This is a genomic window from Pseudomonas cichorii, assembly GCF_015471405.1.
GTDB lineage: Bacteria > Pseudomonadota > Gammaproteobacteria > Pseudomonadales > Pseudomonadaceae > Aquipseudomonas > Aquipseudomonas serbiensis.
Genome location: NZ_BLVZ01000007.1, coordinates 55,515 through 111,973 on the forward strand (window position 1 = coordinate 55,515; position 56,459 = coordinate 111,973).

Below are 56,459 nucleotides of genomic sequence, written 5' to 3' on the forward strand. Positions count from 1 at the left end.
GAAGACATTCTGCTCAAGAACAATCTGCAAGGGCCGCTGGAAGTTTTCGGTGTGGACCGCATGGATCTCAATGGCGTGGTCCTGACCGCACAGTTCCGTACCTCGTCGGGTGGGCAATACAGTGTGGGCCGGGCTTTCAACGAGCGTCTTAAACGGCTTGTGGATAAGCATCCGGACGTTCGTTTTGCCCAGACTTATCCACAGGTGGTGATGAATCCCGCTCCGGCACCTGCCGCTGAGTAAGCCTTACAAGCGAATTCATTCACGAATGAATTCGCTCCTTGGCTGCAACTGTTGGGGGTTAGCGGCCAACGTGATATGTTTGCAGGCGTTTTTCACCTGATTATTTGATGATTCTGATACCGAGCCTGCTGACTCTATGCGAATGCGCCTTATGCTATTGGGCGGCGGGAATGCCCTCGGGCAGGCGCTGATTCGTCTGGGTGCCGAGGAAGACATTGGTTTCCTCGCGCCGCGTCCACCGCAAGACGGTTGGGATGCGGCGAGCCTGACGCAACTGCTCGATGACACCCGTCCCGATGCCTTGATCAACCTTGCTTACTACTTCGACTGGTTTCAGGCGGAGACAGTGAGCGAAGCGCGTCTGACCCACCAGGAGCGCTCTGTCGAGCGCCTGTCCGAACTGTGTCAGCACCACAACATTGTGCTTCTTCAGCCGTCCAGCTATCGAGTGTTCGATGGCTCGCGTGCAACTGCCTACAGCGAAAAAGACGATCCCGTGCCTCTGGGGCTGCGGGGTCAGGCTTTGTGGCGTATCGAGCAGAGCGTGCGTGCGGCTTGCCCGCAACATGTGCTCTTGCGCTTTGGCTGGTTGCTGGATGACAGCGCCGATGGTGTGCTGGGCCGTTTCCTGACTCGGGCCGAGCAGCCGGAAGAATTGCTGCTGGCCGATGATCGCCGTGGAAATCCGACCCCTATCGACGATGCTGCCCGCGTGATCATCTCGGTACTCAAGCAACTCGATTGCGCAGCACCGCTGTGGGGGACTTACCACTACGCCGGTCATGAGGCCACGACGCCTCTGGCGCTGGGGCAGGCGGTTCTCAATGAGGCGCGCCTGCTGCATCCCCTGGCAATCGAGTCGCCTACTGCGCAGGCCCACGCCGCACGGCCCGATGCAGCACAAGAGCCGCAACATGGCGTGCTGGCCTGCAAGAAAATTCTCCATACTTTCGGCATCAAGCCGCGCGCCTGGCGTGCTGGCTTGCCAAGCCTGCTGGATCGGTACTATCGACATGTCTGACGCTCCAGTTCTGATCACCGGCGGTGCTGGCTTCATTGGCTCACATCTGGCTGATGCCCTGTTGGCTCAAGGGTACGCGGTGCGCATCCTCGATGACCTTTCAACCGGCAAGCGCAGCAACCTGCCGCTGGATAACCCTCGTATCGAGCTGATCGAAGGCGATGTCGCCGACAGTGCTCTGGTGACCCGCGCAGCCCGGGGATGTCAGGCAGTGGTGCATCTGGCGGCGGTTGCTTCGGTGCAGGCATCGGTAGAAGACCCGGTCAAAACCCATCAAAGCAACTTCATCGGCACGTTGAACGTCTGTGAAGCCATGCGCGAAGCGGGTATCAAGCGCGTCCTGTTCGCGTCCAGTGCTGCGGTTTACGGCAACAATGGTGAAGGTGAGTCGATCACCGAAGACACGACCAAAGCGCCGTTGACGCCTTATGCCTCGGACAAGCTGGCCAGCGAGCAGTATCTGGACTTCTATCGTCGTCAACACGGGCTGGAGCCGGTGGTGTTCCGCTTTTTCAACATCTTCGGGCCTCGCCAGGACCCGTCATCGCCTTATTCCGGTGTGATCAGTATTTTTGCCGAGCGTGTCGAGAAAGGGCTGCCGATCACGGTGTTTGGTGATGGCGAACAGACGCGGGACTTCTTCTACATCGGCGATCTGGCCAGGCTGCTGATCCAGGCTCTTGAGCAAAAGAACCCGGCCGAAGGCGCGATCAATGTCGGATTGAACAAGGCCACTTCGCTTAATCAGCTGTTGGCAGCGTTATCGGACGTCGTCGGGAACTTGCCGCCAGTCAGCTATCAGGCGCCACGTTCTGGCGATATTCGCCACTCAAGGGCGGACAACCAGCGTCTGCTGGAGCGTTTCACGCTCGAAGAAACGACACCGCTGAGTGTAGGACTGGCACGTTTGCTTGAGCGTTGAATACCCGGGTTGCCCTGTTTGCAGGTGAGTTGTAAGTCTTGTGAACAGGGTATTCGGGTAGTAACTATTGCTGGTTGTTACTTATAAATGTGGCCGTTTTCCTAGATGGCTGTAGGGCATTTCTGTATCGTTTGTAGTTTGCCTTTTTGAAATTTTAAAACGTTTAAATAGCCTTTAGCATCCAACGCCCTTTTACACGGAGCGTATGGAATGAAGAGCGAAAACGAAGTCAGCCCCATTAAAAAAGTTGTAGTGGACACGTTGCCGTGTGAGCTGGTCGTGGCCGGTTTTGCCGAGGAATATGCACAGTATCTGGAGCACTATAAAAATACTGGGCAAAACCCGCTCTCCCTGCCTTTTCTGTTACTTGGCATCTCTGCCTGGCTGATGATTCTGGTTGGTTTCTTCACGATTGTGTTTGGTCCCGAAGTCATCAGTTATGACAGTCAGACCGGGCCGACCTTTGGGCAGATCATTCAGATCTATCCCGGCCCTATCGTTTCTGTCGGGGTTCTTCTACTCACCATCGGCAAGTTTTTTGACAGCGACAGCAGCGGTGCCCTATTAACGCCAGAGCTGTTTCTGCTGGCTTTCTATGAGTTGCAACTACCTGAAGGGCCGGCAAATCTGGCAGAGGTTTCTATCGCGCATGTCGACGGTGCCTTGTTTCAGATAAACCGTGCTTAGCCCAAAACGACAAAAGCACCCATCAGGGTGCCTTTGTGCGTTTATCGGGGTGTGTCATGGATATCAGAACTTGTAACCCACGCCCACCATGTAGACCCATGGGTCGATGTCTACATTGACTTTGGTCTTGCCGACGCTCAGGGCTGATGGGCCATCCACGGTGGCTTCGGTGTCGATATCGACATACCAGACCGAGGCGTTGAGCAGGACGTTGTCGGTGATCAGGTAATCAACGCCCAACTGGCCAGCCAGGCCAACCGAATCCTTGAGCTTGAGGTTGCTGAAGCCCTGATCCTTGCGGTTGCCGGTCAGGTCGGTATCAAAGAAAGTGGTGTAGTTGATACCGATGCCTGCATAAGGCTGGAACTTCGACGAAGGCTCCATCGGGTAGTATTGCAGGGACAGGGTCGGTGGCAGGTGTTTGACATCGGCCAGTTTGCCGTCAAGCCCAGGGCCAAGGCCGCTGACTGAAACCGTGTGGCTGAAAGGTGTTGCTGCCAGCAGTTCGATACCGACATGAGAAGTCAGCATGTAGGCGAAGGTCAGGCCGAGTTGCGTATTGCCATCAAGGCTTGCCTTGGTGCCAGAGACTCTGGAGCCGTCGAGCTTCACCTCGCCGCTGTCTTCGTTAGGTTGGACATGCGCGGCGCCGGCACGGACGATGAAATCACCCGCCTCATAGGCCTGTGCGGCAGTAGGGGCGGCGATGGCGAGCGCTATGAGTGAAGCGCGAAGCAAGGACTTTTTCATGAGTGGCTCCAAGGGGTCAGTAAGTTTTATGGGCTAATGTTAAAGCGCTGTTTTTAGGCGACTTTGATACAGCTCAATGAAACTGTTGAGAGCCCCGGAAACTTCACGAATCCGGCAATTCGTAGACAAATATCTTGTCTGCCTGCATTTGATAACCCGCCTCGGCCAACTCGCTGGTCGATGATTTTGCCTGCATCGGTCCTTCAATCCAGTACGGTTGATACAGTTCATCGACCTTCACGCCCAGCTCACTGGTGACGTGCACGATCTGGTTGGCGGGCGGGGGCGGAACATGAATGCAGGCACCGAAATACGGCACCAGCAAAAACTCCGTCACCCGACCTTCCTCGCTGACCTCAAGTGGCACGATGTACCCCGGCAGACGTACCAGCTTGCCATCCAGTGCCTTGACGACAGGTGCATGGGGCGCCAGTTGTCTTGCTGCCGGTGCCGACTCCATGGCCAGTGCATCGGACAGCTTCGACATGTCATGCAGTGGCGCTGTAATCGGCGCCACGACAGGTGCATCGGGTGGAATCATGTCATTCCAGGTCAGCTCGCGCGGCTCGACGGCCCACACCGAAGTGCTGGCCGAGAGCAGCAGGGTTATCAGCAAGCGCCGCATTGTTGAGTTCCTCATAAGCGAATCGATAGCCCATCGGCCAGCGATTGCCTGTAGGCTCGCCATGCTGGCACGGTACCCATCAACAGCGCAGCAGCAAGGATGCCACCGAGCAATTTCCATTCATATTGGCCAGGTGGCATAGAGGACAGGTACAAACCGTAAGTGTCCTGCACGTAATCCTGCGCCAGAAAAATCCCGAGATAGAGCAGTACAAGGCCACTGACGACGCCCGCCAACGCCAGTGCGAAGGCTTCAAGAATCAGCAGGCTTGCGATGTGCCAGGGACGTGCGCCGACCGATCTGAGGATCGCCATTTCACGACGACGCTCGTTCAGGCTGGTCAAGATAGCCGTCAGCATACCAATAAGCCCCGTGAGCACCACGAACAATGAAATCACGAACAGGGCTTTTTCAGCGGTCCCCATCAGGCTCCACAACTCTTGCAAGGCCACACCGGGCAGAATCGCCAGCAGCGGTTCGCCGCGGAACTCATTGATCTCGCGTTGCAGGCTGAACGTCGCAATCTTGCTGTTCAGGCCCAGCATGACCGCAGTGATTGCCGTGGGCGTCAGGTCCATGTTGCGTGCCTGAGCGGCAGAGATACGCTCATTGCCCCGTGCAGGCGCGCCGTTGTGCCAGTCAATGTGAATGGCCTCCATACCGCCCAGGCTGATATGCAGCGTGCGGTCGACCGGTGTGCCAGTCGGTTTCAGTATTCCCACCACCGTGAACGGCTTGTCGTCATGCTTGACCAGGCTGATTGCGGCCACGCCATGAGCCAGGACCAGCTTGTCGCCCAGCTTGTAGTGCAGGGCCCTGGCGACCTCCGAACCCAGGACCACTTCAAACGGATCGGTCTGGAAGGCACGACCATCAGCCAGTGTCAGATGTTGCTGGCGGCCGTACTGGTAGTTCTCGAAATAGGATTCGTTGGTGCCCATCACCCGATAGCCGCGATGGGAGTCGCCCAGGGAAATCGGGATCGCCCATTTCACCTGTTTGTGATTGGCCAGGTGCTCGAAACTGTCCCAGCGAATGTTGTTGGTGGCATTGCCGATGCGAAAGACCGAGTAGAGCAGCAGGTTGATCGAGCCGGAACGTGCGCCGACGATCAGGTCCGTACCGCTGATGGTGCTGGCGAAGCTGGCGCGAGCCTCGGTACGTACCCGCTCGACGGCCAGTAACAGGCAGACCGACAGGGCAATGGCGAAAACGGTAAGGAATGCGGTGAAGCGGCGGTTGGCCAGACTGGCCATTGCCAGACGAAACAGATACATCTCAAATCTCCACGTCGACGGCAGCGCGATTGAGTTCGGACAACGACAGGTTGCGGTCGAACAGGGGCGCCAGGCTCTGGTCATGGCTGACAAACAACAGGCTGGACCCGGCTTCACGGCATTCTGCAAACAACAGGCGAATGAAGGACTCCCGGGTATCGGCATCCAGTGCCGAGGTGGGTTCGTCGGCGATCACCAGCTCTGGCTGGCCGATCAAGGCACGAGCCGCCGCAACCCGTTGTTGCTGGCCGATGGACAGGGAACCGGCGCGTCGGGTCAACAATGCCGGGTCTTTCAAGCCCAGGTGTGCGAGCAACGTGCTGGTGGCTTGCTCGACACTGCCATGACGCTGTTTTGCCCGTTCGGCCCGGACTTTGGAGAAGTGGCAGGGCAGTTCGATGTTCTCCCGTACCGAGAGAAACGGCAGCAGGTTGAACTGCTGGAAGATATAACCCGTGTGGTCAACCCGAAAGCGATCCCGCGCACCTGCCGACAATTGCGACAAGTCCTGGCCCAGCAGACGAATGCTGCCGCTCCCCGGTTTCTGTACGCCACCCAGCAGGCCCAGCAAGGTGGTCTTGCCACTGCCGCTCGGGCCTTTGAGGAACAGTGTTTCTCCCGGCTCCAGGCGAAAGGCCGGGATGTCCAGCAATTGCGGATGCCCGGGCCAGTTGAAGCTCAGGTCCGACAGCTCGATAAGTGCTTGGGTCATAGCCTGACTCGCGGTGTGTTGAGGTGTACATGAAAAGTAAAAGACCGGGCCAGGCCCGGTCGTTCTAAAGCACGCGGTAATCAGAACTTGATCGACGGGTTCGCCGCAATCACTTCTGCGCCGGACTGGCCGCTTGGCGATATCAACTGTACCTGGAGCTTCTTGGTATCGGGGAAGGTCAGGAAAATCTGGGTCAGATCCAGCTTTTTCAGAATGGCCGGAGCGTCGCAGACGAACTTGTAATGGCCTTTGATCTCACTGTGTTCGTGATGTTCGTCGCCGTCTTTGGCGTGGTCATCATGATCGTCATCCTTGTCGCCGAACAGTGGGCTTTCAAGCTTCACCGAGGTAGCCGAACAGTTGGCGGCATCCGAGATGCTGAACAGGGCATTGGGCTTGAGCAGTTGCTCGCGAGCCTTGGCCAGTTTTGCCTTGTCCTCGGCAGACGTCGCTGCATGCTCGAAGCCCACAATGTTCATGGCCGGGCTCTCGAATTCCAGCTCCAGAGTCTTGCCCGAAAGCACCACATCCAGACGACCCACGCCATGTTCATGCGCGCCCAGGCTGCCATGCTCGTGTTCGTGATCGTGTGGTTCGGCAGCATTGGCAACGGCCAGTGGCAGCAAGGCGAAGGGTAGAGCAAGAAGCAGACGACGCATGACGGACTCCGGACATGATTTGAAAAAATCTGTTATGTGATCTTATAACAATTGGCGGCGCGGGTGACCTGTTTTTTATGTGCGCCTTCGATTTGGCATACAACGCACTCAAGTTATGACGAAGCAATCTCATAGCGCCTGAAATTCCTCCTACCGTCAAATGAAGAAGGCATTCGATCGGTTCAGGACCGAGTCTCAGGGAGAGAGAAACATGCCAACGCTTTGTTGCCCGGCCGTTGCCGTGCCGGAGTTCACGATCAGTCTTGAGGAAACGCTGGCGCTCGTTTCCAGCCTGTATCCGCATCATCCTCAGTTGCCGCTTGTGCGGCGTCTGATCCGCAATACCAAGGTAAGCAAACGCCATTTGGTGCAATCGATAGAGCAGACTCTGGAACATCCGGGCTTCGAGATGCGTAACCGGACCTATGAGCGTGAAGCCAAGGCCCGCATTCCCGATGTCGTGAGCCGGGCGTTGAGTAATGCCCAACTGCTTCCCCGGCAGATTGACGCAATCATCTATGTGTCCTGCACCGGTTTCATGATGCCTTCGCTGACGGCCTGGATGATCAATGAGCTGGAGTTTCGCAGCGATACACGACAGATACCCATTGCCCAACTGGGGTGTGCGGCTGGCGGCTCGGCCATCAATCGCGCCCACGATTTCTGCCTGGCCTATCAGGAGGCCAACGTGCTGATTGTGGCCTGCGAGTTCTGTTCGCTGTGTTACCAGCCAACGGACATGACGGTCGGCAATCTGCTGTCCAATGGCCTGTTCGGCGATGCGCTGGCTGCTGCGGTGGTGCGAGGTCAGGGCGGTGAGGGCATCCAACTGGTGGGCAATGGCTCGCGTCTGGTGCTGGGCACCGAAGACTGGATCAGCTATGCCGTCAAAGCCACCGGTTTTCACTTCTGTCTTGACCGACGGGTACCGGGAACCATGGCGCAACTGGCGCCTGAGCTGCGCTCGGTGGCTGCGGATCATGGCTGGCAGGCCGACGATCTGGATTTCTACATCATCCACGCCGGTGGTCCGCGGATTCTCGATGACCTGTCGCATTACCTGGGCGTGGATTGCGCTCTGTTTGTCCACAGCCGTGCCACTTTGACCGAGTACGGCAACATCGCATCGGCGGTTGTGCTGGATGCATTGCGTCGGTTTTTCGAGACTGGCGGCGCTCATCGGGGGGCGCGCGGAATCATTGCCGGGTTCGGTCCCGGCATCACCGCTGAAATAACCTTGGGTACATGGAACAACAGGGAGGTTTCACCATGACTGTCACAGCATCTTCAGCGCCCGATACTTTTTTGCTGGGAGGTGACATGCCCATCAAGCGCATGGGCTATGGCGCCATGCACCTGACCGGATATGGCATGTGGGGGCCTGCGGAAAATCCTGAGCAGGCCAAGGCCGTGCTGCGTCATGCCGTTCATGAGTTGGGCGTCACGTTCATCGACACGGCAGACTCTTACGGGCCGGGTGATAACGAAGCCATCATTCGCAGTGCGCTTCATCCATACCCTGAGGATCTGGTCATTTCCACCAAGGGCGGAATGCTGCGGTCTGGCCCCAATGACTGGATACATGGCGCGCCGGGTGCTCCGTATATCGAGCCCTTGGGGCGACCCGAGTATTTGCGTCAGCAGGTGGAAATCAGCTTGCGCCGCCTTCAGGTCGAACGCATCGACTTGTATCAATTGCACAGCATCGATCCTCAAGTACCGCTGGCCGATTCTCTGGGCGAGCTTGTCCGTTTGCGCGAGCAGGGCAAGATCCGCCATATCGGATTATCCAACCAGCCTGGCGTGACGCTTGAGCAGTTGGAGCAGGCCCATCGTGTGGCGAACATTGCTGCCGTCGAGAACCTCTACAACATTGCCGACCGCACTGATGAGCCGGTATTGCAGCGGGCACAGGCACTGAATATCGCGTTCATTCCATGGTTCCCGCTCGGCCATGGCGCGCTTGTCGGGTCTGACAGTGCGTTGCAGCCGCTTGCCAGCCAATATGGCCTGACACCTTCGCAACTGGCTCTGGCGTGGCTGTTCAATCATGCCCCTAACACAGTGCTGATTCCCGGAACCACGTCCATCGCCCATCTGGAGGAAAACGCCAAGGCTGTGAGCGTGCAACTGGATGAGGATCAACTGTCAGCCATTGTTCGGGAGGTCGATAGTCTTTCGCTGCCGACCTGGCGTCCCGAGCGCTGAGGAGGAAATGCCATGAGCACCTGCCAGCGGAATATCGCAACCCTGCGGGCTATCTATGAGGATCTGGCCCGTATTGCCGAGTTCGCGGACGATGACATCGTGTTGCACAAGGCCGATCAGAATGCCTGCCCGCCCACCGCCATTGGCAAGGAGGCGGTGCGCTCTCATGAAGTCGATCTCATCGCTCTGACGCACTATTCGCTGTACATGGATGTGCAGGAAATCATCGCCAATGAGTATTTCGGTACGGTTCTCGGAAACCTGCGCGCAACGTCCGCCGACAAGAGCATCTGCATGCCGTTCTGCGGGCTGTGGCGTTTTCGTGAAGGAAAGGTCATCGAGCACTGGGAAAACGCCTACGACGCAGGAGCCTTTGGCGGCTTTCTGATGGGGGATGATGCGCGGGCTGCTCGCTGGCTCTGTGTCTGATGCTGTGGGAGCATGTACCCCAGCCAAGCGAGGAGACAGAGCATGTTGCGTATTCGTGGAACCATCGGCCAATGGCCTGTGGATTTGACGTTGGAACTGGACGACGGTGACTGGGCGCAACTGGGTGCCCAGCTCAAGGCCGCTGCCCCCGAGGCGAGCAGCGTTGTGGAGAGCCGGCCGGTCAATCAGGACGACAAGATCTGGCAGCTCGCCAAGGACCTGTTGCAAAAGGCCGGGCAACTAAGTGGGCCGGATCTGCTGGGGAAACTGGAAGGGCTGACCGGCAGCACCGCCGCAGGCAAGCGCCTGCTGGTGCGTCTGCGCCATAGCGCCAATGTGAAAGTCGAAAGCGGCGCTGATGCACCGCTGTATAGCTGGGTCGAAATCAGCTCACCGTAGGAGCCAATTCATTCGCGAAGAGCCCAGGTAAATCGCCAGGAAGGGCCGCTCAATACAACGCTGCAAACAACTTGCGACGGTAGGTGGTCACCAGCGGATGGTCATTGCCCAGCAGATCGAACACTTGCAGCAGGGTCTTGTGCGGCAGACCCTCGGCGTAATTGCGGTTGCGGATGAACAGCTTGAGCAGGCCTTCCAGCGCTGCTTCGTATTGCTGGCGGGACAATTGCTGGACGGCCAGTTGATGTGAAGCTTCGTCGTCCTGCGGATTTTGCGCCAGACGTGTTTTCAGCTCTGCGGTATCCGGCAGTGTGGCCGCCTCGGCCAGGAAGGTCAGTTGCGCCCTGGCACCTGCCAGCTCTGCCTTGTGGGCGTCGCTCTTGACCGCATCCAGCACGGTGCGGGCTTCGCCCAACTCGCCGCGCTCAGCCAGGCAGCGTGCATACAGGATCAGCGCCGCTGCATTGGTATTGTCTTCGCCCAGCAGAACCTTGAGCACCGCCTCGGCATCGGAGAAACGGCTTTCGGCAAACAGCGCTTGGGCCTGTTGCAGTGGATCAGCTGCTGGAGGAGGCGGCATGACCACATGCTGTTCGAGAATCTTGCGGATTTCCGACTCGGGCTGCGCCCCGGCAAAACCATCCACCGGCTGGCCGTCCTTGAACAGCACCACCGTCGGCAGGCTGCGGATGCCAAAGCGGGCGACGATTTCCTGTTCGATATCGCAATTGACCTTGGCCAGCAGCAATTCACCCTGATAGCTCGCGGTGATCTGCTCCAGCAACGGCATCAGCACTTTGCAAGGCGCACACCACTCGGCCCAGAAATCCACCAGCACGGGCTGATCGAATGACTTGTCGATCACCAACTGGTCGAAATTCGCTGCGGTTGTCTCGAAGATGTAAGAAGTGTCCTGGCTCATTGCGTGTCTCGCAAAATCTGAATGCCGCCAACTATAAAGGCCCCAAGGCATTGCTGAAAGCGGCGAGTATCAGGGCAAGACCTGCGGTGCGGCTTCAGCGTTGGGCGTGATACAGGCTGACGTCGCGAAACTCATGGGGCTCTGCCAGATCGGGAAGGGTGTGAGCATGCAACATCGCCAGGCGTTGATAGGCTGCATGTTTGAAGTCGCGGACCCGTGAATCTGCAACCAGTGCCTGGCGGCCCCGGCTGAGGAACTGATCCAGCAAAGGCAGGTTGGCACGGTCATACAAAACATCTGCGACCAGGATCAGGTCGAAACGATCGGCCTCGGCAAAGAAATCTGCCGAGTAATTCAGTTGCACGTCATTGAGTTCAGCATTGGCCTGACAGGCCGCCAGCGCCAGCGGGTCCAGGTCGCACGCGACCACTTCGGCGGCACCGGCCCTGACAGCGGCAATGCCTGCAACACCGGAGCCTGCCCCGAAATCCAGTACACGCTTGCCTGCGACCCAGTGCGGGTGCTCGGCCAGAAAGCGTGCCAACGCCAGGCCGCTGGCCCAGCAGAAACTCCAGTAAGGCGGCTCTTCCAGAATGCGGCGTGTCTCGTCATGGCTGAAGGCACGATCCATGTTGTCGGCGTCGATCAGCCACAGTTTCAGCTCAGTGCCCGGTAGCGCAGTGGCGACCAGGCGGGCGTCGCCAAGCAACTGGCTCAGCGACTGCTGAAGTGCTGGCGGCGCAGTCATGGCGCGCTGACGAACTGCAACTGTCCCAATGCTTGAGTGGTGGGTTGCTCGATACGCAACGACGGCAGATGCAGGATCAGTTGCCCTGATTTACTGGCGCGCCCGCGCAACTCGACCCGCTGGCCAACCGGGAAGGCTTCCGGGTTAAAGCGCAACTGGAAGGGCAGCGACTGGCCGTTGCCTTGCAGCTTGGTGCTGGTCAGCAGTTTCTGCGGGCGGCCACGCTCGTCGATCACCAGCACTGCCAGTTCGACTTCTGCATTGGCAGGTACACCCAAGAGTTGCCCGCTCAGTTCCCGTTGATGAGGCAACAACGGGCCTGGGCCTGCTGGAACCTTGGGCGCTGTCACTGCGGGTTTGGCGGGAGCCGGTTGTGGGGCTTCAGTGCTGCTGCAAGCGCTCAGCAGGCCGATGAGCCCGAGCAAGGCAATGGGGCGTAACGTCATGAACGGCTCCAACAAAAACAAAATACAGAGGGCTGATAAAAAGGCCGTGATGCAGTATTACCGAATGCAGGCAGTTTCACATCGCCTTGATGCACTTTTATAACGCATTAACGATGTGCAGCCCGTATTCGTATGCTGCCGAAGTCTTGTCTTGCCAGCGAGATGCGCTACCATGGCGCTCCCCATTTTTTGTTGCCTGCCACCATGCACTGTCCCTTCTGCGGTGCCAATGACACCAAAGTCATCGACTCACGCCTTGTTGCCGAAGGCGAACAGGTTCGTCGCCGTCGCGAGTGCCTCGCTTGCGGTGAGCGTTTCACTACCTTCGAAACGGCCGAACTGGTCCTGCCTCGCCTGATCAAGCAGGACGGCAGTCGACAGCCTTTCGACGAAGAAAAACTGCGTGCTGGCATGCAGCGGGCTCTTGAAAAGCGGCCCGTGAGCGTCGAGCGCCTTGAGGCGGCCCTTGTGCATATCAAGCACAAGCTGCGCGCAACGGGTGAGCGGGAAGTCAAATCTCTGGTGGTGGGCGAACTGGTCATGACCGAGCTGCAAAAGCTCGATGAAGTGGCTTATATCCGTTTTGCTTCGGTCTACCGACGTTTTCAGGATCTCAACGAGTTTCGCGAGGAAATCGATCGTCTCGCTCGTGAGCCGGGTAAAGAATGAGTACAGCGTTGGTTGAGCAGGACGCTCTGGACGTCCATTACATGGCCCGCGCACTGGAACTGGCGCGCAAGGGCATCTATTCCGCACACCCCAACCCCCGCGTTGGCTGCGTGATCGTGCGCGACGGCAAGATTGTGGGCGAGGGCTGGCATGCGCGGGCAGGTGAGCCCCATGCCGAAGTGCACGCCTTGCGTCAGGCGGGCGACAAGGCCCGTGGCGCAACGGCCTATGTCACGTTGGAACCGTGCAGCCACCATGGCCGCACGCCGCCTTGTGCCGATGCGCTGATCAATATAGGTGTCGCCCGTGTCGTCGCAGCCATGCAGGACCCCAATCCTGAAGTTGCCGGGCGCGGGTTGTTGCGTTTGATGAACGCGGGCATCGCGGTCCAGTGCGGCGTACTTGAGCCTGAGGCCCGTGCGCTGAACAAGGGTTTCCTCAAGCGAATGGAAAAAGGCCTGCCCTATGTGCGGGTCAAACTGGCCATGAGTCTGGATGGCCGCACGGCCATGGCCAGCGGCGAAAGCCAGTGGATCACCGGCCCTGAAGCACGCTCTGCGGTACAGCGGCTGCGAGCGCAGTCGAGTGTTGTTCTGACCGGTGCCGATACGGTGCTGGCCGACAAGGCTCGCCTGACCGTGCGCCCCGATGAACTCGGCCTGAATGCGGAACTGAGCGCCCTGGCCGCCACGCGCCCGCCCTTGCGGGTGTTGATCGATGGCCGCTTGCGAGTGCCGCTGGATGCACCGTTCTTCAAGGCGGGCAGCGCGCTTGTCGCGACCCGTGCAGCGGCGTCGGCTCGTAGTCGTTATCACGATGAAGGCCACGAAATGCTGGCCTTGGCCAACAACGACGGTCATGTGGACTTGCGCAAGTTGCTGGTCGAGCTGGCGGCGCGTGGCGTCAATGACGTGCTGGTCGAGGCGGGGCCACGTCTGGCCGGCGCTTTCACCCGCCTCGGGCTGGTTGACGAATATCAGATTTTCATCGCGGGCAAGTTCCTGGGCTCCACGGCCCGGCCGCTGCTTGACCTGCCTCTGGCACAAATGAGCGAAGCCCTTGAACTGAACATCGTAGAAATGCGCGCAGTCGGTAATGACTGGCGAGTCATTGCTCTCCCTGTTCCGGCTCACGGCGTATAATTCCCGGCTTTCGCTTAGCGCGCAGCCCTTGTTCTCCCGGAGGACCCATGTTTACCGGCATTATCGAATCCATCGGCAGCATCCGCGCCCTGACTCCAAAAGGCGGCGATGTCCGCGTTTATGTGGAAACCGGCAAGCTTGATCTGAATGACGTCAAACTGGGCGACAGCATCGCGGTCAATGGCGTCTGTCTTACTGCCGTCGAATTGCCCGGCGACGGTTTCTGGGCCGATGTCAGTCGTGAAACCCTGACCGTGACCGCTTTTGTCGACCTCAAGGTTGGCAGCCGGGTCAACCTGGAAAAGGCCCTGACGCCGACCTCGCGTCTGGGCGGCCATCTGGTCAGCGGCCATGTCGATGGTGTGGGTGAAATCGTTTCCCGTGAAGATAACGCCCGTGCGATCCAGTTTCGCGTGCGCGCTCCCCGCGAACTGGCCAAGTACATCGCGCACAAAGGTTCGATCACAGTCGATGGCACCAGCCTGACCGTCAACTCGGTCAATGGCGCCGAGCTAGAGCTGACCATCGTGCCGCACACCCTGTCCGAAACCATCATGGCCGACTACCGTCCGGGCCGTAAGGTCAATCTGGAAGTGGATCTGCTGGCGCGCTACCTGGAGCGCCTGCTGCTGGGTGACAAGGCTGCCGAGCCCGGCCAGGGCGGGATCACCGAAAGCTTTCTGGCCGAGAACGGCTACCTCAAATCCTGAATTGAAGGGGGTGCCGAGTGGCGCTCAACACGATCGAAGAACTGGTTGAAGACATCCGCCAGGGCAAGATGGTCATCCTGATGGATGATGAAGACCGCGAGAACGAAGGCGACCTGATCATGGCCGCCGAATGCGTCAAAGCCGAACACATCAACTTCATGGCCAAGTACGCCCGTGGCCTGATCTGCATGCCCATGACCCGCGAGCGCTGCGAAACCCTCAAGCTGCCGCTGATGGCGCCACGCAACGGTTCCGGTTTCGGCACCAAGTTCACAGTCTCCATCGAAGCTGCCGAAGGCGTGACCACCGGTATTTCTGCCGCTGACCGTGCGCGCACCGTGCAGGCCGCTGCTGCAAAAGATGCAAAGGCTGAAGATATCGTCAGCCCCGGCCATATTTTCCCGTTGATGGCCCAGGCGGGCGGAACCCTGTCCCGCGCCGGTCATACCGAAGCGGCATGCGACCTGGCGCGCATGGCTGGTTTCGAGCCGAGCGGTGTGATCTGCGAAGTGATGAACGACGATGGCACCATGTCCCGTCGTGCCGAACTCGAAGCCTTTGCCCTCGAACACGACATCAAGATCGGCACCATTGCCGACCTGATTCACTATCGGATGATCCACGAACGTACCGTTCAGCGGATTGCCGAGCAGCCAATGGACAGCGAACTGGGTCATTTCAACCTGGTGACCTATCGCGATTCCGTCGAAGGTGATGTCCACCTGGCGCTGACCCTGGGCAATATCTGTGCAGAAGAACCTACCCTGGTTCGTGTGCATAACATGGACCCGCTGCGCGATCTATTGATGGTCAGGCAACCGGGTCGCTGGAGCCTGCGTGCCGCAATGTCCGCGGTTTCCGAGGCTGGCAGCGGTGTGGTTCTGTTGCTCGGTCACCCGCTGGATGGCGATGTTCTGCTGGCCCATATCCGGGAAACCGCCGGGCAGCAGGTCATCAAGACGCCGACGACTTACAGCACTGTAGGTGCCGGTTCGCAGATCCTGCGTGACCTTGGTGTGCGCAAGATGCGCCTGATGAGTTCACCAATGAAGTTCAATGCGATATCCGGTTTCGATCTGGAAGTTGTAGAATACGTGCCCTCCGAATAAATACCGGCAGGTCGGTCCGTGCTGACGCTTGTGTGTTGCATGTTCCGCCCTGGCAGTTCCGATTCGTGGCCTACAATCCCTGACAGTCCGCCCCAAGGCGGGCTTGCTCTTTAATACGAGACTCACCCGAATGACCTTGAAGACCATCGAAGGTACCTTCATCGCCCCACAAGGCCGCTACGCCTTGGTGGTTGGCCGTTTCAACAGCTTCGTCGTGGAAAGTCTGGTGAGCGGCGCTGTCGATGCGCTGGTTCGCCATGGCGTGAGCGAAAGCGACATCACCATCATCCGTGCGCCGGGTGCTTTCGAGATTCCTCTGGTTGTGCAGAAAGTTGCCCAACGTAAAGAGTTCTCGGCCATCGTCGCCCTGGGCGCGGTGATCCGTGGTGGTACGCCTCACTTCGAATACGTGGCTGGCGAGTGCGTCAAAGGCCTGGCTCAGGTTTCCATGGACGCAGGCATTCCAGTCGCTTTCGGCGTACTGACTGTCGACTCCATCGAGCAAGCCATCGAGCGTTCCGGCACCAAGGCCGGTAACAAAGGTGCTGAAGCTGCACTGTCTGCCATTGAAATGGTCAGTCTGCTGTCGCAGTTGGAGGCCAAGTGATTTCCGACGATAGCGATCAGTTCAACCCGCGCGACGCCAAGTCTCCCGAGGCTGCCAAAGGCAAGAGCGCCAAACGTCGCGAAGCACGTCAGCTCGCGACCCAGGCGCTGTACCAGTGGCACATGGCAGGTCATTCGTTGAATGAAATCGAGGCGCAGTTTCGCGTCGATAACGATTTCAGCAACGTCGATGGCGCTTACTTCCGCGAGTTGCTGCATGGTGTCGCCACCAACAAGACCGAAATCGATGTTGCGCTCAAGCCTTGCCTTGACCTGACCATCGAAGAGCTGGACCCGGTCGAGCTTGCTGTTCTGCGCCTGTCCACCTTTGAACTGCTCAAGCGCATCGACGTGCCTTACCGCGTTGTGATCAACGAAGGCATCGAGCTGGCTAAAGTCTACGGCTCCACTGACGGCCACAAGTTCGTCAATGGCGTGCTGGACAAGCTGGCGCCTCGTCTGCGTGATGCTGAAGTGAAGGCTCACAAGCGCTGACCGGCGCCTGTAATTCTCATGGGTGAATTCGAGCTGATCCGCAATTACTTCGCTGTCGCGCCTTGTGCGCAGGGCGGCGAAGGGGTCGCGTTGGGGATCGGCGACGACTGCGCGCTGCTGGCGTTACCGCCCGGCGAGCAGTTGGCGATTTCCACCGATACGCTGGTTGCCGGGGTGCATTTCCCCGACATCTGCGACCCTTTTCTGCTGGGCCAGCGCGCTCTGGCGGTTTCTGCCAGCGATCTGGCTGCCATGGGCGCTCGCCCTGTTGCATTCACGCTTGCCCTGACGTTGCCTCAGGTCGAAGCCGCCTGGCTTCAGGCCTTTGCCGAAGGTATGAACCTGATGGCGCAGGGGTGTTCGTTGCGTCTGGTGGGTGGCGATACCACGCGCGGGCCATTGAGCCTGACGTTGACCGTATTCGGTGCTGTGCCTGCCGGTCAGGCTCTTACTCGCAGTGGTGCCCGCGAAGGCGATCTGCTGTGTGTCGGCGGAGCCTTGGGTGATGCCGCCGCGGCCTTGCCTCTGGTGTTGAATCAGCGCAGTGCGCAGCCTTCGATTGCCGAGCCCTTGCTGGCGCGTTACTGGTCACCACAGCCGCAGTTGGCGCTGGGGCAGGCGTTGCGAGGCAAGGCTACGGCTGCGCTGGACATTTCCGATGGCTTGCTCGCGGACTGTGGGCACATTGCCCGGTCGTCGGCCGTGCGCTTGCTGATCGAGCGCGACAAGCTGCCGATGTCTGAGCCCTTGCTACAGTTGTTTGATCTGCCCGCTGCGCAACAGGCTGCGCTCAGTGGTGGCGATGATTATTTGCTGGCTTTCACGCTACCGCCCGAACAACTGACCGGCTTGCTCGATGCAGGTTGGCCGGTGCATGTGATCGGGCGGGTTGTTGAAGGGCAGGGCGTTGCGTTGCTCGATGCCAATGGGCAAGACGTCACGCCTGTCGCGCTGGGCTATCAGCATTTTCGGAGTGAAGCGTGAAAAACAACCCCGAACAGGTTCCAGCCGAGTTTGTACCTCCCTCGGTCTGGACCAACCCTTGGCATTTCCTGGCATTCGGTTTTGGTTCGGGCACGCTGCCCAAGGCTCCAGGAACCTGGGGATCGATAGTTGCCGTGCCGTTCATTCCCTTGTGGCAGATGTTGCCGGGCTGGGGCTACTGGCTCATGCTGGGCGTCACCATGCTGTTTGGCTTCTGGCTGTGCGGCAAGGTCGCGGACGATCTGGGCGTACACGATCACGAAGGGATCGTCTGGGACGAAATGGTCGGGATGTGGATAACCCTCTGGCTGGTACCTGAAGGCTGGGTGTGGTTGCTGGCGGGTTTTCTGGTGTTCCGCTTTTTCGACATCCTCAAGCCATGGCCCATCCGCTGGCTGGACCGACATGTCCATGGTGGCTTCGGGATCATGATCGACGATGTGCTGGCTGGTGTATTTGCCTGGTTTTCCATGCAGGGACTGGTCTGGGCCTGGGGATTGATCTAGCTTTTTGATATTAGTGGGTAAGAATTCAGCCTAAGCGTCTCCAGGAACGTGCTGTTACAATCGGACCTTGCGAATTTCCAGTCTTCTACTACCTAGGAGCACACGGTGCCCGTCGTATTTGTCGCTGCTTCCAAGCTGCCTACCCCTTTTGCACAATTCACCATGAATGGTTTTCTTGAACAGGAAACCGGGCGCGAGCACGTCGTCCTGAGCCTGGGTGATATTGCCGATGGCGCTCCTGTTCTGGGCCGGGTGCATTCCGAATGCCTGACCGGCGATGCCTTGTTCAGCCAGCGTTGCGATTGCGGCTCCCAACTTGAAGCTGCCTTGCGCGCCATTGCCGTCGAAGGCCGTGGTGTGCTGCTGTATCTGCGTCAGGAAGGTCGCGGTATTGGCCTGATGAACAAGATCCGCGCCTACGAATTGCAGGACGGCGGTGCCGATACGGTCGAGGCCAACGAGCGTCTGGGCTTCGCCGCCGACCAGCGTGATTACGCGATCTGCCTGCCGATGCTGCAACACCTGAAAGTCGACTCCCTGCGCCTGATGACCAATAACCCGCGCAAGGTCAAAGCCCTGACCGACATGGGCATCAAGGTTGCCGAACGTGTGCCGCTGCACACTGGCCACAACCCGCACAACAAACTGTACCTGGCGACCAAGGCCGGCAAGCTGGGCCACATGATGGGCAATGAGCACCAGAGTGAGGTCGACCCGGCGTGAATCGCAACAATGTGCGCAGACGGATGGCGCTGGCCTGGTGGCAGCAGCTAGGCCTGAGTCTTGCGCCATTGTTGGTGGTCTGTATTTTTCTGGATGCTGGTGAGGTCCTGATTCACGTGTTGGCGATGCCGTTGTTCATCGCCGGTGTCGCCTCGATGTTCCTCAGCCTCAAGCCTTTCGGTGCTTTCAAGCGTGCATTGATTGCCACCCAGGCGGCACTCGACACACCCGACGAAACTGCAGCCTGGCTCAAGCTGGCTGCGACTCGCCGTATTGCCTTTCTGTTCGCCGGGATTCCGGCATGGGTGGCGGCTGGGGCCTTGTTCATCGGGCTTGAGCCGGTGCCTGTGTTTCTGCTTGCTCTCTCTACTGTGGCGCTGTTTTACCTGTACCGCATTCCGCCGCAACTGGGATGAATCTCAGGTACAAAAAAGGCGCTCACTGAGCGCCTTTTTGCTGTTGCCCGTTCAGCTTCAGCCAATCAACGCCAACCGTGCCTTGATCGCCGCTTCGATACCGTCTGCATCCAGACCACACTCGGCCAGCATCTGTGCTGGCTTGGCGTGTTCGACATAGATATCGGGCAAGCCGAGATGCAACACGGACTTGAGGATATTCTCCCGCGCCAGGAACTCGCTGACCGCCGCGCCCGCGCCACCCATGATGGCGTTTTCTTCGATGGTAACCAGCAAATCATGACTGGCTGCCGTTTCACGGATCAGGGCTTCGTCGAGTGGCTTGACGAAGCGCATGTCTATAACCGTGGCATCCAGTTTTTCTGCAACTTCCAGCGCATCGGCCAGTTGCACGCCGAACACCAGCATGGCAACACGCTTGCCTTGACGACGAACCACGCCCTTGCCGATTTCGACGGGTTGCAGGCCGTTGTCGATAACCGCATTCGGGCCGGTGCCACGCGGGTAGCGCACGGCGGCCGGGCCAACATACAGGTAACCGGTGTTGAGCATCTGACGCAGCTCGTTCTCATCACTCGGCGTCATTACCAGCATGCCGGGAATGCAGCGCAGGTACGACAGATCGAAGCTGCCGGCGTGAGTCGGGCCGTCTTCGCCTACCAGACCTGCACGGTCGATGGCGAACAGCACGTCGAGATTCTGCACCGCCACGTCATGCACCAGTTGGTCATAGCCGCGCTGCAGGAAGGTGGAGTAGATCGCCACCACCGGTTTGCTGCCTTCGCATGCCATACCGGCGGCAAGTGTCACCGCATGTTGCTCGGCAATGGCCACGTCGAAGTAGCGATTCGGGAAGCGTTCGCTGAACTCAACCAGATCGGAGCCTTCTTTCATGGCTGGGGTAATGCCTACCAACCGCGAATCGGCCTTGGCCATATCGCAGATCCACTGACCGAACACGCCGGAATACTTCGGCCCGCTGGCTTTTTTCGGTGCGGCAGGCGCATTCAGCGGTTCAAGCTTGGTGATGGCGTGATAGCCGATAGGATCGACTTCGGCCGGAGCGAAGCCTTTGCCTTTCTTGGTCACCACATGCAGGAACTGCGGCCCCTTGAGGTCTCGCATGTTACGCAGTGTGGCAATCAGGGTCGGCAGATCGTGGCCATCGATAGGGCCGATGTAGTTCCAGCCCAGTTCTTCAAACAGGGTGCCGGGCACCAGCATGCCCTTGGCGTACTCTTCAGTGCGACGAGCGATTTCCCAGGCGCCAGGCAGACGTGAAAGCACTTTTTTACTGCCTTCGCGCATGCTGGTGTAAGTGCGGCTGGAAAGAATCTTGGCCAGATAGTTCGACAGCCCGCCGACGTTGCGCGAGATCGACATGTCGTTGTCGTTGAGGATCACCAGCATGTCAGCAGCGACTTCCGGCGCGTGGTTCAGCGCCTCGAAAGCCATGCCGGCGGTCAGTGCGCCGTCGCCGATCACCGCGATGGACTTGCGGTCGCTGCCTTGCAGGCGGGCGGCAATCGCCATGCCCAGCGCGGCACTGATGGACGTGCTGGAATGCCCGACGCCAAAGGTGTCGTACTCGCTCTCGCTGCGACGCGGGAACGCGGCAATGCCGTCCTTCTGGCGCAGAGTGGTCATGCGCTGGCGGCGGCCGGTAAGGATCTTGTGCGGATAGGCCTGATGACCGACATCCCAGACCAGACGGTCATCCGGGGTATCGAACACATAATGCAGGGCGATGGTCAGTTCGATGACGCCAAGGCCTGCACCGAAATGCCCGCCGGTCTGACCAACGGAATAGAGCAACTCCTGGCGCAGTTCATCTGCCAGGGTTTCCAGCTCGGCTTCACCCAGGCGGCGCAGGCCGTCCGGTGTATCTGCACGGTCGAGCAGCGGCGTAACCGGGCGCTCGCGGGGAATCTCTTTGAACGTCGTGGGCATCAGGCGAATCGTTATAAGTAAAAGAGGCGGCAGTTTACCTTATGCATCGCAAGCTGCCCATGAAGTGCATCTGCAGATACGCAGGAGTAATGAATCAGACCTGATCGAGCGTCGTTGATTCATCAGGTCTGACGTTCGGCTGCTATGTCAGTTGCGGCGTTCGACGATGTAACGCGCCAGCTCCCGCAACGGCTCTGCGGCTGCGTCAAATGGTCGCAGCGCGTTCAACGCCTGATCGCGAAGTTCCAGCGCATAGGCCTTGGCCGGTTCCAGGCCAAGCAACGCGGGATAAGTCGGTTTGTCACGGGCAATATCGGCACCCTGGCGCTTGCCCAGAGTAGCGGTATCGCTTTCAACGTCGAGAATGTCGTCCTGTACCTGAAAGGCTAGACCAATAGCGCGAGCATAGACCTGCAGTGCGTCGAGTCGGGCTTGATCGGCATGACCGCTGGCCAGCGCGCCGAGCCTGACGCTGGCTTCGATCAGCGCACCGGTCTTGTGCCGGTGCATGAATGCCAGTGCCGCCTGATCGAGTTTCAGACCGACCGAACCCAGATCAATGGCTTGGCCGCCCACCATGCCTGCCGGACCAGCGGCCAGGGCCAGGGTGCTGACCATCTGCAAGCGGGTTTCGGCGTCACGTGAGCTCAGGCGCGGATCGAGCAGAGCGGTAAAGGCCAGGCTTTGCAGGCCGTCTCCCGCGAGGATCGCACAGGCTTCATCAAAGGCTTTGTGGGTAGTGGGCTGGCCGCGACGCAGGTCGTCGTCGTCCATGGCCGGCAGATCATCATGCACCAGTGAATAGGCATGGATCAGCTCGACGGCACAGGCCGCGCCATTGGCATCCTCGGCAACACCGCCCAGCGCTTCGCAGGCTGCATAAGCCAGCAGCGGGCGCACCCGCTTGCCGCCGTTCATCACGCTATAGCGCATGGCGGCATAAAGTCGGGTCAGCTCCGGGCTCGGCGCCTCAAACAGACCATCAAGTGCCGCGTTGACGCGAGCCTGGCTTTGGGCCTGATAGCTCGCGATCATTCGGGTTGATCCGCTTCGAAGGGCTCTTCGGCCAGTTCGCCATCGCGCTCCAGCAATACCTGCACCTTCTGCTCGGCCTGGGCCAAGGCATTCTGGCAGTCACGTGTGAGGCGCACGCCTTGCTCGAAAGCGGTCAATGAGTCTTCCAACGACAGCTCACCGTTCTCCAGACGCTCAACCAGCGTTTGCAGATCGGTAAGGGATTGTTCGAAATCCAGTGCAGCTTTCTTGCGGGCCATGGCGGCATTCCCGGTGAAGATTAAACCGCCGCGACACTAGCAGAGCCGGGGCCGCGGGGCAAACGCTTGAAGGGCAGAGTGGCTGACAGTCAGTTCAGAGCGGCGGCAAATCCGGCCTTCAGGTCTTCGATCAGATCATCCGGGTTTTCCAGACCGATTTGCAGGCGCAACATTGGTAGACCCTGCTCCCGGGCACCATAGTGATCCACCTCCGACACCAGGCTTTCAAAGCCACCCCATGAATAACCGACACCAAACAGCTTCAAGGCTCCCGTAAAACGGTCCAGCACCTGACGGTCGGCGGTCTTGAACTCGAAGCTCAGCAAGCCGTTGCAGCCATGGAAATCCCGCTTCCAGAGGGCATGTCCCGGATCGCTCGGCAGTGCCAGATGCAGGACCCGACCGACCTGCTCGTGGCCATGCAGCCATTGAGCGACCTGCAGGGCATTGTGCGCGTGCATCTTCATGCGTGCCGCAAGGCTTCGGGCGCCGCGCAATACCAGATAGGCATCGTCCGGGCTCACGGTATTGCCCACGGCGGTGTTCATGGTCTTGAGGGTTTTCCAGTGCTCTTCGGTGGTGCTGATGCTGCCCATCATCACGTCCGAATGCCCGGCGATATATTTGGTCAGGGCCATCAACGAAATGTCCGCGCCCAGTTCAAGCGGCTTGAACAGCACCCCCGAACCCCAAGAGTTATCCACAGCCAGCAACAGATCGCGCTCCTTGCACAGCCGCGACAGGGCGGGCAGGTCACACATGTCGAAGGTCAGCGAACCGGGGACCTCAGCGTAAATCATGCGTGTATTGGGCTTGATCAATGACTCCACGTTACTGCCGTCGGCGGCGTAATAATCGAATTCGATATCGAAGGCCGTCATCCATGTCCTGACCAGACGACGAACCGGGCCGTATACCGCCTCGGTGATCAGCACATGCTGACCAGGACGCACAAAGGCCTGGAACATCTGCGCCGCTGCCGCCAGCCCCGTGGAATACAGGCAAGTGCCGTGGGCGCCTTCCAGCTCGGAAACCAGGTCCTGCAATGCAAAGGCCGTCGGGTTGCCGTTGGCCGCATATGTCAGAGAGCGATCCGGCCCGGCAGTCCGCGCCTCCGCTTCGCGCAGGCTTTGCAGGCTGTCGAACAACACCGTGCTCATGCGCACCACCGGCGGATTCACCGCAATGCCCGGCCCACTGCTGGCGCTACGGCCATGCTGGGATAACGCAGTCTGGGCGAGAGGGTCTTTGTCTTGGGGCATTGCAGGCTCCGAACTACTGGGTAAAAGAATTTCAGCTTGCTACGCAGGAGACACGCGATTCAGAAGCATCCTGCATACAGCCTGGCGTCACGGGTGATTATCATGCGCTGCCTCTTGTATTTGAGCGATAGAAGAGGTGATTTGTGGGTAATAGTACGACGTCTGTTCAGCCTGAGGGGTATAGCGATTGGTTGGCGTCGCTCAAGGGGGACATCAAGCGGGCGCGGCAGCGTGCGGCTCTGGCGGTCAATAGTGAGTTGGTGATGCTTTATCATCGGATTGGCATGGATATCAGGCAGCGGCAACAGACTCAGGGGTGGGGGGCAAAAGTTATCCAGCAACTGGCTGATGATTTGAAAGAAGCTTTCCCTGATATGCATGGTTGGTCTGCCAGCAACCTTAAATACATGCGCTTTTTTGCGCAGCATTGCCCCGGCATTCAATTTGGTCAGCAGGCTGCTGACCAATTACCCTGGTTCCACATCGTCACCCTGCTGACCAAGCTGAATAACACCGCAGATCGAGAATGGTACGCGGCGCAAGCCGTGCAGCATGGCTGGCCACGCAGCACTCTGGAAGCCAATATCAAGAGTAGCTTGCACCTGCGCCAGGGTGGGGCTGTCTCCAACTTCGATATGCACTTGTCATCCGATGATTCCGCTCTTGCCCGGCAGGTGTTGAAGGATCCGTATCTGTTCGATTTTCTTGGGCTGGGCAATGATGCCCGGGAGCGAGAGATCGAGAATGGGCTGATTCAGCACATCACCCGTTTCCTGATGGAGTTGGGGGCCGGTTTCGCATTTGTAGGGCGCCAGTTCCGGCTGGAAGTGGGGGGTGACGAGTTCTTCATTGACTTGCTGTTCTACCACACACGGCTCAAGTGCTATGTGGTGGTAGAACTCAAGGCCACTTCATTCAAGCCTGAGCATGCCGGGCAACTGAGCTTTTATCTGGCAGCTGTCGATGCACAGATCAAGGCTGACGATGATAAGCCCATCATCGGCTTGTTACTGTGCCGACAGCACAACCGTCTGGTAGCGGATTACGCCTTATCCGGCTTCGGCAAACCCATGGGCGTCGCGGAATACCAGCTACTGCGAGACTTGCCTGAAACATTGACGCAAAGCCTGCCGAGTATTGCTCAGATCGAAGCGGCCTTGTCTGATGAGCTGGACACTCTGGAGGAATAATGCTGATCAGTTGAGGTACAAGCAAAACTGGTGGGAGGCAGCTTGCTGGCGAAAAAGGCCTAAAAAACGACAGATATTCTGCGTCTGTACGCCGAAGTCGCCAGCAAGCTGCCTCCCACAAAGTGATTCATGACCTTAACTGCTCGGCATTACTCTGGAGTGAGCCCTTGGGCTCGTGTCACTTCTCCAGATCAGACGCCTGATGCCGCTCTGGAACCTGATCCGCTTCATCGCCCCATGTGCGATTGACCTTCTTGCCGCGGATGACGGCAGGGCGTGCGGCGATTTCTTCGGTCCAGCGAAGCAGGTTCGGGTATTCATGCACCGACAGGAACTCCGCAGCGGAATAAACACTGTTCTGCACCAGTGCGCCGTACCATGGCCACACGGCGATGTCGGCGATGGTGTAAGTGTCACCGGCCAGATAGCGGCTTTCCCCGAGGCGGCGGTCCAGCACATCCAGTTGGCGCTTGGCTTCCATAGCGAAGCGGTTGATGGCGTACTCGATCTTTTCCGGTGCGTAGGCATAGAAATGCCCGAACCCGCCACCCAGATACGGCGCTGCACCCATCTGCCAGAACAGCCAGTTCAGGGTTTCAGTCCGGCCCGCGTGATCGGTGGGCAGGAAGCTGGAAAACTTCTCTGCCAGGTAAAGCAGGATCGAGCCGGACTCGAACACCCGCACAGGCTTCTCCTGGCTGCGATCCAGCAGCGCAGGGATCTTGGAGTTGGGATTGACTCCGACAAAACCGCTGGAGAACTGATCGCCTTCCGAAATCTTGATCAGCCAGGCGTCATATTCGGCACCGCTGTGCCCAAGGGCCAGTAGCTCTTCCAGCAGAATAGTGACCTTCACCCCGTTGGGCGTGGCCAGCGAATAGAGTTGCAACGGATGCTTGCCGACCGGCAGCTCCTTGTCATGGGTAGGGCCGGCAACCGGACGGTTGATATTGGCGAAGGCGCCACCGGACGAAGCAGGTTGCCAGACCTTTGGCGGCGTATAAGAAGTAGTGCTCATGCGGGAACCTCGAAATGTTTGAGGACGATCGTTTCGACCGGTGACGCTGCACGTTGTTCATGAATCATCGATCAGGCCAGAGGACGACTGCGACGAGCTAACAAGGCATTGCTGATGCGTTGTCCGTAAAGACCGACTGCCAGGCCCGACACGATGAGGCCCACGGCAACGATTTTCATCGGCGTCAGGCTTTCATCGAAAATCACCACCGAACCCAGAATTCCGAAGATAGGGACCAACAGTGACAATGGTGCAACAGTAGAAACCGGATATTGCCTGAGCAGCGAGTTCCAGACCCAGTAGCCGAACAGAGTGTTGGGGTAGACCTGAAATAGGATCGACAGAACGGCGCGATGGTCAATCTGGTTTATCAGCGCAGAGTAACCGCTGGTGCCATTGACGATGTAGTCCAGAACGAAAAGCGGAATCGGCGAAAAGGCGCTGGACCAGACCAGAAAGGCAAGCACCTGCTTGGTCTTGGCCTTTTTATTGATGATGTTCGTGACACTCCAGGCCGCTGCGCCGAATAACACCAGCACCAACCCGGTCGCAGTGACCGAACCGTCCGAAATGAAAATGATGCTCAACAGTCCGCACAGCGCAACGCCAATCCCGGCCAACTGGTAACGAGAGATTGTCTCCTTGAAGACCCAGGCTCCCAGCAGCATCGTGAAGAACGCGCTGAACTGCAAAACCAGCGAAGCAATCCCCGCCGACAACCCGGATTTGATCCCCAGATTGACGACACCCCACAGGCCTATACCGAATATCAGCCCGTAGCTAATGATGTAACGCCACGCGACATCAGGCTTGGGAATGAAAAAGATCGCGGGCAGCGCACAGAGCGTGAAGCGCAGACCTGCGAGGATGAACGGATCAACTGAGGTCAGGCCCAGCTTGATGACCGAGAAGTTAAGGCCCCAGAGGGCAGTAACCAGGATGGCGAGGAGCAGGTGGTGGAGTTTCATTGAGGGTGACTTCCTGGTCGGTGTCGTGGGATTCAACATCATCGAGCTGTGTCAGGGCAATCCATGACAGCTGTATCACGAGCCTGTCGAGCTTCTGGCGGCGGGTAAGGTTTATGCCTGAAAAATGCTCTACTTGCTTGTTTCCAGAACAAAAAACTTAACTTGCAGGATTGTATCCCGATAGATACATTTGCTGGCAATGTGCTTTCTTGGCTCCTGTAAGCAAGGTGACGATGCTCCCTGCGATGATCAAAGCAGGCGGCAGCCACTCCGTCGGAGTGCCGACTAAGGCAAGTGGTTAATGCAGGGAGCGAGAAGCTAATGGATGAGCTGAAGGGAGAGCTGGCAGGCCTGGATATATATGTTTATTCAGGATTGTTGCTTTCAACTTTTATCGCCATCAACTACAAACCCGAACATGCGGCCTCTCTGTTTATCTGGGGCTGTAGTGTTCCGCTTTCTGCTTTTTGCTATCTGGTCTGGGTTTATGGCAGTGGTGGTAGCTGGAACTTCGTGACGCTCCTTATAGAAATCTTTGCGTTTTCACAGGCCGGGTGGCTGGGAGGTGCTTTGGCTTTTGTCGGGCGGTTGAATAATATGAAATCTATCAAAAAGGCCGGGCTGTGGGTGTCCATAGTTTCGGTTGTTTTTCATGGGCTGTTTTTGATGCTGATTTTTGTTTCTGGAGCAGGTTCTTAATGGGCGAGTTGCCGTCTCTTTTGAACTTTATTCTTAATAGTGAGCTTTTGTAGGGAAAGGAGTTGGATGTGTCGTTTTTAAAAAGTTTTCTGGTGCTCTTATTGTGCGGTTTTTTAACGGGTTGTTCAGAGAAGGTTTGGATAATAAAGCCTTTTGACGTTTCTTTGCCGAATCAATATTCTGCCGCGAAGTTTAGGGTTTCAGAGAGTGGTGGATACAGGGTTGCTCTGTTGTTCGTATGGGGTGAAAGTGAACTGGACGTGGTTAGGCAAAGAAAGTTGTGGGGGAGGTTTGGCCTTGAGGAAAAGGGGACTCTAGTTCCGGTTCGTTTGCGAGTCACAAAGAATAATGAATTGTTTTTTGATGAGGTTTTATTAGCGGGCGGTGTTGACTCTGGTCATGCTTTTGAGTATGGCGGGGTTCATAAATCTGCGCTTGCTAGAGAGGTGAAGAGTTTTGCTCTTTCTCCAGGGAATTATTCTTTTGAGATTTTTACTATGGATGGGGTTGAGGCGTTTCGTGGTGATGAGAGTTATGTGATTTTTTCTTATTATGGGCCCAAGGTTTAAAGGTTTTCTAAAGTTTGGGGTAAAGGGTTTGAGAATGGATGAGAGTTATGGTGTTGCCAGTAAAGTCACTGCAAAAGAGGAGATGTGTTTATGTCATATTTTAAGGTTTTTTTTGCTCTGATCTTATGTGTTTTTTTAACGGGTTGTTCAGAGAAAGTTTGGATAGTAAAGCCTATCGACGTTTCTTTGTCAAATCAATCTGCTGTCGCGAAGTTTAGGGTTTCAGAGAATGGTGGATATAGAGTTGCTCTTTTTTTTGTGTGGGGTAAAAGTAAAGCTGAAATGGATAGGCAAAAAATATTATGGGGCAGAGGTGATAAAAGAGGAACGCCTATTCCAATTCGCTTGCGAATTCTAAAGGACGGTAAACCATTTTTTGATGAGGTTTTGGTGACCAGTGGGATTAGTGCAGGTCAAGATTTTGAATATGAAGGCGTTTATAAGTCTACTCAGGTTAGAGATATAAAGAACTTTGCCCTTGCCCCAGGTGATTACTCTTTTGAAGTTTTGACTGTGGAGGGGGTTAAAGTATTTGAAGGTACTGAAGGCTATGTGGGGTTTTCTTATTATGATCCCAAAATTTAAGTGATTTTTAAATTGAGAGAGAAAGGACTCGAGAATGGAAAAGACTTACAGTGTTACGTACAAGGTCGCTGAGATAGGGGCGGATTATGTTTATCAGCATGATAAGGGGGATCATAAGGCGGGGGACAAGGTCGATTCTGTCGGCGGGCATATGTGGTATAGCGTTAGTGATGGTGAAAATAGCGAGAGTTTCGGTTTTGCCTCGGCTCTTGGGCAGTTAAAGGGTGATGGTAACGTAGTCTATGATGATAATCAGGCATACCGGGAAACTGTTTATGAAGTAACTGTAAAGCTGACTGAGCAGCAGTATGAGTCATTAATGGCCTTTTCGGATAACCCCGCATCCGGTGGGTTTGATCCAAAAAATTATAATGTATTGACTAATAGTTGTGTGGATTTTGTATATGCCTCATTGAAGGCTATCGGATACAATCCAAAGGGGGAGCAAGGTGATCTTGTTCCGCAATTTAATGATGATAATATTAATGCGCTTCTTGGTGGGTTTGGGACTCAAATAATTATTGGAGATATGCATAAAAATGGATTTGTTTACGATGGTAGTGAAACCAGCTTGTGGCTAGATGCCAATGACCTAGCTGGTGGTATGGTAAACAATGATTTCTCATTGAGTACCGATCTTGCTTCTGGAATCAAATACAAAGAATCCGTGGATCACGATGCGGCAGCCGCTGAAGTTGCCCAGGGTTTGGTCGCCAGTGGTGGCGGTTGGAACCTGACTTACTATGCAGATAAACTCAATGCAAACCAGTATCAGGGCAATTGGATAAATAACACCTTTACCAATGCGGCCACGCAGATTCTGGCTGATGGTTATCGTCCGGGTAACGTCAACACCGTCAAGGATGTGTTTGATTTCAGCCTGCGTAACTCGACCCAGGGCATGACGTATGGCAGCACACTGGCTGCACTTTTGAATTCGGGCGATGCACGTGCCCGTGTGACGTTGCCTACCGATCCGCTGGTATTGGACCTTAATGGTGATGGCGTAAGACTGACGGATTATCTTGGAGCACCGGTACTGTTCGATGCCGATAACGATGGCGGCAGTCTTGAGGAAACGGGCTGGGTCAGCCCGCAAGACGGCATCGTTGTGGTGGACTCCAATGCCAATGGCAAGATCGACAACATCAGCGAGACACTTTCCGAATATTTCGGTGGTGTGGCGGGCACAGGCGGTAATGCCGGAGAAAAACGCTTCTCGAACGGATTCACTGCCTTGGCGAGTCTGGACAGTAATGCTGACGGTGTTTTCGATAACCGCGACGATGCCTGGTCGAGTGTCAAAGTCTGGGTCGATGCCAACCACGACGGAAAGAGCTGGGATGATGCCAATGGTAATGGCTCGGTGGACGCCAATGAAAAGAGCGAACTGAAGTCATTGGCAGAGCTGGGCATTACCCGGATCAACTTGAACAGCGTGGCTCAAAGCGGCGAAGTGCGTGACGGTAACGAAGTGCTGGCACGAGGGACATTTGTTCAGAATGGCGTCAGTAAAGAAGCCATCGCCGCCAACTTCCTGGCCAACCCCAACGGTCACGTTTTTACGGCAAGTGGCACCGGTACTGTCATCTCAACGCAGGGGGGAGGAGAGGTTTCCCCTGTAAGCGGTTATGCCTCTTCATCCTCCACGGGTGAACATATCGATGTGGCATCGAAAGGCGTAAACAATGCGACTGGCGGCTCTGGCAATGATGTGTTGCAAGGCGACGCCCAGACCAACTGGCTGGCCGGTGGCCAGGGTAGCGATACGTTCTACGGTGGTGCCGGAGACGATGTTCTGCTGATCGATGGCGACGACCTGTCCGAGAATATCCATGGAGGGGACGGTACCGATATCGTTCAGGTCCTGGGCGATAAAGGTGTTTATCTCAACCTGGCAGATGCCGGTGTGGAGATTGCCCAAGGCGGTCGTGGCAATGACACCTTCATCGGGGGCGGGTCCAGCACGGTTTATATGCGCGGCGGCGACGGCGATGATGTACTCATCGGTGGGTACGCCAATGATGCGTTGTCGGGTGAAGATGGTAACGACGTCATTCTGGGCGGAGCCGGCAACGATGTATTGCGCGGGCATCGTGGCAATGACCGGATCCAGGGCGGCTTGGGCAATGACCTCATCGATGGCGGTCAGGATGACGACAACCTCAACGGCGGTGCCGGCGACGATGTACTGATCGGTGGTGCGGGCGATGATGTGATTGATGGCGGTGACGGCCTGGACGTCGTCGAACTGTCCGGTGACTTTGCCGACTACCGTCTGACACGCACGGCAGAAGGTGTCTGGATCAGCGACACCGTGGCCGGGCGTGACGGTACCGATTTCCTGCAGAACATCGAAAAGGTCAACTTCAAGAATCTCAAGCTGGTCGAGATCCCGAGCACCACCAGCGAAGGCATCGAGAATCCTCTGCTGGTCAAGGATGTCCTGAGCAGCGACAAGGCCGGTGCGGCTTTCGAGCGTACCAGTGCGCATCTGATCGGCAAGGAACAACTGCTGCAGAACGATATCGACTGGCAGCATGATGCGCTGCACATCACCGGATTGTTCGATGTCGTGGGCGGTACGGCCAGCGTGACCCAGGCCGGCGATGTGCTGTTCACGCCGGATGCAACCTTTACCGGCATCATGGGCTTCAAGTACACCGTTGCCGACGCCAAGGGCAATGAGGCCGGTACGGTCATCAGCATGGGGACCGGCGAAAGCGCGACGATGCGTGCTGCGGTTTACCTCAAGACCTCTGATCTGCCCGACGATCCGCTGGTGACCGATCAATGGTATCTGTCCCAGGCCAATATTCTTCCGGTCTGGAAGGATTACACCGGCAAGGGCGTCAGGATTGCCCAGATCGAAACCACCAGCCCTTTCGGCACGACCAAGGAAGTGCTTGATTACCGTCATGCCGACCTGAAAGACAACATCGACAAGAACTGGCTGGCCAATGCCACGCCGGGGCAGATGGCGGGCGAGGGCAGCGGCGGCGTCTTCAGCGATCACGCGACTCTGGTGGCCGGTGTGATGGTCGCCTCCCGCAATGGCGAAGGCAGTGTGGGTGTGGCTTATGACGCCACGGTTGCCGGTTACTGGGTCAATAAAGACGACTTCAGCACCATGTCCCACATGCACGAATATGACGTGGTGAACAACAGTTGGGGCAGTAGCATTCCCTTCGACCTGAAGTTTTCCCCGGCCGAACTGGGATTGATGCCGACGCCCCACCGTCAGGCCTTGCAAGAGGGGCGCGATGGTCTGGGGACCGTGATTGTCACGGGCGGCGGCAACGACCGGGAAAAAGGCGGGAACACCAACTACTCGAACGTCTCCAACAGCCGCAGCAGTATCATTGTCGGCGCGATCAATGCCACCACCGACCTGGGTGCGCTCCAGTTTGGCGGCAAGCCGTTTTCCAGCCCTGGTGCCAGTATTCTGGTCAGCGCGCCGGGCTCGAACGTGACCTCCACTTCGCGTCTGGTGCAGAACGACAATGGCTCCACGTTCGGTGCCGACACCAGCGTTTCGCAAGGCACCAGTTTTGCCGCGCCGATCGTCTCCGGCATCGTGGCACTGATGCTAGAAGCCAACCCTGAACTGGGGTATCGCGACGTCCAGCAGATCCTGGCGATTTCGGCCCGCAAGGTCGCCGACCCTGATACCTCCTGGCAGGAAAACGGAAGCCAGAACTGGAACGGCGGCGGCATGCATGTCAGCCATGACTATGGTTATGGCGAAGTCGATGCTCGTGCTGCGGTTCGTCTGGCCGAAACCTGGAATACCCAGCAAACCTACGGTAATGAATTCAGCCTGAACCAGCCTCTGGACTCCGGCACCCTCAACCGCGCAATTACTGACGGACAGGGCGCAGGCATCAGCCATTCCCTGACCATGGGTAACGCCGGTATTTCTGTCGAGCATGTTGAAGTCAAAGTCAGCCTGACGCATTCCCGTCCGGGTGACCTGATCCTCAAGCTGATCTCGCCGTCCGGTACGGAATCCATTCTGATGAACCGTCCGGGCAAGGCGCCGGGCAGTGCGGCGAGCGATCGTGGCAATGCCGACTTTGCGGGCAGCTCGACCCTGAATTACGTTTTCGACACGGCGCTTCTGCGTGGTGAAACGGCGCAGGGCAACTGGACGCTGCAAGTCATCGATACGGTCACCGGCGACACCGGCACACTCAACAGCTGGAGCATGAACGTTTACGGCAAGGACGGTACGTCCGATGACCAATATGTGTATACCAATGAATATGCACAGTTGGCCGCTGCAGGCGGACGCAATGTGCTCAACGATACCGATGGCGGCGTAGACACGATCAATGCCGCGGCGATTGCCAGCGCCAGCGTTATCGATCTCACCAAAGGTCAGGCGACCCTGGCCGGTGCCCAGTTGACCATCTCCAATCCTGGCCAGATCGAAAACCTCATCGGCGGCGAGTTTGGTGACTCGCTGACCGGCAACGCTGCGGATAACCATCTCTCGGGTGGTCGTGGCGACGATCTGCTGTCGGGCGGTGCAGGTATCGATACGCTGATCGCAGGACAGGGCAATGACACCCTGACCGGCGGCGCCGATACCGACTATTTTGTGATCGACAAGAACGCGGGCGACGTCGATACCCTGACCGACTTCGTCATCGGCACCGACCGAATCGTTCTGTCCGGTTTCGGCCCTGATGTGTATTCGACGATGGGCATCAGCCAGCAAGGCGCGGACACCCGGTTGACGCTGGATGACGGGCAAGTTCTGGTACTTAAAAATGTGCAGTCCCAGGGCCTGACCCTGAGCAGCTTCGTGCATGTACCGGAAGGCGTGAGCCTGAGCCGTCTGGAGCGTTACTCCGGCTTTGGTTTCGGGCTTGATGGCACCGTGACCGAGCGGATTCTGCCGGACACGACCAATGGCGTTCTGTACTGGGCCAATGAGGGCGGCGAGCGCGTCTTCGGTGGCACGGGAGCCGATGTGATCACCGGTGGTCTGGGTGATGATGTGCTGGTCGGCGAAAGCTCCACGTCTTCGACTGTCGGCGGTAACGACACCCTGAACGGTGGCGAAGGCAATGACGTGGTGCGTGGCGGTGCAGGCGATGACGTGCTCTACGGCGGTGCCGGGCTGGATTATCTCGGAGGCGATGCGGGTAACGATGTCCTCTACCTGGAGGGCGATCAAGGCATCGCTGACTACGCGACCACCACATTGCTGTCACCGAACATCAACCTCGGCGGTGCAGCCTCGCACACCGGAGCCTCGGTGGCGGGCGGTGCCGGGAATGATCGTTTTGTCGTGGTCGAAGACCTCAAGGCGAGTGCTTCGCAAGGCATCATGGCCAACCTGATCGACGATTTCGAGGTGGCCAATCCAGCCGAGAAAATCGACCTGTCACAGATCCGAGCGGTACACAGCTTTGCCGAGCTGAACTTCAGTTCCGTGACGGTGGATGGCGAGCAGTACCTGAGAGTCTGGCTGGGCGCGATGGCCAGTGGCACTCAGTACCTGACCCTCAAAGGCGTCACCGCCAATCAACTGTCCGCCACCAACTTCATTTTTGGTCAGGCCGTTGCACAGCCCAAAGTGCTGCTTAGCGGCACTGCTGCCAACGATCTGCTGATCGGCGACGCTGGCGGCAATACCCTCGATGGCGGTGCCGGTGCGGACGTTCTCGAAGGCCGCACAGGCGACGACACCTATATCGTCGACAACGTCGGTGACGTGATCAAGGAAGTGGTGGGCGGTGGCTATGACCTGGTCAAGTCCAGTGTCAGCCATACCCTGGCCAGTGAAGTCGAGTCCCTGCAATTGCTGGGTACAGCGGCTATCAATGGCACCGGCAATGAATTGGCCAACCGCATTGTGGGCAACAGCGCCAACAACGTGCTGGACGGTGCCGGTGGTTCCGATGTGCTGATCGGCGGCCTGGGTGACGACACCTATATGGTCGACGACGGTTCCGACCGGGTCGTCGAGTCCCAAGGTCAGGGCACGGACACGGTCAATGCCTCGGTTTCCTTCACACTGGCCAGCAACCTGGAAAACCTGAACCTGACCGGCAGCGCCAACATCAACGCTACAGGCAACAGCGCCGACAACATTCTGCGCGGCAATATCGGCGATAACCGTCTCGACGGTGCCCAAGGTGCAGACCTGATGATCGGTGGCCTGGGTAATGACACCTACTTTGTCGATCACATCGGCGATGTGGTCATGGAGGATACCGACGCGGGTAATGACAAGGTCATTTCCACCGTCGACTACAGCCTGGCGACGAATGTCGAGATCCTGACCCTGTCCGGTTCCGCCTTGAATGCCACGGGTAACGCCCAGGCCAACGAACTGTTCGGCAACGAACACGACAACCGCCTGTACGGCGGTGCTGGCGACGACTTCCTGCAGGGCGGCAAAGGCAATGACCGCTACCTGTTCGGCGTCGGTCATGGCCAGGACTTGATCAATGAGGACCTGGATGCCAGTGGCGGCGTTGACACCATCGTGTTTGAAGCGGGCATCAATGCAAGCGACGTCGCTGTCGATCACTCCGCGCAAGGCATGGTGCTGCGCCTGAACGATGGTCAGCAGATCATTTCCGGCTGGACCGCAGCCCGTGGTCACAGCATCGAGCGCATCGAGTTCGCCAACGGCACGGTCTGGAACACTGCAACCCTGGCGACCCAGGCCAACCGTGCGCCGACCCTGGCGCAGGCGATTGCCGATCAGAACGTGGCCGAAGACAGCGGATTCGTCCTGACCCTGGCACCCAATGCCTTTGTCGATGCGGACAGTGGTGACGCCCTGAAGCTGAACGCAACCCTGGCGGATGGCAAACCTCTGCCAGCCTGGCTGAGTTTCGATGCTGCCACCCGTACCTTCCGTGGCACGCCGGACAACAGCGCTGTGGGTAACCTGTCGATTCGCGTCACCGCGACCGACAAGGCCGGCCTGTCCGTCAGCGACAGCTTTGACGTGCGGATCAGCAATACCAACGATGCACCGGTCCTGGCCAAGGCCATTGTCGACCAGGCTGCAACCGCAGGCACACTCCTGAAGTTTGCACTACCGGCAGCGACGTTCACCGACGTGGATGCCGGAGACACATTGAGCATTACCGCGCAGTCTGCCGACGGTCAGTCGCTGCCTGCCTGGCTGACGTTCGATGCGGCCACTCGCACCTTCAGTGGTACGCCCGGAAGCCAGGGCACCGTCTCGGTCAAGGTTTCGGCCGTGGACCGTGCAGGTGCAGTGGTCAGTGATGTGTTCGACATCGTGGTCGGCGAGCAGACCGGCTTGATCACCGGCACCCAGAGCGGCGACTACCTCAATGGCGATGCGCTGGCCAACACGATCAACGGGCTGGGCGGCGACGATACCCTTTACGGCAACGCTGGCAATGACGTACTGAACGGCGGCGATGGTGCCGACTGGCTCTACGGCGGCGACGGTAACGACATTCTGGATGGCGGTGCCGGTAACGACAGGCTGTCGGGCAATTTCGGCAATGACACCTATCGTTTCTACCGCGGCATGGGGCAGGACACCATTACTGATTTCGACTGGACTGTGGGTAATGCCGACACCATCAAGGTCGCGGCCGATATCGCTCCGGCCGATGTGATTCTGAATCGTGACGGCAACTACCTGCATCTCTCGATCAAGGGAACGACAGATAAAATGTCGATCACCTTCTTCAACAACATCAACTACCAGGTAGAGCGTGTCGAATTTGCCGATGGCACGGTTTGGGATGTCGATACCCTCAAGGCCATGACCCGGGGAGTGGCCAGTGATGCAGCCGATACCCTGTATGGCGACGTTGGGGCCGATGTACTGGATGGGCTCAATGGCGACGACAAACTGTACGGTGATGCTGGCAATGACCAACTGAACGGTGGGGCTGGCAACGACTCGCTGTACGGCGAAAGCGGCAACGACACCCTCAATGGCGGAGCCGGTAACGACTACCTCGATGGTGGCGATGGCAATGACATTCTCGATGGCGGTGCCGGCAACGATTCCCTGAGCGGATCTCGCGGCGATGATACCTACCTCTTCTATCGCGGCATGGGCCAGGACACCATCAACGAGTTCGACTCCACCACGGGCAATGTCGACACCATCAAAGTCGCGGCAGGCATCACCCCTGGCGATGTCATCGTCAAGCGTGACAGGACGGATATCGTGCTCTCCATCAAGAGCACGAACGACTGGATGAAAATCTACGACTACACCAACTCCAACTATCAGGTGGAGCGCGTCGAGTTCGCGGACGGGACCGTCTGGTCTGTCGCGGACCTCAAGCGCCTGTCGGTGGTCGTGGCCAGCGAAGCCGCCGATACGATTTACGGCGACGAGACGGGCGAGCAGATCGACGGGCTTGGCGGCAATGATCAGTTGTACGGCCAGGCCGGTAACGATGTGCTCATTGGCGGTGCTGGCGATGACATGCTCGATGGCGGAACGGGTGTCGATACGCTGGATGGCGGAGCAGGCAACGACACGCTGTATGGCGGCTCGGGCAACGACATCTACCTGTTCCAGCGGGGCGGTGGCCAGGACCAGATCTACGACCGTGACTGGACCTCCGGCAATATCGACGTGATCAAACTGGCACAAGGCATCAGCCCGGGCGATATCAAGGCTTCGCGCGTGGGCGACAACCTCGAACTGGCGATCATCGGCACTTCGGACAAGATCACCGTTCGCGACTGGTTCTACTCCACCGACTCGCAGATCGAGCAAGTCCAGTTCGTGGACGGCACCGTCTGGGATGCAACGGCCCTCAAAGCCATGGTCAAAGGCGTGGCGAGCGAAGGCAACGACACCCTGCAAGGCGAAGAGTCTGTTGCCGATGTCCTGAGCGGTCTGGGCGGTGACGACAGCCTTTACGGCTTGTCAGGCAACGACACCCTCAACGGTGGCGCTGGCAAGGACAAGCTCTATGGCGGAGCAGGAGCGGACATCCTCGATGGCGGTGCCGGTGATGACAGCCTGTATGGCGATGCAGGCAACGACACCTACCTGTTCTATCGCGGTGCCGGGCAGGACTGGATAAGCGACTACGACAATACGGCCGGCAACCTGGACGTGATCAAGCTTGCGGAAGGCCTCAAACCTGCCGATATCCAGCTCACCCGTAGCCTGAACGACCTGTATGTCGGCATTGCCGGAACAACCGACAGGCTGACGGTTTCCGGATGGTTCTCCAATACCGCGAACCTGATCGAACAGATCCAGTTCGCCGACGGGACCACCTGGAATGCCAGCACCATCAAGACCATGAGCAACGGCACGTCCACCCAGGGCAATGACGCGCTTTATGGCGATGATGCTGTGGCCGATTCGCTCAGTGGCCTTGCAGGCAACGACAAGCTCTATGGTCTGGGCGGCAACGACGTGCTGTCGGGCGGTGCCGGGGATGATGAACTGAACGGCGGCGCAGGCGCGGACACCCTCATCGGTGGCACGGGCAATGACCGGCTGTATGGCGACCGTGGCAACGACCTCTACCAGTTCGAGCGCGGCGGTGGCCAGGACGTCATCGACGACTTTGACCCGGATGCCAACACGGATGTACTGCAGTTTGGTAGCGGTATTGCGGCCGACCAACTGTGGTTCAGCAAGAATGGCTGGGATCTGGAAGTCGGCGTCATCGGCACGAGCGACAAGGTGACGGTATCCAAATGGTCGTTCTGGGGCGAGGGCACTTGGGAGAAGGCCCAACAGATCGAGCAATTCCGCACGGCGGACGGCAAGGTCCTGATGGCCAGTCAGGTTGACCAGATGGTACAAGCCATGGCGGCTTTCGCACCTCCTGCACCGGGAGAAGTGAAACTGTCGGAAAACTACCAGGCCTCGTTGAATGCCGTGATTGCGGCTAACTGGCAGTAAGTCTGGAAGCAGCCGCGCCTTTGGGCGCGGTTGCTCTTGGTTACAGCGGCCCTGTCTGCGAAGCTGGATCGGCTTCAAATCTTCGATACACAATCACATCGAGTCTGTGTTTGGCATTCCGTATTTCACCTTCGCTGCCTTTCTGCAGTCGTGCTCGCAATGATTACCAAGTGCATCGCAGCGGGTGCAATACGCCGCAAAGGCCATAGGCTTTCTGGGCTATTAGGGTTAATCGAGCATTTGCCAAAACGGATCGTTCTGCCAGTCGGGTGGGAAGCCCATGGCTGATAGATTGATGTCGGCGAATTCATTCAATTGCTCATGCAAGCGTCTATCCCAACTGGTGTGTGGGCTGACTTGGCGCATCAGCAGGTTGAGAATGCATAGCACTGTGAACATTCGTGCATGTTGCCCTGGTTGTTGTAAATACGTTGGCCAAGGGAAATTGACTGTTTTGGGAAGCTCTGGACGGATGCCCAATTCGCGGTTCCATAGACGAGCATGATGTGCGCATATGTTGCGAATGCTCGTCAGGGTATGCAGCCATGACTGCAGAAGTGGTCCTGGCAAGGCCATGCGTCGGGCGATGGCTTTTTTGTCGGCATCGCGTGCGAGACCTTTGAACAAGTATGAGAGCTCACCAAGGGTTATCTCTTCCATGGCGGCCCAGGCGGGCATCAGGTCTGGAGCGTTGTAAGTCAGTGTGTAATGTCGCGCATAACTTTCCTTGGTGCGCAGGCTTTTGAGTAGCGTTTTGCGAGCATCAGATGCTTGGGAGGCATCGATGCGCTGACATTCGCGCGAATGGTCCTGATGCGCTTTTTCCTGTTTACTACGAATGCTGTCGAGCAGTGCCTGATGGCGATAGGTGCGCTGGAAAAAATGAACCTCCAGATACCAGTGAGCCCCATATTTAGGTCCCATGTGGTTGCTGATGGCGGCCCGTGCTGCAACTTCAATGCGTTCAATCGCATCGATTACCAACAGTCGCAGGCGTCGGTCAAAATCGTATAGACGAGTAAGTTCTTTCAACTGCGTACCGGGCCTGAAACCATGCTCGGCATCTTCGGACACTTGAAACGGGCGCATGTAAGGCGTGAGGCGAAAGAAACTGACGGCCTCAAAAAAACAATGCGCCTTGCCTTCGTCCTGGATAGTAAGCCCACGCTTTTTGAGCAAATCCAACTGGGCAGGAATATCAATGGCTGGCTTGCTAAAGGGCTTCATGCCGAAAAACAGTCGGGCATAAAAAACCCGCTCAATTTGTGCGTAACTGCCGAAGCAGCCCTAGGCATGGCGGGTATGTTGCGGGAGAGGTTAGGCACAGCTACGTTGTTTTGCAAGGTCTTTGTCACTGCATTGATGAACGGGTAGACCGTCTTTTATGTTGGTTTGGCGTCAGCAAGCATAGTGTGTTGCAACCGTACGGCGAATGCTCTGGTGTAAGAGCATATGTCTTCTGTATCCAGATCCGCTCGGTCTCTCAAGGATAGGCGGCCTTTGCTTTCAGGTTACGAAGCAGCACATACGGATCCGCCCCTATTCCCCTGCACATGCCCATGAATTCAATGACGTCGAGATCTGTGATCTGCATTCTCGAAGGATTGTGGGCGATCGATTCTGGTGACCAGTCCCTCCTAGGCTTCAAGTTGCGAGGTCATCAACCGAAGGAAAAACCACCGAACGCATGCTGCAGAACAAGCGTGCGCTTGGGTTTGATTCTGTCGTGGGCTGCGAAGGGGAGGAGGACGCGCTTAATCACTTGGCGCGACTTTTTATGGAATATGCGGAGATTTCGTTTCGGCGGGCGTTGGTTGCGCGGCGCAGACGGCTTGGGGTGGATGACTTTTAGCCGACAAATAAAAGCTGGTTTGTGGTTAATGCCGGCTAGTACATATGCGGTGTCTGTTCATCAGTCGTCGCCAGCAAGCTGCCTCCCACAAGTGGCATGTGTCCCTTAACCTTATGGTGATCACTACCTCCGAATCTGCAATATAGTGCACTTTAGCGGTTGTGGTGGGCTGCATTTCTGCAATAAATTGCACATAAACGGCCCGTGCCCTATGATCATCTGCACTATATTGCAGGTGCGCGTTATGCAGCTCACAATCCAGATCCACGATGAGGGCCAGTGGCGTAATGCTTTTCATCTCACCTTTCGAGAGCCAGCGGAAGGTTTCCTTGGGCCGTGTTCTTATGCATATGACCGTGACTATATCGTTCGCCACATCAACGACGTCCTGGCACAGGATGAGTCGGCGGTCAGCTACAACTTCCCGGTAGGTTTTGACGACAACACACTCAAGATCGCGCCAGCATTTCTTCACGATATCTCGCCGGCGGGTGCAGCAAAGAGTTCTCTGATGCGGCGGATAGGTGGGGAAAAGCCTGAGGGCTTGGCCACGGACCTCTTCCTGCTAGGTCGCTGTACGCCAGCACCAATCGGAAACATGCGAATCAAAGAGTCAGCAGACCTGATTGACCAGTCCGCTCGCCTTGGATTTCCTCGTGAAGAGGTGATTGCTCTGAGCACTGAGTTCATCGACTACGCATACGATCAAGGGGCAGCCATTGGAGGTGCCAGTGGGGCAGGTGGTGCTGCGCCAAAGATTCTGATGACTGAAGACAAAACGGGTCTGCTTTACCCGGATGCATCGCTTCCGGATTCAGAGGCGGCTGAGCACTGGTTTATCAAATTTCCAAGAGGGCAGGCACTGAGCGAAGACGTCGCCATCCTGCGCGCGGAGTACCTGTACTACAAAGCGATTCACCAACTCGGGTTGAATACGGTTTCGCAGGATGGGCTAGCACTTAACGAAGGCCGCAAGCCCAGTCTCTGGATGAAGCGCTTTGATCGTGAAATATCACCTGAAGGCGTTAAACGTTTTGCGGTGGAGTCCATTTATTCATTGGCCGGTGTTTCAGAACCTTGGTTGCAGATGAGTCATCTTCAGGTCATCGATATGCTCGTAAGCATCTGGAGGTGCGCGGGCCAGGAAGATGAGATCCATGATCTGATTTCTGAATATCTGCGCCGCGACTTGCTCAACCGGGTATTAGGGAACACCGACAATCACGGTCGGAACACTTCAATAATCCGTGAGAAGGGGCGATTCAAACTGGCGCCTATTTATGACCTGGCTCCGATGTCCGTAGATCGCGAAGGGATTATCAGAACGACACGATGGCCAAAAGAGATCGAGCTGGCCAACAATATCAATTGGGAGGCCGCCTGTATGAGCCTGGGGACCTATGTACATCCCGCTCGCTTGTATGAGCGCTTGAGGGAGGACGCCAAACTGTTTCTTCACCTTCCTGAAATCCTTCAGCCAGATCTTCCGGTCGTAATCTGGAACCACCCCAGTATCCCGCTGGCCAACCTCAAAGACCGGATGCAAGCCTGGGGTGTTCTATGAATTCAAATGCCGCTATGAGTGACCAGAACTTCAGCGCAATGACAAGGGAAGAGCTCATTCGCTCCATTGAGAGCATGCTGGGGCATGGCGAAATTTCAATGGGCAAGGCTGTGGAGATGCTCCGGACAATGGTGGCAAGGCTGGATCAGCGCACCTTTGCAAAAATGTGCAAAATCTCGATTCGTACCTTGGCGCACATTGAGCATGAAGAAGGTAATCAGACCATCAAGTCGATGAACGCTGTATTCAAGCCGTTTGGTCTTGAGCTTTGTCCGGTTAGGGTGAAGCGGGGTCAGTATTTGGGGGGAGTGGGGCGTTAAGAGTGCTGATCGTAGTCTCCAACCCCCGAAGCACCTCATATGGATCCACCCCAATCCCCTTGCACACTTCCAAAAACTCAATCACATCCAGCCTGCGCTCGGCATTCTCGGTTTTCGAAACGAAGGATTGCGGGCGGTCGAGTCGGGTTGCCAGTTCTTTTTGAGTCAGACCGGCTGCTTCGCGTGCCTCTAACAAAAGCATGAGCAAGGCTTGATAGCGGGTGTTGTGGATGGTTTTCACGTAGGCGTGCCGTTTGATGGTCCGGCCACCTGAATAAACCTGATTTGGGATTATCCCAAAATGGGTTTTTGGTTTAAGCTTCTGCCTCTAGGGATATGCACGTATGGGTGCAAGGGAGTCAGTATGAAAAACAAGAAACCACAACTGTTGTCTCGCAAGCCTCGCAGGCTCAGATCCTCAACCCTTTCGGCGCGTCAGGTCATGACCAGGCAGCAAGTCGTCAGTGCCATGTATGCCTACCTGATGAACAGTTGGGAAGAGTTGCCTGAGCAGAACAAGCGTGCGCTGGGTTTTGATTTTGTCGTGGGTGGTGAAGGGGAAGAGGAAGCGCTGAATCACTTGGCGCGGTTGTTCATGGAGTATGCGGAGATTTCGTTTCGCCGAGCTTTGTCCGCCCGACGCAGGCGCCTGGGAATCATTGACTGACTTTTCACAAGCAAATAAAAAGCCGGCTTGTGGCCGGCTTCTCGGGGACGGTCTTGGTTTATTTTTGGTAAACCGCAATCGCCTTCAACAGGTGCATCCGCAAGGGATGCTAAAGAGGTAACAAGCCGAACGTGTCGTTCGCCTTGTGTGGCAAGGGCCGCGCTGGGCAGCCTGTGCCGAATGGTGGCCACAGGATACTGATGTTTTGCGCCAATGCCCAGTCTTGAAACACATTCTCACTGTGTAAATACGGATACTCAGCGCAGCAGCATGGCGTTTCGGCGGCTGTTGAGGGTGGACCACCAGAATATCCAGCCCAGGATGCGGATGTTTTCCCGCTCGATTTCTTCGGCGCTGAAGAGTTCGTCCGGGTATTCGCTGTTGTTGTGGCTGCGCAGGCGCAGGCCGCCGTTGGGCAGGCGGTAGAGGTATCTGACGCGCAGGATGCCGCCGTGTTCGAGGGCGTACATTTCGCCGTCGATGACTTGGGTAAGGTCGCGGTTGACGCCCAGCAGTGAGCCGTCCTGGATCTTGTCGGCCATGCTGTTGCCGATCATGGCGACGCACATGGTGTTCTTGGGGTCGATGTTCATGGTTTGCAGCACGTGCATGGGCAAACGTATTTTTTGTCCGGGCGCTTCGGCCAGTACGGTCTTGCCGATGCTGTTGGTGGATTCGATTTCCTTGTAGATCTGAATTTCCACATCGCCGCGCAGCAGGCTTCGTCCTTGGTGAAGCGTAATCGGGGTGTCGCCGCCATTGTTCTCGTTGGCGGAGTCTGTCGGGTGTTTGGGGCCTTCGCCGGTGCGCAGCCAGCGGGGGTTGACGGTCAGTAGTTCAGCCACCTCTTCCAGCCGCGCCATGGGTACGCCGCGTTTGAACCAGTTGTTCACGTGCTGGGGCGTGACTTTGCGGTTGGCTGCAAAGTCCGTCGCAGAAAGATGGCACTCCCGCAGGAGGATGCGTAGTCGATCACCTGATGTATTCATGAAGCCGAGTTTACGGCGCTCGCGAATCCGTTTAAATGAACGGGGTGTTCAAATACTGCTGTTCCCTTATTACTTACGGTTAGCGACCTACAGGTGCAACAGTTGTTATGTAGGCATGTTCCGCAATCCGTTTATTTGAAATAAACGCTGTGTTCTGCTTTAAACCGATTGTGCCGGGCTCACGTTTTGTTTATCGCGTTTTAAATGATGAATGTATTTTTATACGTTTGTTTATTGATGATGTTCTGGAGGATTTGCGAGGCGGGAGGAGCGAGGAGGGCGAAGCGTTTTGCAGAAGGTGTCCGGAACACCCGGTCAGGTGTTCCGGAACGGAGAACCGGGTGATCAGCCTTTGTAGGCTGCAACCGATTTCAGGATCTCGGCGCGGGCTGCGTCAGCATTGCCCCAACCATCGATCTTCACCCATTTACCTTTTTCGAGATCCTTGTAGTTCTCGAAGAAGTGCTTGATCTGTTCCAGCAGCAGGGCTGGCAGGTCGGTGTACTCTTTCACGTCGACGTACAGCTGGGACAGCTTGTCGTGTGGTACTGCGATAACCTTGGCATCGCCGCCGCCGTCGTCGGTCATGTTCAGGATACCGACCGGGCGAGCGCGGATGACCGAACCTGGAGCAACCGGGTATGGAGTAACAACCAGCACGTCGAGGGGGTCGCCGTCGTCAGCCAGGGTGTTGGGGATGAAACCGTAGTTGGCCGGGTAGAACATCGGGGTGGCCATGAAGCGGTCAACGAACAGGCAATCGGATTCTTTGTCGATTTCGTATTTGATCGGCGCGTGGTTGGCCGGGATTTCGATAGCGACGTAGATGTCGTTCGGCAGGTCTTTACCAGCCGGAATCTTGCTGTAGCTCATTGGGTTTTGCCCCCGTAGTTGACCAGACAGATATTGGCATTAACGCCAAAAAGTGGGCCGGATTATAGGCATATTCTGTTGATGTTGACACGCACCGCGTTGGATCAGTGCTGGCTTTGACTGGCCGTGTCGCCCTTTTGCAGGGCTTGCAGCCGGGCCAGGGTGTCCTGGCGGTAAAAAGCCTTCAGTTGCTCATAGACCTCGGGATAGGTGCCATACAGCAGGTCGGGCGCGCTGAAAAAGTACTCGCTGGTCACCGCGAAGAATTCGGCAGGGTCTTCGGCGGCGTAAGGGTCGATGACCGTTTCGATGTCTGGATCGTTGTCCAGTTGCCGGTTGAGATCGTCGTAGGCGTTTTGCATGACTCTGGCCCACTCGCTGATGCGCATGTCTGCGTGCAGCGGCGGCAGGCCGTTGGCATCGCCATTGAGCATGTCGAGTTTGTGCGCCAGTTCGTGGATGACCAGGTTATAGGCATCCCAGTCGCCACTGGACAGCACGCCCGGCCAGGCCAGAATCACCGGGCCCTGTTGCCAGGCTTCTCCGCTGTGCTCGCCATCCCATTCATGTTCGATACCGCTGGCATCGCGGTGCCGTTGCGGGCTGATGAAGTCGCCGGGGTACAGGACGATTTCGTGAAAACCCTGATACCAGTTCAGATCCCCGAGGTTGAGCAGCGGTAACTGTGCCTGGGCCGCGAGGAACAACCGTTGTTCGTCATCCAGTTTGACACCCGGCAACGCCGTCAGGTGTTTGGCTTGCAGAAACAGCACGCAGGCCTCGCGCAGCGCCTGTTCCTGTGCCTCGCTCAAACCGTCCAGGATCGGCAGCCGCTGGCGCACCCGTAGCCAAACTTCGGGTGCGACCGGGTTTTTAGCCAGCGTGCGCTGTCTGCGCCAATTGCTGAACGACCACATGGCTCAGCGGGCGTCTGCCGAGCGGCCCATGCGGCTGCGTATCAGGCCGATGACCATGGGCAGCAGGGACATCAGAATGATCACCAGCACCAGCAATGTCAGGTTCTTTTTGATAAAGGGCACATTGCCGAAATAGACCCCAAGCGTTACCAGGCTGCCTACCCACAGGATCGAGCCCAGCACGCTGAAACTCAGGAAGCGCAGGTAGTTCATCCGGCCGACGCCCGCGACGAAAGGCGCGAACGTACGAATGATCGGCAGGAAGCGCGCCAGTGTGACTGTCTTGCCGCCATGGCGTGCATAGAATTCCTGGGTGCGGATCAGATAGTCGCGGCGGAAGATTTTCGAGTCTGGATTGCTGAACAGCTTCTCTCCGGCGGTTCGCCCGATGATGTAGTTGGTGCTGTCGCCCAATATGGCTGCCAGCATCAACAGCCCTCCCAACAGAACCGGGTCCATGCCGCCACCGGCAGCCACTGCGCCTGCGATGAACAGCAGCGAGTCGCCTGGCAGGAAGGGCATGATGACCAGCCCCGTCTCACAGAAAATCACCAGGAACAGGATGGCGTAGATCCAGGTGCCGTAGTTGGCTACCAGCAGGTCGAGATACACATCGAGGTGCAGGATGAGGTCGAGGGGGTTGAAATCCATTGGAATACCTGAGGCCAGACCCTTGGAACAGGGCACGTGCGGAAGAAACTACTGTGCAGTACGCGCGGCATTATAGAGGGATAAACATGGCAACAGGTTTTTCGCGACTGAAGTCGCTCCTACGGATTAATGCTAATCACTCAAGCCACAAACAAGACTTGTGGGAGGCAGCTTGCTGGCGACAAAGGCCTGAAAACCGGCAGATATTCTGCGTCTGTACGCTGAAGTCGCCAGCAAGCTGCCTCCCACAAAGTGATTTATGACCTTAGTTGATCGGTAATACGTAGTTCTTGAACTGGGTATCTTCCTTGAAACCAATGGACTCATAGACCTTGTGTGCCACTTCGTTGTCGCTGCTGGTGGACACGCGCATGCGTACGGCCTGGGTTTCCTTGGCCATCTGTTTGGCATGCTTCATCAGATGGTCCGCGACCAGCTGGCGACGGGAGTCTTCGGCCACATAGATGTCGTTGAGAATCCACACACGCTTGAGCGACAGCGACGAGAAGCTTGGGTAGAGCTGGCAGAAGCCCAGCACTTTGTTGTCGTCATCCTTGGCCAGTGCCAGGTAGATCACCGATTCATCGCGGCGCAAACGCTTTTCCAGAAAATCGCGGGATGAGTCCGGGAACGGCAACTCGCCATAAAACTCGCGATATTTGATGAACAGCGGGCAGAGCAGGTCCAGGTGTTCAAGAGTTGCTTTTATGATCCGCATGATTGGGCCTCAACTTCACTATGGGCGAATGCAGTGTGCTCGGGCGACGGTTCGATGCTGCCGACTGGCTTTAGAAAGCGCAATCTAAAGCGGCTCAACCGGGCCTGCGAGCAGGAAGTTACCCTTGTTATCGGCTGCGTTATCCGATTCCACAGTCTTCAATTCGGCTTCATCCTTGAGGTTCACCCCCGAAACCTGTCGCCGGCAGGCTTCACGCATCAGATAAAGCAAGCGATGAGCCGCCATTGCGTAACTCAGGCCTTCCAGTCTCACATTGGAGATGCAGTTGCGATGGGCGTCGTTCAGGCCAACCTTGGGCGCATAGGTGAAATATAGACCCAGACTGTCCGGGGAGCTGAGGCCCGGGCGTTCGCCGATCAGGATCACCACCATCTTTGCGCCAAGCAGTTCACCGATTTCGTCGGCGATGGCGACACGGCCTTGCTCCACCATAACCACTGGAGACAGCGTCCAGCCTTCGGCGGAGGCCTGTTCTTCCATGCGCGCCAGAAACGGTACGGTATGGCGATGAACGGCCAGCGACGACAGACCATCGGCAACCACCACGGCCAGATCGACCCCACCGGGATGAGCAGCAGCGTAATCCTTTAACTGCAGAGCCGAGTCTTCGTTCAGGCGTCGTCCCAGGTCCGGGCGTTGCAAGTAACTGTGGCGGTCTGCGGCGGCGCTGTGTACCAGCAGCGTTTCACGGCCTTTTTCCGCCAGTTGTGCGCTTAGCCCTGCATGATCAAAGGGCAAATGCACGGCATCCCGTGCCTGGGCGTGGGCGAACTGAAAGTCCAGTTGTGCGTTGGTCGGCAGGCTGGTGCCGGTGCGGCCCAGTGCAATGCGCGCCGGGGTCAGGCGGCGCAATTCCAGCCATGGGTTGGGAAGTGTGTCGTCGGTCATGGAGAGGTCACTCATGCCAGGTGCGCCAGAGCCTGGCGAAAGGCCGGTGGCAGGCTGTCGCCAAAGCGCACATGGCCATCGGCCTGGGTGAAGATGCCCATTTTTTCCAGCCAGGCCTCGTATTCGGGGGCCGGGCGCAAGCCTAGGCTCTGCCGCGCATAGAGCGCGTCATGGAAAGAAGTGGTCTGGTAATTGAGCATGATGTCGTCCGAGCCGGGGATGCCCATGATGAAGTTGATCCCCGCCACGCCCAGCAGGGTCAGCAAGGTGTCCATGTCGTCCTGATCGGCTTCGGCGTGGTTGGTGTAGCAGATATCGCAGCCCATGGGCACGCCCAGCAGCTTGCCGCAAAAGTGGTCTTCGAGCCCGGCGCGGATGATCTGTTTGCCGTTGTACAGGTATTCCGGGCCAATGAAGCCGACCACTGTGTTGACCAGAAACGGGTTGAAATGCCGGGCCACTGCGTAGGCGCGGGTTTCGCAGGTCTGTTGGTCCACGCCATGGTGAGCGTTGGCCGACAGCGCGCTGCCTTGTCCTGTCTCGAAATACATCAGGTTCTGCCCGAGTGTTCCGCGATTGAGGCTCAGGCCCGCTTCGTAGCCTTCCTGCAAAAGTTTCAGGTTGATCCCGAAGCTGGCGTTGGCGGCCTCGGTGCCGGTGATGGATTGAAAAACCAGATCGACCGGTACGCCGCGGTTGATCACTTCAATGGAGGTGGTGACATGGGTCAGCACGCAGGACTGGGTCGGGATTTCATAACGCTGGATGATCGCATCCAGCATTTCCAGCAGCGCGACGATGGACGAGGTGCTGTCGGTGGCCGGATTGATGCCGATCATGGCGTCGCCGTTGCCGTACAGCAGGCCGTCCAGCACACTGGCCGCAATGCCCGATGGCTCGTCGGTCGGATGATTGGGTTGCAGCCGCGTCGACAGGCGTCCGCGCAGGCCTACGGTGTTGCGAAAGCGTGTCACGACGCGAATCTTTTGCGCGACCAGCACCAGATCCTGTACACGCATGATTTTCGAGACCGCTGCGGCCATCTCCGGCGTCAGGCCGGGAGCCAGAGTGCGCAGGCTGGTTTCGTCGGCCTTGTCGCTGAGCAGCCAGTCACGAAATCCACCCACGGTCAGGTGGCTGACCGGTGCAAAGGCCACCGTGTCATGGGTGTCGATGATAAGGCGGGTAACTTCGTCTTTTTCGTAAGGGATCAGCGCTTCTTCAAGGAAGTGCTTGAGAGGAATATTGGCCAGCGCCATTTGTGCGGCGACTCGCTCTCCATCGTTTTGCGCTGCAACCCCGGCCAGAAAATCGCCGGAGCGGGCAGGACTGGCTTTTGCCATGACGTCCTTGAGGCTGTCGAAACGGTACGTCAGCGCACCGATAGCCTGGGAAAAGCTTGCCATACAGATTCTCCATGACGTCCCGCCGTTGGCGTCGGACGTAGTCTTTCGGTCAAACCGGTGACGTTCCGGTTCAAGCGACTGTGGGAAGCGATGTAAGCAATTAATACTCCATAGTGAATGGAAGTGCGAATTTGCGGGGTGTGGCTGGAGGATTTTGCGGGTGTTGCTTCAAGGTGGAGCGCCGGGATTCGGGAGAATGCCCGGCGTTGGTGCGCTGTTCGCGGATGAATCCCACACGGTCTGCGCAGGAGCGAATTCATTCGCGAACAACCAATCAGAAGAAGCCCAGCGGATTGGTGTCGTAGCTCACCAGCAGGTTCTTGGTCTGCTGATAATGCTCCAGCGCCACTTTATGGGTCTCGCGGCCTACGCCTGACTTCTTGTAACCACCGAACGCCGCATGCGCCGGATACAGGTGGTAGCAGTTGGTCCAGACGCGACCGGCCTTGATGGCGCGGCCTACGCGGTAAGCGCGGTTGATGTCGCGGGTCCATACGCCGGCACCCAGGCCGAACTCGGTGTCGTTGGCAATGGCCAGGGCTTCGGCTTCGTCCTTGAAGGTCGTGACGCTGACCACCGGGCCGAAGATTTCTTCCTGGAAGACGCGCATCTTGTTGTTGCCTTTAAGCAGTGTCGGCTGGATGTAGTAACCGGTCGCCAGGTCGCCCTCCAGTTTTTCCACCTTGCCGCCGGTCAGCAGCTCCGCGCCTTCGGATTGAGCAATCTCCAGGTACGAGAGAATCTTGTCGAATTGCTGCTGCGAAGCCTGCGCGCCGACCATGGTGTCGGTATCCAGCGGGTCGCCGCGTTTGATCTTCAGGACTTTCTTCAACACCGCTTCCATGAACTGCGGGTAGATGGATTCCTGAACCAGCGCACGGGAAGGGCAGGTGCAGACTTCGCCCTGATTGAAGAACGCCAACACTACGCCTTCTGCGGCCTTCTCGATGAACTCAGGCTCGGCGCTCATGATGTCTTCAAAGAAGATGTTCGGTGACTTGCCGCCCAGCTCCACGGTGGACGGAATGATGTTGTCAGCCGCCAGTTTCATGATGTGCGAGCCCACGGGTGTGGAACCGGTAAAGGCGATCTTGGCGATGCGCTTGCTGCTGGCCAGCGCTTCACCGGCTTCGCGGCCATAACCCTGGACGATGTTCAGTACGCCGGGTGGCAGCAGGTCGCCGATCAGTTCGACCAGAACGCTGATGCCCAGTGGCGTCTGTTCGGCGGGCTTGAGTACGACGCAGTTGCCGGCGGCCAGGGCTGGCGCGAGTTTCCAGGCAGCCATCAGGATCGGGAAGTTCCACGGAATGATCTGGCCGACTACGCCCAGCGGCTCGTGGATGTGATACGCAACGGTATTGCCGTCGATTTCTGCTGCGCTGCCTTCTTGCGCGCGCAGGACGCCCGCGAAGTAGCGGAAGTGGTCGACGGCCAGCGGGATGTCGGCGTTCAGGGTTTCACGAACTGCCTTGCCGTTGTCCCAGGTTTCGGTGATGGCCAGCTTTTCGAGGTTGGCTTCGATGCGATCTGCGATTTTCAGCAGGGTCAGCGAACGTTCCTGTACGGAGGTCGTGCCCCAGCCCGGCGCGGCAGCGTGGGCGGCGTCCAGCGCCTTGTCGATATCCTCGGCGGTGGAGCGGGGGAATTCAGCAATGGGTTTGCCGGTGATGGGCGAGGTGTTGGTGAAGTATTGGCCTTTGACCGGTGCGACAAATTCGCCGCCGATGTAGTTACCGTAGCGCTCCTTGAAGTTGATGAGCGCGCCTTCGGTACCTGGATGTGCGTAACGCATGGTGAAGTCTCCTGATTCTTGTTGTGGGGAGTTCAGCGTGGTCAAACCTGTGGCAGAGAGTAGCCAAGAGTAGGCCATTTAGCTCCGGTTCGGGAATGAACTTTAGCCGTAGGCTTTCGCTGTACCGGACAAAGACCGGGTGCCATTTGAGCGGTCCTGAGCTAACCTGCGCGGATGTTATAAGAGGTCATCATGCATATTCATATCCTTGGTATCTGCGGCACGTTCATGGGCTCGCTGGCGGTACTCGCCAAAGAGCTGGGGCATCGCGTCACGGGCTCCGACGCCAACGTCTACCCGCCGATGAGTACCCAGCTGGAAGCTCAGGGCATTGAGTTGACTCAGGGCTATGACCCGGCACAACTCGATCCGGCACCGGACCTGGTGGTGATCGGCAATGCGCTGTCGCGTGGTAACCCAGCGGTCGAGTATGTGCTGAATAAAGGTTTGCCTTATGTTTCCGGCCCTCAGTGGCTGGCGGATCACGTATTGCAAGGTCGCTGGGTGCTGGCAGTTGCCGGCACTCACGGCAAGACGACCACCAGCAGCATGCTGGCCTGGGTGCTGGAACACGCGGGCATGAGCCCCGGTTTCCTGATCGGCGGCATTCCGCAGAACTTCGCGGTGTCGGCGCGTCTGGGCGGTACGCCGTTCTTCGTGGTCGAAGCTGACGAATACGACAGCGCCTTCTTCGACAAGCGCTCCAAGTTCGTCCATTACCGCCCGCGTACCGCGATCCTCAATAACCTTGAGTTCGATCACGCCGATATCTTCCCGGATCTTCCGGCCATCGAGCGGCAGTTCCACCATCTGGTGCGCACCATCCCGAGCGAAGGTCTGGTGATTCACCCAACGACCGAGCCAGCCTTGCAGCGGGTCATTGAAATGGGCTGCTGGACGCCGGTGCAAACCACCGGGCAGGACGGCCAATGGCAGGCGCGTCTGTTGAGTGAAGACGGTTCGCGCTTTGAAGTGCTGTTCGATGGTCAGCCTCAAGGCGTGGTCGAGTGGGGAATGACCGGGCAGCACAACGTTGCCAATGCCTTGGCGACTCTGGCAGCGGCCCGGCATGTCGGTGTAGTGCCTGCGCAGGGTGTCGAGGCGTTGAGTGCATTCAAGAGCGTCAAGCGCCGCATGGAGAAAGTCGCGGAGGTACGCGGCATCACTATCTATGACGACTTCGCACATCATCCGACGGCTATCGCCACCACCCTTGATGGCCTGCGCAAGAAAGTCGGTGATGCTCCGGTTATCGCGATTATCGAACCTCGCTCCAACTCCATGAAGCTCGGCGCGCATCGCGATGGCTTGCCGGAAAGCGTGCAGCAGGCCGATCAGGTGGTCTGGTATGCACCGGCCAACCTGGGCTGGGATCTGGCTGCGACCGCTGCACAATGTTCGGTGCCTTCGATCGTCAGCGATTCCCTCGAGGGGATCATCGAGCGAGTCAAAAGCCAGGCTCAGCCCGGCACTCATGTGGTCATCATGAGCAACGGCGGCTTTGGCGGCCTGCATGGCAAACTGGCCGAGGCCCTGAAATGAGCGGCCCCGAACGCATTACTCTGGCCATGACCGGAGCTTCGGGTGCCCAGTACGGTTTGCGCCTGCTGGATTGTCTGGTTCGTGAAGACCGGGAAGTCCACTTCCTGATCTCCAAGGCCGCGCAATTGGTGATGGCGACTGAAACCGACGTCAGGTTGCCGCCCAAGCCTGCGATGATGCAGGCCTTTCTGACCGAGTACACCGGCGCGACTGCCGGGCAGATTCGTGTCTATGGCCGCGATGACTGGATGTCGCCCGTGGCCTCGGGCTCGGGCTCGCCTAGCGCCATGGTGGTGGTGCCGTGTTCGACTGGCTCTCTGTCGGCCATTGCCAGCGGAGCCTGCAACAACCTGATCGAACGTGCGGCGGATGTCACCTTGAAGGAGCGCCGCCAGTTGATTCTGGTGCCGCGTGAGGCGCCATTTTCCAGCATTCATCTGGAGAACATGCTCAAACTGTCGAACATGGGCGCGGTGATTCTTCCAGCGTCTCCCGGTTTCTATCATCAGCCGCAGACCATCGACGATCTGGTGGATTTCGTGGTCGCACGAATTCTCAATCTGTTGAATATCCCGCAGGACATGCTGCCGCGCTGGGGTGAGCATCATGTGGGGAGCGATGAGTAAGATCCTGCTGATTGCACTGGCGCTGCTCATGACCGGCTGTGCCACGGTCAGGACGCTGGATGCGGCCCAGCCGGGCGCGCCTGTCGTGTATGCCGGTACGCGACTTGATCTGTATGCGATGCAGGGTGGTTGCTGCGAGAAGGATCGCTTCGGCGCCGAAGCGCCCGAGTATCCGGCCCTGGATTTACCCGCCAGTGCGTTGATCGACACCTTGTTGCTGCCGTTGTCGGTGCTGACAGCACTGGGAGTGGGTTATCAGGCTCATGGCGGGTTGTGATTTTTCGCGAATGAATTTGCTCCTTCACACCCCTTAGGAGCGAATTCATTCGCGAACACCTCAGTTTATTTCCCCAATTTACGCAACTCATCCGACTCCACAATCCGAACGCCATCCTGTTCTTCCAGCGCCAGCCGCCACATGGCGCGGGCCAGATTGCAGGCTTCGATAGCGCCGTATTTGCCGGGGAGTAATTTGGCAATCGGTGCCGCGAGCTGTTCGGCCCAGCGGGTTTCCGTACGATTGCCCACCAGCAGGGCCGGGCGTGCGATGGTCAGTTGTGGCCAGTCTTGCGCCCTCAGGGCTTCTTCCATTTCACCCTTGGTGCGGTTGTAGAACACACTGGACCGGGCATCGGCACCGATGGCGCTGATCACCAGAAAATGCCGCGCCCCCAGTTCGCGAGCGCGTTCGGCCACGGTCAGTACCAGATTCAGGTCGATGGCGCGGAAGGCCTCCTGCGAACCTGCCTGTTTGATGGTGGTGCCCAGGCAGCAGAAGGCAATGTCCACTTTGCCGTCGAGGGTGGGTAGAAGGCTGTCCAGTTCGCCCACCGGGTTTTCCAGGTGTGGGTGGGTGGCCAATGGGCGGCGTGTCGGGGCCAGCACACGGCTGACGGTGGGTTCATTGAGCAGGCGATCCAGCAAATGTTCGCCTGTGAGTCCGGTTGCCCCTGCAAGCAGGATGTGTTGCGGCGTCAAGTACATAGTGTTTCTCCCTTGATACTGAATAGCCTAGCGGCTAGTGGAGGTCTTCGCTTCCTTGCGGTTCAACGTCGTATTCAGCGCTCGTTCTGCCTGATTCTTGCGTAACAGTTGCCAGCGGGCAATGACCCCCTTGGGTGCCCATATCTGTGGTTCCGAAGCCTCGAAATCATCTTCGATTTCACGTTGCGCGACATACGCTTTTGCATCGTTGAAAGCTTGTTGCAGGTCATCGGTTTCGACCAGTGCCCTGGCAAATAGTGCATCACCGAAATAGGTGAAGTCGGCTTCCTCCGAGCAACCGAACGATACGCGGTCAGCTCGTGAGGCAGTCATGACCAGCGTTCGTTCGTCCTTGAGGTCCGGGATGAATCCGCCCGAATAGCAGGCGGAAATCACGATGACCTTGTCCCGATTTTTCAGCGGTACCAGTGCGGCAGCCAATGCATCGGCTGGCAGATCGGCCAGCGACAGGCGCGGTTGGTCGAGCACCAGTTCGTGATCCTGAGTGCCATGGCTGGTCAGATAAATGAACACCAGGTCTTCCGGGCCACTGCGTTGTGCCAGTGTCTGGGCGGCACGGCTGATGGATTCCCGGGTTGCGAGGGGGCGGTCGTTCATGTGGTCGCGGTGATTGACCAGGCTGATTTGCCCGGATGCACCAAACCTTGAGGCCAGCAGGTTGCTGACGTAATCGGCCTCACGCATGAACACGCTTTGCTTGCCGTCACCGGCCACCACCAGGCTGTACAGTTCCAGGCTGGGCGTCGAGGCGGGCACGGCGGCCAGTGCTTTATCCAGTAACGGGCCTTGGGCGAGCAGACCGGCCTCCAGCGGATCGGGCAGCAACGTGCCTTGGGCGTCGCGTATCCGCTGGCCGTTGGCCCAGACACCGCGCAGCTTGACACCGTCGGCGGAGGTCAGCACACCCGGGCCTTGATAGGTGTCATTGGCGAAGTGGCCGACATAGCTGCTGCCATCGGCCAGTTGCAGATGACCTTCGCCGGAGAATTGCCAATTGTTGAACTGGCCTTGATAGCGGCTGCCGTCCGAGCCGATCAGTTCACCTTTGCCGCTCAGCGCTCCTTCCTTGAACTGGCCGTTCCAGATATCGCCGTCACTGTTCTCGTAGCGACCCATGCCGTCCAGCTGGTTGTTGCGAAAGCCGCCGATATAGTGATCGCCATCGGTGCTTGTGAAGCTGCCGTTACCCTGAAGCTGGCCGTTGACGAATTTGCCGCTGAACTGGTTGCCGCTGGCGTCGGTGCGCACGCCTTCGCCATTGGGTTTGCCCTGAGCGAACTGGCCCTGGAACTGGCTGCCGTCTTCAAGCTCAAGGCGTCCGGGGCCGTCGTATTGACCTGCCTTGAAGTGGCCTCTGTAGAGCAGGCCTTTTTCCTGCCAGGTTCCTTCGCCATCCCGGCGCCCAAGTTTGAAGCCGCCGACGTAATTTCCTCCAGCGGTGATCAGCTTGCCCTGGCCATGGAACAGTCCGTGCTCGAACAGGCCTTTATAGACGTCGCCATTACTGGCATGCCATTCGCCTCGACCATGGCGCTGGCCATTCTCGAACTGGCCAGCGTACCAACTGCCATTGGGGTAATCGATGCGGCCCTCGCCCTGAAGCCGGCCATTGACCAGATCGCCACGATAGCGCCCGCCGTCGGGCAGCAGGCCATCGGGAGGCAACAGGGATTCGCTATCGCCGCAGCCAGCGATCAGGAGAGTCAGAGCCAGAGGAGCAAGCGCGCGCATTTAAGATCCCAAGAGAGTTATTCCGTGACTCTGCTTGAGCAGATGTTCTTGTCACACCGGTGGGAGTATGCCGCAG

54 protein-coding genes and 1 pseudogene (1 of these 55 only partly in view) are annotated in these 56,459 nt (G+C 57.7%); 29 read left to right on the forward strand and 26 right to left on the reverse strand.

Annotated elements, in window-relative coordinates:
- The 4 genes and pseudogenes from JL015_RS12060 to JL015_RS12075 all read left to right on the forward strand — a co-directional run.
- Nucleotides 1-219: pseudogene (locus JL015_RS12060) on the forward strand (mechanosensitive ion channel domain-containing protein); its annotated part reaches 1,824 nt to the left of the window's first position; the annotation flags it as partial.
- 160 nt (nt 220-379) lie between these two features.
- Nucleotides 380-1,264 (forward strand): sugar nucleotide-binding protein, encoded by an 885-nt coding sequence (locus JL015_RS12065; protein WP_201006998.1) that lies wholly within the window; start codon nt 380-382, stop codon nt 1,262-1,264.
- Nucleotides 1,257-2,186 carry an NAD-dependent epimerase/dehydratase family protein gene (locus JL015_RS12070; protein WP_201018623.1) on the forward strand — a complete coding sequence of 310 codons (930 nt, stop codon included), beginning with the start codon at nt 1,257-1,259 and terminating at the stop codon, nt 2,184-2,186. The genes JL015_RS12065 and JL015_RS12070 overlap by 8 nt, the downstream gene beginning before the upstream one ends.
- Nucleotides 2,187-2,396: 210 nt before the next feature.
- The gene (locus tag JL015_RS12075; RefSeq protein ID WP_201018624.1) at nt 2,397-2,873 is read left to right on the forward strand and encodes a hypothetical protein; all 477 of its coding nucleotides are present in this window, start codon (nt 2,397-2,399) and stop codon (nt 2,871-2,873) included.
- Between the two features lie 63 nt (nt 2,874-2,936).
- On the opposite strand, the gene JL015_RS12080 is transcribed toward JL015_RS12075, so the two are convergent.
- The 5 genes from JL015_RS12080 to JL015_RS12100 all read right to left on the reverse strand — a co-directional run bounded on the left by JL015_RS12080 (nt 2,937) and on the right by JL015_RS12100 (nt 6,896).
- Nucleotides 2,937-3,623, reverse strand: coding sequence for an OmpW/AlkL family protein (locus JL015_RS12080; protein WP_201006992.1), 687 nt, complete (start codon nt 3,621-3,623; stop codon nt 2,937-2,939).
- A gap of 103 nt (nt 3,624-3,726) precedes the next feature.
- Nucleotides 3,727-4,248: a DUF3299 domain-containing protein gene (locus tag JL015_RS12085; protein ID WP_201006990.1), complete on the reverse strand. Its 522-nt coding sequence runs from the start codon at nt 4,246-4,248 to the stop codon at nt 3,727-3,729.
- A gap of 11 nt (nt 4,249-4,259) precedes the next feature.
- Nucleotides 4,260-5,525, reverse strand: coding sequence for an ABC transporter permease (locus tag JL015_RS12090; protein WP_201018625.1), 1,266 nt, complete (start codon nt 5,523-5,525; stop codon nt 4,260-4,262).
- Nucleotide 5,526: 1 nt separating this feature from the next.
- Nucleotides 5,527-6,237 (reverse strand): ABC transporter ATP-binding protein, encoded by a 711-nt coding sequence (locus JL015_RS12095; RefSeq protein ID WP_201018626.1) that lies wholly within the window; start codon nt 6,235-6,237, stop codon nt 5,527-5,529.
- 80 nt (nt 6,238-6,317) lie between these two features.
- On the reverse strand, nt 6,318-6,896 hold the full coding sequence (locus JL015_RS12100) for a DUF2796 domain-containing protein (RefSeq protein WP_201018627.1): 579 nt from the start codon (nt 6,894-6,896) through the stop codon (nt 6,318-6,320).
- Nucleotides 6,897-7,107: 211 nt separating this feature from the next.
- Here JL015_RS12100 and JL015_RS12105 point away from each other — a divergent pair, with 211 nt between their 5' ends.
- Genes JL015_RS12105 through JL015_RS12120 form a run of 4 tightly spaced genes read left to right on the forward strand, consistent with a single transcriptional unit; the run spans nt 7,108 to nt 9,932 of the window.
- Entirely contained in the window at nt 7,108-8,169 is a 1,062-nt protein-coding gene (locus JL015_RS12105) for a type III polyketide synthase (protein ID WP_201018628.1), read from the forward strand.
- A complete protein-coding gene (locus JL015_RS12110) occupies nt 8,166-9,104 on the forward strand; it encodes an aldo/keto reductase (protein WP_201018629.1) in 939 nt (312 codons plus the stop codon). The genes JL015_RS12105 and JL015_RS12110 overlap by 4 nt, the downstream gene beginning before the upstream one ends.
- A 12-nt stretch (nt 9,105-9,116) precedes the next feature.
- Nucleotides 9,117-9,533, forward strand: a complete 417-nt coding sequence (locus JL015_RS12115; protein ID WP_201018630.1) for a nuclear transport factor 2 family protein — start codon at nt 9,117-9,119, stop codon at nt 9,531-9,533.
- 42 nt (nt 9,534-9,575) lie between these two features.
- Nucleotides 9,576-9,932 carry a hypothetical protein gene (locus JL015_RS12120; protein ID WP_201018631.1) on the forward strand — a complete coding sequence of 119 codons (357 nt, stop codon included), beginning with the start codon at nt 9,576-9,578 and terminating at the stop codon, nt 9,930-9,932.
- A gap of 49 nt (nt 9,933-9,981) precedes the next feature.
- Here JL015_RS12120 and trxA read toward each other — a convergent pair whose 3' ends face one another.
- The 3 genes from trxA to JL015_RS12135 form a co-directional block, all read right to left on the reverse strand.
- The gene (trxA, locus tag JL015_RS12125) at nt 9,982-10,854 is read right to left on the reverse strand and encodes a thioredoxin (RefSeq protein ID WP_201018632.1); all 873 of its coding nucleotides are present in this window, start codon (nt 10,852-10,854) and stop codon (nt 9,982-9,984) included.
- Nucleotides 10,855-10,948: 94 nt separating this feature from the next.
- The gene (locus JL015_RS12130; protein WP_201018633.1) at nt 10,949-11,602 is read right to left on the reverse strand and encodes a class I SAM-dependent methyltransferase; all 654 of its coding nucleotides are present in this window, start codon (nt 11,600-11,602) and stop codon (nt 10,949-10,951) included.
- Nucleotides 11,599-12,048 (reverse strand): YbaY family lipoprotein, encoded by a 450-nt coding sequence (locus tag JL015_RS12135; protein WP_201018634.1) that lies wholly within the window; start codon nt 12,046-12,048, stop codon nt 11,599-11,601. The genes JL015_RS12130 and JL015_RS12135 overlap by 4 nt, the downstream gene beginning before the upstream one ends.
- Nucleotides 12,049-12,252: 204 nt before the next feature.
- Between JL015_RS12135 and nrdR the strand changes: the two genes are divergently transcribed.
- The 10 genes from nrdR to JL015_RS12185 all read left to right on the forward strand — a co-directional run bounded on the left by nrdR (nt 12,253) and on the right by JL015_RS12185 (nt 19,408).
- Nucleotides 12,253-12,717 carry a transcriptional regulator NrdR gene (nrdR, locus tag JL015_RS12140; RefSeq protein ID WP_003317051.1) on the forward strand — a complete coding sequence of 155 codons (465 nt, stop codon included), beginning with the start codon at nt 12,253-12,255 and terminating at the stop codon, nt 12,715-12,717.
- The gene (ribD, locus tag JL015_RS12145; RefSeq protein WP_201018635.1) at nt 12,714-13,859 is read left to right on the forward strand and encodes a bifunctional diaminohydroxyphosphoribosylaminopyrimidine deaminase/5-amino-6-(5-phosphoribosylamino)uracil reductase RibD; all 1,146 of its coding nucleotides are present in this window, start codon (nt 12,714-12,716) and stop codon (nt 13,857-13,859) included. The genes nrdR and ribD overlap by 4 nt, the downstream gene beginning before the upstream one ends.
- Nucleotides 13,860-13,906: 47 nt before the next feature.
- Nucleotides 13,907-14,569, forward strand: coding sequence for a riboflavin synthase (locus JL015_RS12150; RefSeq protein ID WP_201006978.1), 663 nt, complete (start codon nt 13,907-13,909; stop codon nt 14,567-14,569).
- Nucleotides 14,570-14,586: 17 nt separating this feature from the next.
- Nucleotides 14,587-15,678, forward strand: coding sequence for a bifunctional 3,4-dihydroxy-2-butanone-4-phosphate synthase/GTP cyclohydrolase II (gene ribBA, locus JL015_RS12155; RefSeq protein ID WP_201006977.1), 1,092 nt, complete (start codon nt 14,587-14,589; stop codon nt 15,676-15,678).
- Between the two features lie 130 nt (nt 15,679-15,808).
- A complete protein-coding gene (ribH, locus tag JL015_RS12160; RefSeq protein WP_025262014.1) occupies nt 15,809-16,285 on the forward strand; it encodes a 6,7-dimethyl-8-ribityllumazine synthase in 477 nt (158 codons plus the stop codon).
- Complete coding sequence (gene nusB / locus JL015_RS12165; protein ID WP_201006976.1) at nt 16,282-16,779, forward strand: transcription antitermination factor NusB; 498 nt, start codon at nt 16,282-16,284, stop codon at nt 16,777-16,779. Before ribH ends, nusB begins: the two co-directional genes overlap by 4 nt.
- Nucleotides 16,780-16,797: 18 nt before the next feature.
- Nucleotides 16,798-17,763, forward strand: a complete 966-nt coding sequence (thiL, locus tag JL015_RS12170; RefSeq protein ID WP_201018636.1) for a thiamine-phosphate kinase — start codon at nt 16,798-16,800, stop codon at nt 17,761-17,763.
- The gene (locus tag JL015_RS12175; RefSeq protein WP_201018637.1) at nt 17,760-18,269 is read left to right on the forward strand and encodes a phosphatidylglycerophosphatase A family protein; all 510 of its coding nucleotides are present in this window, start codon (nt 17,760-17,762) and stop codon (nt 18,267-18,269) included. The genes thiL and JL015_RS12175 overlap by 4 nt, the downstream gene beginning before the upstream one ends.
- A gap of 105 nt (nt 18,270-18,374) precedes the next feature.
- Nucleotides 18,375-18,992: a GTP cyclohydrolase II gene (gene ribA / locus JL015_RS12180; protein WP_201018638.1), complete on the forward strand. Its 618-nt coding sequence runs from the start codon at nt 18,375-18,377 to the stop codon at nt 18,990-18,992.
- A complete protein-coding gene (locus tag JL015_RS12185; RefSeq protein ID WP_201006972.1) occupies nt 18,989-19,408 on the forward strand; it encodes an MFS transporter in 420 nt (139 codons plus the stop codon). Before ribA ends, JL015_RS12185 begins: the two co-directional genes overlap by 4 nt.
- Before the next feature lie 57 nt (nt 19,409-19,465).
- Here JL015_RS12185 and dxs read toward each other — a convergent pair whose 3' ends face one another.
- The 4 genes from dxs to metC all read right to left on the reverse strand — a co-directional run bounded on the left by dxs (nt 19,466) and on the right by metC (nt 23,894).
- Nucleotides 19,466-21,358, reverse strand: a complete 1,893-nt coding sequence (gene dxs / locus JL015_RS12190; protein ID WP_201018639.1) for a 1-deoxy-D-xylulose-5-phosphate synthase — start codon at nt 21,356-21,358, stop codon at nt 19,466-19,468.
- Between the two features lie 147 nt (nt 21,359-21,505).
- Nucleotides 21,506-22,393, reverse strand: a complete 888-nt coding sequence (locus tag JL015_RS12195; RefSeq protein WP_201018640.1) for a polyprenyl synthetase family protein — start codon at nt 22,391-22,393, stop codon at nt 21,506-21,508.
- Entirely contained in the window at nt 22,390-22,632 is a 243-nt protein-coding gene (locus JL015_RS12200; RefSeq protein WP_025262006.1) for an exodeoxyribonuclease VII small subunit, read from the reverse strand. The genes JL015_RS12195 and JL015_RS12200 overlap by 4 nt, the downstream gene beginning before the upstream one ends.
- Nucleotides 22,633-22,721: 89 nt before the next feature.
- Nucleotides 22,722-23,894 carry a cystathionine beta-lyase gene (metC, locus tag JL015_RS12205; protein WP_201018641.1) on the reverse strand — a complete coding sequence of 391 codons (1,173 nt, stop codon included), beginning with the start codon at nt 23,892-23,894 and terminating at the stop codon, nt 22,722-22,724.
- A 143-nt stretch (nt 23,895-24,037) separates the two neighbouring features.
- Here metC and JL015_RS12210 point away from each other — a divergent pair, with 143 nt between their 5' ends.
- A complete protein-coding gene (locus tag JL015_RS12210; RefSeq protein ID WP_201018642.1) occupies nt 24,038-25,084 on the forward strand; it encodes a PDDEXK nuclease domain-containing protein in 1,047 nt (348 codons plus the stop codon).
- 178 nt (nt 25,085-25,262) lie between these two features.
- Here JL015_RS12210 and yghU read toward each other — a convergent pair whose 3' ends face one another.
- Together yghU and JL015_RS12220 are read right to left on the reverse strand one after the other, a co-directional pair.
- Entirely contained in the window at nt 25,263-26,102 is an 840-nt protein-coding gene (gene yghU / locus JL015_RS12215; RefSeq protein ID WP_201018643.1) for a glutathione-dependent disulfide-bond oxidoreductase, read from the reverse strand.
- Nucleotides 26,103-26,173: 71 nt separating this feature from the next.
- Entirely contained in the window at nt 26,174-27,070 is an 897-nt protein-coding gene (locus JL015_RS12220; RefSeq protein ID WP_201018644.1) for an EamA family transporter, read from the reverse strand.
- 321 nt (nt 27,071-27,391) lie between these two features.
- Between JL015_RS12220 and JL015_RS12225 the strand changes: the two genes are divergently transcribed.
- The 4 genes from JL015_RS12225 to JL015_RS27690 all read left to right on the forward strand — a co-directional run bounded on the left by JL015_RS12225 (nt 27,392) and on the right by JL015_RS27690 (nt 38,818).
- On the forward strand, nt 27,392-27,769 hold the full coding sequence (locus JL015_RS12225) for a hypothetical protein (protein WP_201018645.1): 378 nt from the start codon (nt 27,392-27,394) through the stop codon (nt 27,767-27,769).
- Nucleotides 27,770-27,837: 68 nt separating this feature from the next.
- Nucleotides 27,838-28,338: a DUF5625 family protein gene (locus JL015_RS12230; RefSeq protein ID WP_201018646.1), complete on the forward strand. Its 501-nt coding sequence runs from the start codon at nt 27,838-27,840 to the stop codon at nt 28,336-28,338.
- 90 nt (nt 28,339-28,428) lie between these two features.
- Nucleotides 28,429-28,923 (forward strand): DUF5625 family protein, encoded by a 495-nt coding sequence (locus JL015_RS12235; RefSeq protein ID WP_201018647.1) that lies wholly within the window; start codon nt 28,429-28,431, stop codon nt 28,921-28,923.
- 625 nt (nt 28,924-29,548) lie between these two features.
- Nucleotides 29,549-38,818, forward strand: coding sequence for a calcium-binding protein (locus JL015_RS27690; RefSeq protein ID WP_236250205.1), 9,270 nt, complete (start codon nt 29,549-29,551; stop codon nt 38,816-38,818).
- A 228-nt stretch (nt 38,819-39,046) separates the two neighbouring features.
- On the opposite strand, the gene JL015_RS12320 is transcribed toward JL015_RS27690, so the two are convergent.
- A complete protein-coding gene (locus JL015_RS12320; protein WP_200986278.1) occupies nt 39,047-40,045 on the reverse strand; it encodes an Abi family protein in 999 nt (332 codons plus the stop codon).
- Nucleotides 40,046-40,914: 869 nt separating this feature from the next.
- Here JL015_RS12320 and JL015_RS12325 point away from each other — a divergent pair.
- Nucleotides 40,915-42,234 carry a HipA domain-containing protein gene (locus JL015_RS12325; RefSeq protein ID WP_236249418.1) on the forward strand — a complete coding sequence of 440 codons (1,320 nt, stop codon included), beginning with the start codon at nt 40,915-40,917 and terminating at the stop codon, nt 42,232-42,234.
- On the forward strand, nt 42,231-42,554 hold the full coding sequence (locus JL015_RS12330; protein WP_236249419.1) for a helix-turn-helix domain-containing protein: 324 nt from the start codon (nt 42,231-42,233) through the stop codon (nt 42,552-42,554). Before JL015_RS12325 ends, JL015_RS12330 begins: the two co-directional genes overlap by 4 nt.
- On the opposite strand, the gene JL015_RS12335 is transcribed toward JL015_RS12330, so the two are convergent.
- The gene (locus JL015_RS12335) at nt 42,511-42,795 is read right to left on the reverse strand and encodes a helix-turn-helix domain-containing protein (protein ID WP_200986288.1); all 285 of its coding nucleotides are present in this window, start codon (nt 42,793-42,795) and stop codon (nt 42,511-42,513) included. The two genes, JL015_RS12330 and JL015_RS12335, sit on opposite strands and share 44 nt — an antisense overlap.
- A 123-nt stretch (nt 42,796-42,918) precedes the next feature.
- On the opposite strand from JL015_RS12335, the gene JL015_RS12340 reads away from it, so the two are divergent.
- A complete protein-coding gene (locus tag JL015_RS12340; RefSeq protein WP_236249420.1) occupies nt 42,919-43,221 on the forward strand; it encodes a hypothetical protein in 303 nt (100 codons plus the stop codon).
- Nucleotides 43,222-43,478: 257 nt separating this feature from the next.
- Here JL015_RS12340 and JL015_RS12345 read toward each other — a convergent pair whose 3' ends face one another.
- The 8 genes from JL015_RS12345 to exaC all read right to left on the reverse strand — a co-directional run bounded on the left by JL015_RS12345 (nt 43,479) and on the right by exaC (nt 51,479).
- A complete protein-coding gene (locus tag JL015_RS12345) occupies nt 43,479-44,210 on the reverse strand; it encodes a LexA family transcriptional regulator (protein WP_200994476.1) in 732 nt (243 codons plus the stop codon).
- A 345-nt stretch (nt 44,211-44,555) separates the two neighbouring features.
- Nucleotides 44,556-45,083 carry an inorganic diphosphatase gene (gene ppa, locus JL015_RS12350; protein ID WP_201018648.1) on the reverse strand — a complete coding sequence of 176 codons (528 nt, stop codon included), beginning with the start codon at nt 45,081-45,083 and terminating at the stop codon, nt 44,556-44,558.
- Nucleotides 45,084-45,187: 104 nt separating this feature from the next.
- Entirely contained in the window at nt 45,188-46,000 is an 813-nt protein-coding gene (locus JL015_RS12355) for a M90 family metallopeptidase (RefSeq protein ID WP_201018649.1), read from the reverse strand.
- A gap of 3 nt (nt 46,001-46,003) precedes the next feature.
- A complete protein-coding gene (locus JL015_RS12360) occupies nt 46,004-46,651 on the reverse strand; it encodes a DedA family protein (protein WP_201018650.1) in 648 nt (215 codons plus the stop codon).
- A 265-nt stretch (nt 46,652-46,916) separates the two neighbouring features.
- Nucleotides 46,917-47,369, reverse strand: coding sequence for a GNAT family N-acetyltransferase (locus JL015_RS12365; RefSeq protein WP_201007065.1), 453 nt, complete (start codon nt 47,367-47,369; stop codon nt 46,917-46,919).
- Nucleotides 47,370-47,453: 84 nt separating this feature from the next.
- Nucleotides 47,454-48,293, reverse strand: coding sequence for an ethanolamine ammonia-lyase subunit EutC (gene eutC, locus JL015_RS12370; RefSeq protein WP_201018651.1), 840 nt, complete (start codon nt 48,291-48,293; stop codon nt 47,454-47,456).
- A complete protein-coding gene (locus JL015_RS12375; RefSeq protein ID WP_201018652.1) occupies nt 48,290-49,684 on the reverse strand; it encodes an ethanolamine ammonia-lyase subunit EutB in 1,395 nt (464 codons plus the stop codon). The genes eutC and JL015_RS12375 overlap by 4 nt, the downstream gene beginning before the upstream one ends.
- Nucleotides 49,685-49,958: 274 nt before the next feature.
- Nucleotides 49,959-51,479 (reverse strand): acetaldehyde dehydrogenase ExaC, encoded by a 1,521-nt coding sequence (gene exaC, locus JL015_RS12380; protein WP_201007069.1) that lies wholly within the window; start codon nt 51,477-51,479, stop codon nt 49,959-49,961.
- Between the two features lie 192 nt (nt 51,480-51,671).
- On the opposite strand from exaC, the gene mpl reads away from it, so the two are divergent.
- Genes mpl through JL015_RS12395 form a run of 3 tightly spaced genes read left to right on the forward strand, consistent with a single transcriptional unit; the run spans nt 51,672 to nt 53,924 of the window.
- Entirely contained in the window at nt 51,672-53,021 is a 1,350-nt protein-coding gene (mpl, locus tag JL015_RS12385; RefSeq protein ID WP_201018653.1) for a UDP-N-acetylmuramate:L-alanyl-gamma-D-glutamyl-meso-diaminopimelate ligase, read from the forward strand.
- A complete protein-coding gene (gene ubiX / locus JL015_RS12390; protein WP_122369842.1) occupies nt 53,018-53,647 on the forward strand; it encodes a flavin prenyltransferase UbiX in 630 nt (209 codons plus the stop codon). The genes mpl and ubiX overlap by 4 nt, the downstream gene beginning before the upstream one ends.
- Nucleotides 53,640-53,924, forward strand: coding sequence for a YceK/YidQ family lipoprotein (locus tag JL015_RS12395; protein ID WP_201018654.1), 285 nt, complete (start codon nt 53,640-53,642; stop codon nt 53,922-53,924). Before ubiX ends, JL015_RS12395 begins: the two co-directional genes overlap by 8 nt.
- 65 nt (nt 53,925-53,989) lie before the next feature.
- On the opposite strand, the gene JL015_RS12400 is transcribed toward JL015_RS12395, so the two are convergent.
- On the reverse strand, nt 53,990-54,631 hold the full coding sequence (locus tag JL015_RS12400; protein WP_201018655.1) for an oxidoreductase: 642 nt from the start codon (nt 54,629-54,631) through the stop codon (nt 53,990-53,992).
- Between the two features lie 27 nt (nt 54,632-54,658).
- Complete coding sequence (locus JL015_RS12405) at nt 54,659-56,383, reverse strand: C13 family peptidase (RefSeq protein ID WP_201018656.1); 1,725 nt, start codon at nt 56,381-56,383, stop codon at nt 54,659-54,661.
- Between the last annotated feature and the right edge of the window lie 76 nt (nt 56,384-56,459).

Excerpts from the sequence above, each read along its gene's own strand:
- JL015_RS12065 (WP_201006998.1), top strand. The coding sequence starts at position 380 with ATGCGAATGCGCCTTATGCTATTGGGCGGCGGGAATGCCCTCGGGCAG.
- JL015_RS12070 (WP_201018623.1), top strand. The coding sequence starts at position 1,257 with ATGTCTGACGCTCCAGTTCTGATCACCGGCGGTGCTGGCTTCATTGGC.
- JL015_RS12075 (WP_201018624.1), top strand. The coding sequence starts at position 2,397 with ATGAAGAGCGAAAACGAAGTCAGCCCCATTAAAAAAGTTGTAGTGGAC.
- JL015_RS12080 (WP_201006992.1), bottom strand. The coding sequence starts at position 3,623 with ATGAAAAAGTCCTTGCTTCGCGCTTCACTCATAGCGCTCGCCATCGCC.
- JL015_RS12085 (WP_201006990.1), bottom strand. The coding sequence starts at position 4,248 with ATGCGGCGCTTGCTGATAACCCTGCTGCTCTCGGCCAGCACTTCGGTG.
- JL015_RS12090 (WP_201018625.1), bottom strand. The coding sequence starts at position 5,525 with ATGTATCTGTTTCGTCTGGCAATGGCCAGTCTGGCCAACCGCCGCTTC.
- JL015_RS12095 (WP_201018626.1), bottom strand. The coding sequence starts at position 6,237 with ATGACCCAAGCACTTATCGAGCTGTCGGACCTGAGCTTCAACTGGCCC.
- JL015_RS12100 (WP_201018627.1), bottom strand. The coding sequence starts at position 6,896 with ATGCGTCGTCTGCTTCTTGCTCTACCCTTCGCCTTGCTGCCACTGGCC.
- JL015_RS12105 (WP_201018628.1), top strand. The coding sequence starts at position 7,108 with ATGCCAACGCTTTGTTGCCCGGCCGTTGCCGTGCCGGAGTTCACGATC.
- JL015_RS12110 (WP_201018629.1), top strand. The coding sequence starts at position 8,166 with ATGACTGTCACAGCATCTTCAGCGCCCGATACTTTTTTGCTGGGAGGT.
- JL015_RS12115 (WP_201018630.1), top strand. The coding sequence starts at position 9,117 with ATGAGCACCTGCCAGCGGAATATCGCAACCCTGCGGGCTATCTATGAG.
- JL015_RS12120 (WP_201018631.1), top strand. The coding sequence starts at position 9,576 with ATGTTGCGTATTCGTGGAACCATCGGCCAATGGCCTGTGGATTTGACG.
- trxA (WP_201018632.1), bottom strand. The coding sequence starts at position 10,854 with ATGAGCCAGGACACTTCTTACATCTTCGAGACAACCGCAGCGAATTTC.
- JL015_RS12130 (WP_201018633.1), bottom strand. The coding sequence starts at position 11,602 with ATGACTGCGCCGCCAGCACTTCAGCAGTCGCTGAGCCAGTTGCTTGGC.
- JL015_RS12135 (WP_201018634.1), bottom strand. The coding sequence starts at position 12,048 with ATGACGTTACGCCCCATTGCCTTGCTCGGGCTCATCGGCCTGCTGAGC.
- nrdR (WP_003317051.1), top strand. The coding sequence starts at position 12,253 with ATGCACTGTCCCTTCTGCGGTGCCAATGACACCAAAGTCATCGACTCA.
- ribD (WP_201018635.1), top strand. The coding sequence starts at position 12,714 with ATGAGTACAGCGTTGGTTGAGCAGGACGCTCTGGACGTCCATTACATG.
- JL015_RS12150 (WP_201006978.1), top strand. The coding sequence starts at position 13,907 with ATGTTTACCGGCATTATCGAATCCATCGGCAGCATCCGCGCCCTGACT.
- ribH (WP_025262014.1), top strand. The coding sequence starts at position 15,809 with ATGACCTTGAAGACCATCGAAGGTACCTTCATCGCCCCACAAGGCCGC.
- thiL (WP_201018636.1), top strand. The coding sequence starts at position 16,798 with ATGGGTGAATTCGAGCTGATCCGCAATTACTTCGCTGTCGCGCCTTGT.
- dxs (WP_201018639.1), bottom strand. The coding sequence starts at position 21,358 with ATGCCCACGACGTTCAAAGAGATTCCCCGCGAGCGCCCGGTTACGCCG.
- JL015_RS12195 (WP_201018640.1), bottom strand. The coding sequence starts at position 22,393 with ATGATCGCGAGCTATCAGGCCCAAAGCCAGGCTCGCGTCAACGCGGCA.
- JL015_RS12200 (WP_025262006.1), bottom strand. The coding sequence starts at position 22,632 with ATGGCCCGCAAGAAAGCTGCACTGGATTTCGAACAATCCCTTACCGAT.
- metC (WP_201018641.1), bottom strand. The coding sequence starts at position 23,894 with ATGCCCCAAGACAAAGACCCTCTCGCCCAGACTGCGTTATCCCAGCAT.
- yghU (WP_201018643.1), bottom strand. The coding sequence starts at position 26,102 with ATGAGCACTACTTCTTATACGCCGCCAAAGGTCTGGCAACCTGCTTCG.
- JL015_RS12220 (WP_201018644.1), bottom strand. The coding sequence starts at position 27,070 with ATGAAACTCCACCACCTGCTCCTCGCCATCCTGGTTACTGCCCTCTGG.
- JL015_RS12225 (WP_201018645.1), top strand. The coding sequence starts at position 27,392 with ATGGATGAGCTGAAGGGAGAGCTGGCAGGCCTGGATATATATGTTTAT.
- JL015_RS12235 (WP_201018647.1), top strand. The coding sequence starts at position 28,429 with ATGTCATATTTTAAGGTTTTTTTTGCTCTGATCTTATGTGTTTTTTTA.
- JL015_RS12320 (WP_200986278.1), bottom strand. The coding sequence starts at position 40,045 with ATGAAGCCCTTTAGCAAGCCAGCCATTGATATTCCTGCCCAGTTGGAT.
- JL015_RS12325 (WP_236249418.1), top strand. The coding sequence starts at position 40,915 with ATGCAGCTCACAATCCAGATCCACGATGAGGGCCAGTGGCGTAATGCT.
- JL015_RS12330 (WP_236249419.1), top strand. The coding sequence starts at position 42,231 with ATGAATTCAAATGCCGCTATGAGTGACCAGAACTTCAGCGCAATGACA.
- JL015_RS12340 (WP_236249420.1), top strand. The coding sequence starts at position 42,919 with ATGAAAAACAAGAAACCACAACTGTTGTCTCGCAAGCCTCGCAGGCTC.
- JL015_RS12345 (WP_200994476.1), bottom strand. The coding sequence starts at position 44,210 with ATGAATACATCAGGTGATCGACTACGCATCCTCCTGCGGGAGTGCCAT.
- ppa (WP_201018648.1), bottom strand. The coding sequence starts at position 45,083 with ATGAGCTACAGCAAGATTCCGGCTGGTAAAGACCTGCCGAACGACATC.
- JL015_RS12355 (WP_201018649.1), bottom strand. The coding sequence starts at position 46,000 with ATGTGGTCGTTCAGCAATTGGCGCAGACAGCGCACGCTGGCTAAAAAC.
- JL015_RS12360 (WP_201018650.1), bottom strand. The coding sequence starts at position 46,651 with ATGGATTTCAACCCCCTCGACCTCATCCTGCACCTCGATGTGTATCTC.
- JL015_RS12365 (WP_201007065.1), bottom strand. The coding sequence starts at position 47,369 with ATGCGGATCATAAAAGCAACTCTTGAACACCTGGACCTGCTCTGCCCG.
- eutC (WP_201018651.1), bottom strand. The coding sequence starts at position 48,293 with ATGAGTGACCTCTCCATGACCGACGACACACTTCCCAACCCATGGCTG.
- JL015_RS12375 (WP_201018652.1), bottom strand. The coding sequence starts at position 49,684 with ATGGCAAGCTTTTCCCAGGCTATCGGTGCGCTGACGTACCGTTTCGAC.
- exaC (WP_201007069.1), bottom strand. The coding sequence starts at position 51,479 with ATGCGTTACGCACATCCAGGTACCGAAGGCGCGCTCATCAACTTCAAG.
- mpl (WP_201018653.1), top strand. The coding sequence starts at position 51,672 with ATGCATATTCATATCCTTGGTATCTGCGGCACGTTCATGGGCTCGCTG.
- ubiX (WP_122369842.1), top strand. The coding sequence starts at position 53,018 with ATGAGCGGCCCCGAACGCATTACTCTGGCCATGACCGGAGCTTCGGGT.
- JL015_RS12395 (WP_201018654.1), top strand. The coding sequence starts at position 53,640 with ATGAGTAAGATCCTGCTGATTGCACTGGCGCTGCTCATGACCGGCTGT.
- JL015_RS12400 (WP_201018655.1), bottom strand. The coding sequence starts at position 54,631 with ATGTACTTGACGCCGCAACACATCCTGCTTGCAGGGGCAACCGGACTC.
- JL015_RS12405 (WP_201018656.1), bottom strand. The coding sequence starts at position 56,383 with ATGCGCGCGCTTGCTCCTCTGGCTCTGACTCTCCTGATCGCTGGCTGC.